This window comes from Bacillus sp. FJAT-49711 (genome assembly GCF_018343715.1).
GTDB lineage: Bacteria > Bacillota > Bacilli > Bacillales > Bacillaceae_C > Lederbergia.
The window spans coordinates 606,140-663,810 of record NZ_JAGYPL010000003.1; the positions used below are offsets into that span (position 1 = coordinate 606,140).

Here is a 57,671-nt window from a genome sequence, read left to right on the forward strand (position 1 = left end):
TAGTAAAATCCTAAAATAATCGCTTTCATTTTCGTCTTGCTCAATCAACCTTTTCAATTTTCAAGCCAGTAATTTTATCGAGTAATTTTTTATAGTATTCCGAGCGAATAGAAAACCCACCAAATTCTTCGTGTGAAGTACATGAAAACCAAGCAAAGTTATTTTTCAGAAAGGTCAAGTCTTCAGGCAAATTTGGCGCCACCCAATCATATAGTGAGTTTGCGGATTGTTGCAACAGTTTACACGTATCTCGATTAGTCTCCATTACATAAACTGTTGCTGCTGGACCCTTCGTAATGGTATTTGCCCACTTTTTTGTTTTGTATGTTTCGAGTATGTATGGTTTAAATTGCGCAAGTATATCTTGATTGTATTTCAATTCTTTTCTAGTAACAAAATAGAATTTGTCCGAATGTTCAACAAGTACTTTTATTAACTGGCGATATGTTTCCCCTTCAGGATTCTCAACTAAATCCCAATATTCCATTTTATCACCTTCTTTAATAGTGGTTCTTAACTGACACGTAGTATTCATAATCAAAATAATTCTTTGCTATTTGTCAATAACATTGGCCTCATTTAAATCTAAGAGTTATTCCATAGTCCCGCCAGACTATGGAATAGAGAACAAGAAAGAAATGAACAAAATAACTGATAGTCTATATCAAATTATTCAAAATGCAGATTAATAAGCGCGAGCAAACCAAACCGTATGCTTGGCTTCTTTACCACAGTTAAGACATGTGTGCTTTGTTGCCAATGGGTTAAATGGGATGTTTCGCGTTGTGAATTTTGTTTTTTCTTTTACATTTTCTTCACAAGTATCATCACCGCACCAACCAGCTAATACCCAACCAGGAATTGTTCCATTTTCTTCAGATTCTGCTAGATGTTTTTTTAACTGTTCGATTGTATCGATATGTGTGTGTGAATTTTCCGTACGGAAAGCTTTTGCTTTTTCAAAAAGACGAGTTTGCATTGTTTCAAGTTCTTTTATAATGCTTTCAACAATGGATTCTAAAGGTACGGAAACTTTCTCCCCTTCATCACGTGCTTTCATTAAACCTTGATTATTATCTAAATCACGTGGACCAAGTTCAATACGTACAGGTACACCTTTTAACTCCCATTCATTAAATTTATAACCTGGCGATTGATCGGAATCATCAAGACGAACGCGAATTCCCTTCGCTTTCAAAGCTATGAAAATTTCATCTAATTTCTCTATAATTGCATGGTTCTTTTTCCATGGTCCAACTGGAATCAAAACAACCTGAGTCGGGGCTATTTTTGGTGGCAAAACAAGACCTTGTTCATCTCCATGAACCATAATGACCGATCCAATTAAACGTGTGGACGTACCCCAAGATGTTGTATGAACATATTCGTGTTTATTTTCTTTATTTAAAAATTTTATATCAAATGCTTCCGCAAATTTTGTACCTAAGTAGTGTGAAGTACCTGCTTGCACGGCTTTTCCATCTTTCATCATTGCTTCAATGGAGAAGGTATCGACCGCTCCAGCAAATCGTTCTAATGGTGTCTTTTGGCCATCATAAACTGGGATTGCAAGTAGTCCCTCTACGACTTCTTTATAAATAGTTAACATTTGCATGGTTTCTTTACGCGCATCTTCTTCATCCACATGAGCAGTATGTCCTTCTTGCCATAAAAATTCAGAAGTACGGATAAACGGAAGGGTTTTCTTTTCCCAACGGAATACATTTGCCCATTGATTAATTAAAACGGGAAGATCTCGATAGCTTTTAATCCAGTTTGAATACAAATGCCCAATCATTGTTTCCGAAGTCGGACGCAGTGCTAAACGTTCTTCTAATTTCTCCCCTGCAGCTTCTGTTACCCAAGGAAGCTCTGGTGAGAATCCTTCAATATGATCCTTTTCCTTTTGAAAGAAGGATTCTGGAATTAACATTGGGAAGTATGCATTGCGATGACCGGTTTCTTTAAACCGTTTATCCATCTCTTCTTGAATATGTTCCCATAATTCATATCCATCTGGCTTAAATGCAATACAACCACGAACTGGCGTATAGTCCATTAAATCAGCTTTTTGAATCGTATCAATATACCATTTTGAAAAATCGTTTACTTTTTGTGACATCATCTTTTCCTCCTGAGAAAATGAAATAACTTCAAAAAATAAAAAAAGCATAAAGAGTCCTCAAAAAGGACGTCTTTACGCTAATAGACGTGGTACCACCTTAATTCGACATTAATAAAAAATATTAAGTCCTCTAAACGTTTGTAACGAAACGACTCGGTTAGTTTTTATCTAACATCTCCGTGGTAGGATTCAATAAGGAGGGGTGATATAGCTTTCAGCCAAGGCTATATTTTCTGTTTCACAATCCTTATTTACTTGATCACATCATTGATTACGTATTTAGAAATTAATATATCAACTTGCCAAAAATTATTCAATAGCTACTGAACACATGGACCATATTATCAAAAACTTGGGATATATTATTTAAATAGCCACTTCACTAAATCTATTCCTTGTTCATGGGTAATCTGGTCTTTAGAAATAGCATTCAAAATAGAACGCCATGAAGAAATCAATACAAGTTCTAGTGGAAGGTTTTCACTTTTAAGCATATTAGTTATAAATTCTTCTATTTTGTCTATATTGCTATAAGGCTTTTCCTCACTTAACAATTTACATATGTTCATCTTTACCGAAAAATTTAAACCTGTTATCAGTGCTGCCTCCAAAGCTTTACCTTCTTGATCAAATAATGACGCTGCTCCCTCCATTCTATCGACCATTCTTTGTTCCATTTCCATTCTAATAATTTCATACAACTTTGCTTTAGAACCAAAATGGTGGTAAATTGCTCCGGTTGTCATATCCGCTTTATTTGCTAACTCAGCAATATTAACCTCTTGGTAACCCTTCAGACTAAATTCTTCTAACGCAGCTTTAATAATCTTTTCCTTATTCGATCCTGGTATTGGTATCCATTCTTTCATAACCTCATACTACCATATTGACTACAATGCGTAAATAGATTATGTTTAAAGTAATTTAATTATGTATAACGTAATTTGATTATGTTCTAATAATACCTTTATAGGAGGAAATTCTATGAAATTACTTTTTATGGATTATCCAGTAAAAGATTTAAAAGAATCTCTTGCTTTTTACCGTGATGTTCTTGGATTTGAAGAAGCTTGGCGTGAGGGTGATCATACTGTTGCATTAAAGTTACCTGGTTCTGAAGTTCAATTAATGATTGAAAACGATGAAATAGGCTTAGCTCCTGGTGCTGTCTTTTTAGTAGATAGTGTGGATAAATACTATGAAGAAAATAAAGAAACACTAAAATTCATTAGAGAACCACTTGATATTCCCCTTGGTCGTTATGCCATTTTCCAAGATAATTCAGGGAATTTACTAAGAATCCTTGATTTTACTAATGAAAGTAATACAGAGTGATATATTCAAAGAAAATGAATACACCTCTTTGGCTAAACGATGATCAAAGGGACAAAAACAACTTTAGGCATATTGGATAAAAAAATTGGAATTGAAACCTAGTCTAATTAAACGTTTGATTAATAAAAAGAATCGAGATGAAAGCACCATTGGTACTCTTCCCGATTCTTTTTTGCCATTACATAATGTTACATCACCTTTATTAGCAGTGTTTAGATTTCATCATATATTAGTCACATTTTTTGTCCATGCTGTTTTACTCCCAGGGTTTCTTTTGATGTTTCAAAACTTACCATCGTATTTCCCATTAAGTCTGGAGCCATCATAACTGCTGAGTTTAAAATCATGTGAAATTAGACACCAGAAAAGAATGGTAAATTATTATTACCGTAACTCCAAATGCAATCATAAGTAAAAGAGATATCCATCCAAAATGGTTTTTTGATTTTCCTATAATTTCATTAAATGTAACAAAAATTAGAGTACCTAGAGCGCCTCCCGTCAACAAAGTGTCTACTCCCCTTCCAGAATCCTTGAATGTTTGTCCTAACAAAGCACTTATTCCGAAGACAATCGATAAAATGGTTATTATATATATAAAAGAAAGGGTCTTTACTCTAGCTATTAATAAAGTAATCATAATAGCTATACCTTCGGGAATTTGGTGAAAAATAATTGCTGTAAGAAAGGAAGGATTATGGGATAGCTCAGTCGCACCGTAAGAAAATCCCATAATTATATGATGGAAAAATATAGCGATAATTAAAAATGCCACAGTTTTTTCGGAAACATTCTTATCATCTTCATGGGGGAGAAAATGACTAATAAATAACATTATTGTGTATCCTAAAAAAACCCCCAGAAATATACCTTTAAAGTCAAAGTTTTTTATGCTATGAGGAATTAAATCAAATATAATAATACCTGCCAATATCCCACCACATATAACATAAGCATAAGGTAACTTTTTAGGTAATACGTGATTTATAAATCTTGTTAGTAATCCACCAGCACTTAGCCCCATAAGAGAGACCCCTGTTAACAGAAAAGATATCCACATGTTTTTCATTCCTTTCAGCAGTATAAGTAAGCAGTATATATCCTTATGTACGTTGTCTTTAAGAAAATTATTCTAAAAGCTTTATCAAATTGGGGAGAACAGAGTAAATAACAATAGTTTTCAAAAAAGGAGCCATTCTAGGACACTTTTACTCCTATAAATAAAAGAAGCAACCCTAGAATAATCAGGAAAATAATTGTCTGTTTGCGAAGCTTGTCAATCCCTCCAAGACCTTTTATAACCCAAGGAGTAAGAAAAACTGCCAGCCCAAGAATTTTGCACATTAAATAATAAGTCCTCGTAGGTTTGTTGCTCATAACCTTATCTCCTTTCTGTATTTGTAGGAATAAATAAAAGAATCATTTTTGAAAAAAGATTGATCAAAATGGATTCCTTATTTGTCAAATTGTGTACAAACTTATAACTCCATGAACATCACAATTATTCATTGTAACCCCACATGAAGTTTCATCCTCTTCTTTTTTATAATTCTGTGATCCATACATCAATAATATTGAAAATATATATCGATAAATAATCAATCGCTCAGTTAAACAAAGTATGCAATACCCACACCTGTGTAATGATTACCTCAAAAATAATATATATAGTTTTTAACTTAATCATTTACGTTGGAAATGATTGAATCATACATAAAATAACCACCTTTAAACACTCATGGTAAAGTATTTAGTACAAAATGTTAAAAATACTTTACTTTTTGTACTAAATATTTTACCATGAGCAATAAGAGGTGAATGAAGATGCCATTAAACCACGGAAGAAAAATTCAAAATAGAATTGTTGTTTTAAGGGCCGAAAGAGGTTTATCACAACGAGATGTCGCTGATAAATTAGGTGTGAGCAGACAGACCATCATATCCCTTGAAAAAAATAGATACAATCCGTCATTGAAATTAGCATTTGAAATTGCGCTATTGTTTGATGTGGATTTACAGGAAGTTTTTCAATATGAAATAGAGGAGGAGAAATGAATATGGATATTTTCCTAGTTATCTTACGTATTTTATATGTATTAATTTTCTTTGTCGCAGTATTTATTTCATTGAAATTTGAAATGGGAGAAGAGCATAAAGATGAACGCGGGCAAAGTATTTCAAATAAATCCTATGGCATCGTTTTTCCATTAATGCCTCTTGGCTGGTTTTTAATTGAGTTGTATGATCAATTCATTACTCAACTGGACTATGAAACATATAAACTAGTCATTTGGTTTTTAATTTCCGGATTAATGATTCTGCATGCCAGTATCATATCTGTATTAAAAAGAAAATATTAAAGTTATCTAGACATAAACCAGATAATGGCAGAAAGGAAGACTTCCTATGAATGTTTGGACGTGGATTGGGTCGTTGGGAATCATTACCCTCACACTTATACCTTTACTTAATAAAGAAAATAGGTCTAAAGAGGATATACGAAAAGCGATCTTCACCGTATTGATTGTACTAAGCATGATAGCTGCAGTTGTAATATTCAATGTCAATTATTTGTTTGCATTTCTATTTGGTATCCTCGCAATGATTTTAAGCAATAAAAAAACCTATACAAAGAAACGGTTAATTATTTATGGAGCAATCATTCTAATTTTTGGAATTGTAGGCTATTCCTTATTCCGAGATAACCCTGATTATGTGTTCAATCATATTAAGGCTCACCCAGAAACAACTTCACTCTATGTAGCGGAAAATGGAGAAAAATTAATTACATTCCAATCAGACGTGGTACGACCCTTGGCAAGCACAGTAAAATTACTCATTGCTGTCGAATATGCGATGCAAGTTAATGAAGGTAAATTGAATAAAGATAGTTTCGTGTCCCTAGAAGATTTACAGCGATACTATTACAAAGGTTCAGATGGCAATGCCCATGAAGAATGGCTGAAAGCAATGAAAAGAGATGGGAATATTAATGATAATCAAGTAACGCTGCATGATGTTGCAAAAGGCATGATAACATATAGCTCCAACGCCAATACAGATTTTCTGATCAATTTAATTGGCATCGATTCTATCAACAAGCAAGCGGAATCTCTCGAACTTACCCAACATGAGGATGTTTATCCAATTGTTAGCGCGCTCTTAATTCCAGATTATCTTAAAAAGAATAAAATAGATAAAAATAGGTTAGTAGAAGAGCTTGAAAAGATGCCGATGGAAATGTATCGAGATATAGCTAGAGAGTTAAGTAACCAAATGAAAGATGGCACCATCAACATTGATGATTATTCTTTTGATATGCCCCTTGATTTGCAAAAAGTTTGGTCAGATCGCTTAATTGGAGCAACGGCAAATGATTATGGAAGATTATTGGCAATCATATCAAATGAGGAACTTCCAACAATAGCTAATCAAACTGTTAAAGATTTACTTGAGTGGCCGATGGAAGTAAATGAAGGAAACCGCGAGCGTTTTACCCATCTTGGCGCAAAAGGCGGATCGACAGCATTTATCCTGAACGATGCAATGTATGCGGCAGACCACGATGGGGGTAGAATAGAAATGGTCCTCCTAATGAATGATCTGAGCATATGGCAACAAATTTTACTTAGTCGTAATTTAAATTCCTTCGAGTCAAAATTACTTGGTAGTGAAGACTACCGTTTAAAGCTTCAAAAAGAGCTTTCTGGATTGTAATTTTAAATGCCATCATCAATTTTAAGTTTGATGATGGTTTTTACACACCATTTATACATTCTCCTGTATAGAATATTTGTGTTGGGTATCTGCATTCTATCCCTACTTAAGTCAGCGCTTGTTAAGATATAAGAGATTTATAAATCTCTCCAATAATCCCTTCCAATTGATGAACACCTAATTCTGCATTCGTCATAATAACGGCACCTTTTTCTATGTGTGGGTACGCTACCATCATACACTGAAAACCTACTCCCCAGCCCATAGATGTAATTTCTAATTCTTTTTCGGAACCTTCTAGAAATATACCTAATCCAGTCCAGCCTTTTCCACTTTGAGAAGTTATCATTTCTTCAGCTAAACTTTTTGAAATTCCAATTTTACTTTCTCCTTTTAAAGCATTCATTAGCTCAAGGACTAATACAGCTAAATCTAATGAAGTCGTCCATAATCCTGAAGCTGCTGGATAGGGATAGATAGGATATTTTCCTTCTACCAACTTGCCATTTTTATTATGACCACAAGAAAATTCTTTTTCATCTATCTCTAATATCGTTGTATTTAAATGGCTACCTTTCATTCCTAATGGCTTAAATATTAGCTCATTTGCCACTTGATAAAACCGCTTTTTCGTTACATCTTCTATTAGTTGCTGAATAATACAATAACCTGCATCTGAATAATGGAATTCACTCTCCGGCTCAAATTGAGCTTCAATAGGAACCTTACAATAATGGGATTTTCCTTCTAACAATTCAACCATCGAAGGGAAACCTATATTTGAATTTAGTTCTGAAAAACTACCTTTAGGGTCCTTGATTCCAGATTGATGACTAAGCAAGTTTCTTAAAGTGACTTTTTTATTTTTTGTATATTCGTTTTCAGGCACTTTCCAGGTAACAAGTCTTTTATTTACATTTTCATCTAAATCAAGATGTCTTTCTTCTAGTAACTTTATTGCTATCATTCCAGTTAAGAATTTACTAATGGAACACGCACTAAAAATTGAATCATCACTTACTTTTCTATCACTTTTAACTTCGAGTAAACCATAGTTTTCTGTTCCGCTGATTTGACCTTCTTCGAACAATGCAATACTTAAACCGTTCACATTATAATGTTCCATTCGTTCTTCAATTTTGATGTTTTTTAATTTCACTATTCTCGCCCCTAGTTAACGTTATAATGAAATTATAGCACGAATGTATGTTCTTTTCGTTTATTTGGAAAGTATTCTTATTGAACAAACTTGCACCGGATAATAACATAGGCTCTTGTTTTTCTTTTAATCCATCTACTTCATCCCACTCTATTCTACAAAACGCTGCATATGAATAAAGTAGTAAAAATGACACCCTATTCTAATCCAATATTAGATTAAAACACATGCTGCTTCGAGTGAAATTCTTAACATCTGACACAATCAAAATGGAATCTTCCAATGAAATATTCTATATTCCCCTGAAATTCGATTCTAGACCTGATACTACAGAACAAAAATTGAATTTCAATAAACTTTTCAGTAATATATAATGAATTCAGAAGTGAAACTATGAACAGAGTGTATATAATAAGTTAGTCTAATAAATTTCTTTTGATAGAATACTGTGAGTTTATAACTGCTATTACTAAAATTCAACATGCATTTCTTAAATATCATAGCTGGCAGCATTCATTTATGATATATAACATTGCACTAGTTAGACTACTTATTATTATCCGGAAGAAGGTGCAGTATGAAAATTGATATTCCAAAAATATCGCCAGAGTTATCAGCAAAAAATTTTCATGATATTTTTTTCGAAGAAAATCCTATACTTGAAATGTGTGTAATCTCCGATTCTGATTTTACAAATGAAGCTGTAGATAGAGTCCGACTATATAATGCAGTGATAAAGAATTGCAAGTTTACTAACACAGATTTTAGTAATATCGATATTACAGACGTCCGCTTTGAAAATTGTGATTTATCGAATGTAAATATGAGAAAATCTTCTATTCATAGAGTCGAATTTTTCAACAGTAAATTAGTTGGTTGTGAATTTCCAGAGTCATACATTGGTAACGTGAGATTTGAGAACTCGATCATAAACTTGGCTACATTCGGAAATTCAAAACTTGAGAAAGTTATATTTAAAGATGTTTCATTACAAAATGCAGATTTTTATGATTGTAAACTTAAAAAGGTTGAGTTTGATTTATGTGATCTCAATGAAGCAAACTTTGAACAGACTTCACTAAAAGGAATAGATTTTAGTACCTCTGATTTTGACTCTCTTATGGTCTCAATTGATGATTTGAAAGGATGCAAAGTATCAACATTCCAGGCTATTAAATTTGCATCTCTATTGGGGCTAATCATTAAAGACTAGTTATTCTTTTAATTTCGTAAGCCTTCGTTGATATAGTTTCAGTAAAAAATCTTTTAAAACTAATCATACAATAATATAGTAGAAAGTTATAAGATTGAAAAACCGATTGCGGAAATGTTTGAAAATCCCCCGAAGTCTTAATGAATATCCATCGATCTTCTCTCCCCTTTTTCTTTTTCAAGTACCAGCTTGGTTTCAGCAGGGGAGAATAAAGGTCAATGGACACCGTCTGAATTACAGGGGGATAATACATGTGCAATGATAATAAGGATGTTTAATTCAAGCAATGCAGGTTCATTTAAAGCAGCAAGAATTGTTATTCATCCTTCCAATCATATTATTTAGTAGAGCCTATATACCGATCTCTAGCTGCACCTAAGCCAAATATTAGGAGCAATATTGACGCACCAACCAAAATTAGAAGTGGAGTAGTCCAGCTATCAGTTACATCATGCAAATATCCGAAAAGGGTTGGACCTATAGCTGCAAGTAGATATCCAACTGATTGAGCCATACCGGACAGTTCTGCGGCCTGCCCAGCACTCTCTGTACGCAAACCAAAAAACATCATGGATAAACCAAATGCAAAACCTCCCCCAATTCCTAATGTAACGATCCACAATACAATTAAATTGGAACCTCCGCAAAGTAATCCAAGAGTCCCAGTTAAAAGTAAAAAGGTTGTAATCATAACTAGAGAACGTTGACTTTTCATACGCCCTGCAATAACCGGAACAATAAAAGTAAATGGTAGCAAAGCTAACTGCATAATGGAAAGTAACCAACCAGATTGAGCTGAACTTATTCCTTGTTGTTTTAATATTTCAGGTAGCCATGCAATAAGTATGTAAAACACCAAGGATTGTAATCCCATAAAAAAGGTCACTTGCCACGCTAGCGTGGAACGCCATAAATTTACATTACCTTCAGCCGTTTGATTACGAATATTAGTTCCTTTCTTAGTTTGGTGTTTCATTTGTGGCAACCAAAATAATATGGATATGAAGCTAAGAATAGCCCATATTTCCATTGCACCTTGCCACCCAAATCCTAACCTAACTGCAATTGGGACACTAACACCAGAAGCAATTGCACCCAACAGGTTCATAGAAATAGAATACACACCAGTCATTAAACCTATCTTTGTAGGAAACTCTCGTTTAATGAGGCTAGGTAGTAATACATTTGAGACAGAAATTGCCAATCCAAGTACAGCAGTTCCGAGATATAAAGTAGCTACTCCTGACAAGGAGCGTAAAATAATTCCAATAGTAAGAAAGACGATGGAGATTAAAATAATTACTTCTACTCCAAATTTTCGTCCTAATTTAGGCACAATAGGTGAAAAAAATGCAAAAGCCAATAAAGGTAACGTGGTAATCATACCTGCCAATGTATTTGAAATATGAATATCGTTCTTAATAAGACCAACTAAAGGTCCCACAGATGTTAAAGGAGCCCTTAAATTAATCGCAATAAATATGATACCGACAATAGTTATCCAAACTGCTGATTTATGAATCTTTGAATTTGAGATTATATGTTGATTACTCATGGTTTTCATCCTTAGTTTATAAATAGTTTTTGATACAGAATATACTTCATGACACTTGTCCATATTAAAATTCTATATTAGATTTAACCAAAAAATTATCCCTCTATCCATTTAGTCGATAGAGGGCCTAAGTTGGGCTAAGAGATATTAAATCCCATATTTCAATAATATATGGAGAACAACAACATTATTAGAAGTATTTATATACGAATGTGCACTATTAGCAGAAAAACTAATAGAATCATATTCATTTAGGGTGTATGACTCATTATTAACATTAATTGTAATCATCCCTGACATCACTGTAGCAAGCTCCGTCGTATTTTGGTGATGTTTTTCTGGAATGTATGAACTATTCGGTTGTAAATATGCCCTATACATTTCTATCTCGCTATTTGCATTTTGGAATATTGGTTCAATGACCCAATTCCCCTCATCTCCAGCAATTCTTAATCCACTCCCAGCGCGAGACAAGTTCACGCTTTTTTCCGTTGAAAATAATGCCATGAGTGGAATAGATAGACTTTTTGAGATTTTCCATAACATGCCGATAGTTGGATTTGTTTCTCCACGTTCTATATTACCAAGTGTCAGCTTACTCACGCCCGATATTTCTGATAAATCTTCAAGACTTAATTGTTTTTCTTTCCGCAGCCTTTTAAGTACCGCTCCAACCTGTAGAACGACTTGTTTTGTATCATCTATTTCCATTTTCATTTTAACCCTCCATTTATAATCTATTGGAAAGTACAAAACAATAACATATTTAAATTCCATATATTATACTATACAATTATAAACATTTAACATGATAAAATATATTATATCTAAAAAAACAAAAGGTAAACCGAAATCTTTTCTTAAGTGTATATTCAATGTGGAAAATATCTGGGTAAGAATAGGTAAAACCTTACAGGATAAGACTCGATGGATATAGGATAGAGAAAAACGTTTGGAAAAATACTGAAAAAGGCCTTCAGATTGATGTAAATTAACTTTATTGCGAATTTATAACGCCAAGCAAATTTCACTCTAAAAAGTCGATTTTCTAATGTAAGAAAATCGACTTTTAACGCCCGATTCGAAGCCGATTCATCTCATGATTGAAATCACAAGTGTTCTCGGCTATATCATAAAAAAGTCCTCCCATCGTCGGAATGGAAGGACTTTATGTTTGTTTATCCCTGCAACATTGCCTTTTTCCGGCATGCCTTAATTGCCTCAATCATTAAGTGATCCAAATGGTTTGTGTCTAATACCTCTAAACCAGCCGCTGTTGAACCGCCAGGAGTGGCTACTGCATCTGCAAGTTCAGCAGGGGAAACATTTGTTTTTAGCATTTCTGCCGAACCGGCAATCATATTGGCTACTAGCTTTCTTGCTTGAGCTTCACTGACGCCTGACTCCAATGTTATTTTTTCGAGTGCTTCCGCTACCCGGTAGATAAATGCCGGGGCACTTGAAGTTACAGCGGTCAACTCATGTATTTGCCGCTCTGTCACTTTTTCAAATTCACCAATACCACAAATTAATCCCTTCATCTTTTCTTGCAGTTCTTGGTTCACGTATTGACCGGGTGCATATAACGTCATTGATTTACCTAACATAGCCGCTGTATTTGGCATAACCCAAGCTACAGGCGTACCTTTAGGAAGGCGAGCTTCGAGATAAGTAGGATCAATTCCCGCCGCTACCGTAATGACTAATTGTCCATTAATGGTTTCAGATAATTTTGCAAGGATATCCTCATGAGACTCTGGTGGCAGAGCAAGGATAATAATATCCATCTTGTGTATTTCTTGTGACCAGTGATTGGTAATTTCCACATCAAAGATTTCTTTTATATCACGTAGCCGCTGTTCATTTCCATTGTTGCCAACAAGAATGGCAAATTCATTTTTGTCTAGTCCCTTAATCAATGCTTTGGCCATCCGCCCTGCCCCGATAAATAATACATGTTTTTTATTGATACTCATTGTTATTCACCTTTTTCTGTGTTGTATATACTGTCTTCATAGGGATAGCTTGCCCGACTAAGGGTAGGTCACTCTAATTGATCAATAACAAATAATAGCCACTTCCAACTGATTATTTCTTTGATGATTTTATTTAACAACATCAATGCATATAAAAACAGCTGCAAGTCTGCCAAAAAATAATACCTAGTAAATCTTCCACCCCCGGAGCATTTAACTCCTTACGAACATTGAAGATAGACTTCCTTACTTTGTCGCTAGAATTGTAAATTCCCAAGGAATATTTTCATCATTCCAACCACGATGTTCATCAAATTTGTTTAGTTTAAAACCAGACTTAATCACTGAGTTGATTATTTCACTAAGTGTATACGACCTTATTGATACATCTGGAAAGTCTTTTTGTTCTAATTCATCGAAAAAATGTTTATAAGCCAAGTCCCCGTTATGTAACTCTCCATCAAAATAATTAGGGATTATATTTAATTCAGAACCTATACACCTTCTTAATGGATGAAAATCACTAAGAATCATTTGGCCATCATTCTTTAAAATTGAAAAAAGAATTTCCATAAATTTGTCTATGTCATTAAAATAGTGTAGTATCCCACCTTCAAGATAAAGAATATCAAAGTAATCTAAATATGTATTTAAGTTGATATCATAAATATCACAAACAATATAATCAATCGATGTATTTGCACACTTAGCTAATTCCAAAGCGTACCTTTTATTTTCCTCCGATATATCAAAAACTGTTACATCTGCACCTAATAATGCTAAAGGAACAGCTTTTCTTCCATTTGATCCGCAAAGATTAGCAATCTTTATTCCTTCAGTTTTATCAAAATACTGCTTATGTTTTTTTAAGCTCGCTTTTGGATTTTTTAATATTTTCTTAGCGTTATCCATTGGAGAACCATCTCTTCTATTCCAAAATTCATAAGCACGATATTCCCAGGCTTTCTTATTAGTAATACTTTGTTGATTCATTTTAACCTCTCCTTCATTTAAAAAATATTTATCTATTTAAACTGCCTCTTAAGTACAAGTATCTTCAACATTCCATAATTAGGTTTTTAGTATTTTACTGTTTTCTTCATCCATTATCTTGAATGAAAAGTCTACAAGCCTGTTTTTTAACAATGTAAAATGGAAAGCATATGGATTATCTTCATATAAAACAAAAGGAAGATATCTTGGTATTGCTTCTCCTAAACCAAAATTATCTTTTGATAACACCCAGTCTATACTTTTCCAGTCTAATATCCCCTCCTCTGTTTTTATCGGAGTTGTATAAATAAAATCATAGGGAATTTCTACAAGATAAATATAGAATCCTCCAGCATCATTGTTATCTACTGTCCAAGTGACTTGTCCTTTATATATAATTTGGAGATCCCTAATATCTATGGAAGTTTCTTCCCAAATTTCTCGAATTACACATTCCAATGGAGTTTCATTACCTTCTATTTTTCCTCCAGCTCCATTCCATAACCCTTTAGCTGGAGATGAGTCTCGATTTAGCAAAAGTAGTTCATTATTCCTCTTAATAATACATAGCGTCATACCTAGCATAATAAAAACCACCATTCCCCCTAAAAATTTTGTTACTCGAACTTAATCGTCGTTATTTTCCATCAACTAATCTGTCGGTTAGATTTATAACTTCAACAAAAAGAACGTCAATCCTGCTTGGATTAACGCACTCGCTTAACTTAACATAATTGTTCAAAATTCACTAGGCAACTTTATTTTAGAATAAAAATAAGATAAATTTTGTGAAGAAAGTGCTTTTTCTATTAACCCTTCATCATATCCATTTTTAATTATTGTATCTAAAATTGAGTCAACTCTATCCTGCCTTTTTCTTCTTAAATTTGATTCCAATTGTATCTCTAAAGGAATAGTGGGTATAGTATACTCTCCGAATCTCACGTTTTTAAAGTGACTCCATATGTACTGTCCACCCTCCCATATCCCATCACCTGTTAAAGAGTCGGGAATTCCAGCTGAATCAGATATATGTACCACTTCTACATTAAATCCGTTCATATTCCACCTTCCTTTTGTCCAAGTAAAACCCGATGGGAATGTTTGATTAAATATAGGCTCTTCTTTGGAAGATAACCAATCATTAACATGGCGATTTTCACTTTTGCTAGGGAGGGAAAACTCATTTAATAGTTCAGCAAATTGAGAGACACTTTCTTTATTTTTAACATAAATATCAACATCACCTGGTTCCATTTTACAACCATGCAGAACAGAACCAACTGAACCTACTAAAATCCAATCTATTTTTTTATTTGACTGGAAATAAACCTCACATACTTTAGATAATGCACTTTTCCAAGTATTTTCCATTTACCTCACCTCAATGGATAGTAATTCAAAAAAGAATAAAGGTTCCCACTTAATTTAACGATACTGCACTTTCAGTACAATAAGAAAAAAGTAGCCATCAAGCAGCTCAACGATCTCCAAGTAGCACCGGCAGGACTTTACTTGGAGATGAGTGTAACCAGTTCTAAGCCTACAAGTATATCTTAAATCAATTCGATTAGATTCCAATTTTGCTAATCGTAAGAATCTGCCGCGCAAACATGGAATATTGCTATACAAAATACACAATGATTGAAGAAATTGAGAGAATAATGCCATACAACTACGATAGGTTTAAGTCTTCTCAAGCCGTGAAAGTCCTTACTTCAGGCCTTAGTTACTCTTTGTTTAATGAAGTTAATTTGTCCTCTATGATTAATTTCATCTTCAAAAACATGAAACCACTTAAAAAAACGGTTGAATGGAGTACCTTGATAATATTCATCGACAGCGTATAACCACTCATCATCAACATCCTTAAATCGACGGAGAGTATTTGTTCTTACTGCATTTAACTTGTCGATATAATAAATCAACTTATTTCCTCTTATTCTATCTCGTCCTTCTTGACCTAGTCGAAGTGCTGGCCCCCATTGCTCCATTTCCTGTTCGTTCATTTCCCTTTCCTCAAACGTGTTAATAAAATAGGCATATTCAATCGCAGCAATGTGGAGTAATAATGCCCCAATTGAATTACTCTTTGAATCAATTAATGTATCCAACTCTCTTTCTGTTAAACCCTCTACACTGCTAAGCGTTATATTACGAGTGTAATTCATCATACAAATCAGATAACTAACCTGCTCTGTATAACTATCATCAATTTTAGTAATAATCATATCAACATCCTCCTTTTTACCTTGTGATTGCGTATTCTCTTTCATAATCATTCGTTAACCTTCCAATAAATTCCTTCTTTTACTGAATTGAAGCTGTCTATGTTTCTGTATTTTTGCAAGGGCTATTTGTTTCCTATTATTTCTGACCAAAAGAAATAACTAGGAGAAAAGATTAAAAATGCAACAATTTTGGGATGTAGTTAAAGACTGAATAGAACCTGGAAATCCTGCTGAGTTATGGTGTGGAAAAGAAGCTGAGAGGCCTTAATGGGAAAGGGATAGGGGGCATATTAAACAAAAAAATATCAGAAACCAAAACTAATCAAACGTTTGATTAATAAAAAAACGAGAAAGACGTACCATTTGTACGCATCCCGATTCTTTGGGAGACAATTGTCTCTTCCACATCTTCTTCGTTCTTTTCTCCCCTTTTTCCGTTTCAGGTGTATACTATAATGGCAGAAAAGAGTTACTCGTTATTATCTAACTTTCTTCATCTTTACAGACCATTCCTTGAATGAAAGTCTGCTATGATCCAGAATATTGTTTTGATCCCCAATCAAAACAATTTGTTCTTTTTTTTCTGAATCCCATACTGCTACAAATGATTTGTTCGGGTCATAAAATGGGTCTCTTAACTCTTCCTGAAATTCGGCAATTTTATCCGAAGTAATCGGTTTGTTAAAAGTACCAAATTCTTTAGAGCCGTCTCTCCGAGCAAGTTCGTAACAGCCGTATCCCTGGTAAGTTACCTCTTCTAATAGATAATTGCCGTTTTCATCCTTTATAGGGGTTCCATTCTCCTCCAATCCCTCAATTATTAAGTAATTAGCATCACCAATTTCAACCTCTTTGGGAATATCTTTTATAGAGGGAGACTCATTCTTATCTCTAATTATTGTAACTCCATGAAAATATCCACATCTGAAGCATTGTTCATCTCTCTCAACAACAATCTTGGGGTTATAATTAACCATCATAACGCCACTACAATCTGGACATTCTTGATGTTCCGAAACTCTTTCCATACTATGACATCCTTTCTTATTTAAATCATGACACATCTAGTTTTATAGCGCAATTTTACTAGAGATCATAGTGCTATTTAAAGAATCCACTATTAAAAAGATACTCGATTTGTTAAAAATTTCATCTTTGATAATTGCTTTTTATCTCTTTTGAACGCCAAGAAAAAAGGAGAATCACTAATGGATCCAGCCTCGAGATTTGATTGATTTTACGATAGAGAAACCGATTAAGTACATATAGGACTGTGTAATTTTTTAATAAAGATTGATCATTTTTTACTATTGATCTGCAACATACGCGCCCGTCATAGAAGCTAATGAAAGCGAGTTATTATTTTCGGTCAAATCTTTCATATATGAATTTAAATGTTTTTCATTATTCCATTTATCAATCAAGGTTCATTTGAAAATACATCTAAAAATAGTTTTTTCATTTCCTTTAAAGCGTCCGAGATTGAAGACTGTTGTAAGACGCCAACCTTTATAAAGAATACGATCTAGACTCTAATGGCACAACAATGGATGATTCGCAATTTATACATTACTCACCACTTAAAACTGGCGGAAATATTCTTACTAAATTTGATGCAGTTGTGTAAGGGCTTATAGAGTGTGAAAAACAACAGAATAAAAAAGGAGAATGGAGAGAGGATGCTGAAACTCTTATTGAACAAGGGATTGAGGAGATATTGGACAAAAAGAAAAGGGACTTAGTCCTACTGGACCCGCCCTGAATTTATATTGATTTTTAATTAAAAAACAATAGGTTAAATAATAGACTTCTTTACCATTTGGATACCAACTATTTAGCAGTGTGTACCGACTTTTTTGCATGGGGAACTGCTTATAATAGAAAAAAAATAAAGAAGTAAAGATACCACACCACACTAAATACGATTTTTTATCCCATTACATTTGAAAATACTGGTACAATTCCTATTTAATGTTGTACCTATTTACATAAATGTTTTTAAAATTAATACTCTAAAGCCAAATCAGTATCTCTTTTATTTTTGAAATTCAAGAAATAGAATAACAATAAATTAAAAATGATAATGCAACCTATTAGTACAGCGATACTCAAGATAAAGGCATCACTTCCAATAGAAGAAGTCATTGCTTCTCTTAAACCATAGATTACATATGTCATTGGCATATAAGGATTTATTGCATTAAAGAAATTATTTTGTAAGGCTGCTGGGAACATTCCACCACTTGAAGCAAGTTGTAATACAAGGAGAATCATTGCGATAAATCTTCCCGGATTTCCTAATGGAATCACCAATAACATCATGAAAAACATATACGTTACTGAACCTAATATGGATATTAAAATAAATTGGCCCAGATTCTCTACTTCTAATCCCATTCCAAGTATAACGATAGCATCAAGTATTAATGCTCCTCCAACTGCTGGAACTAATCCCAGTGAAAACTTACTGAACCACCAAGCTAAACCAGATGTTGGTCTTGTAGCTGTTTCACTCAACGGGAATATTAAATTAAATGCCAAAGCACCAATATATAGTCCTAGTGAAATAAACATAGGTGCCAGTGCGTGTCCGTAATTTGGAACTTCGTTGGTCTTTGCTTCTTTAAGCGAGATTGGTGATGCAAGCATGTCATAGTTTGCATCTGTTGTATTGATGCTTGCTACTGTTTCTGCACCTTCAGAAAGTTTATTGGATAACTCATTTGTACCATCTTTCAGTGTTACAATCCCTTCACCTAGTTGAGCTGAACCTTCAGCTAGTTGTCCCGCTCCCTCATTTAGCCGGGTGGCACCTTCTGAAAGTTGTGAGACTCCTTTTTCTAAATCTGGTAATTGGCTTGAAAGTGTCTCGGTTCCTTGTACAAGTGTGGCTGACCCCTCTTTCAAGTCTTGTGATTTTGAATTAATCTGATTAATTGCACCTACTAATTGTGGCATTTGTTTGTTTAAATTTGCAGTGGCTGTCGTTAATTCTTTACTTCCACCTACCGCATTATCCATTCCACTAGCAAGCTGTGATGAACCTTGAATCAGTCCTTTTTCACCTGCCAATGCTTGACTAATATTTGTATAACCATCTATAGCCCCTATAGCTTTAGGTTGCACCTGGTTTACCGCCTCGTTAAGTGCGTTAACTTGTGCTACCAACTCTGGAGGTGCCCCAGATTGACTAACGGCTTTTTGCAATTGATTTACAGCTTGCTGTACACCTGTTAATCCTTGAGTAAGCTGATTGATTTCATCTTTAGATGGCAATTGCTCATTCATTTTTACTAAACCACTATTTAGGTTATGACTACCTGTGGCTAAGTTATTTAACGCACCATTTAACGTTTCTTGACCAGTAGCAAGTTTTGGAACCCCATTTTGCTTGTCTGTTAAAAGTGTTGTTTTTTCTTTTAATTGACTAATTCCGTTCGTATATTGGGTAATTCCTTCGTTTAAACGGGTTGCCCCTGAGTGAAGTGAATTTGCACCCTTGATGAAGTTTCCCACGCCAACTTGTATGGCATCAGCACCATTTTTAAACGTTAAAGTGCTTGAAGCAAGTTTGTTTAGATTTTCTGTTATCTTAACATTGCCATCAATTAGCTGGCCGGCTCCATCATTTATTTCAGAAGCTCCTTCCGCAGCATCAGCAAATCCTTCACCAATTTCATTTACCTGTGTAAAGATGGCTCTTGTATATTCTTTGGTTACACTATTTGAAATTTCTTGATTGATACGATTCATTGCTTGTTCACTTATCGTTACACTGAAAAAGTTTCGCCCAGGATTGACTTCATAAGTTAGATTCACTTTTTCTGGGTTATCTTCTAGTACCGTCGAAGCTCCTTTCGAGAAGTTTTCTGGTATCGTGATAACCATATAATAATCGCCATTACTAAAACCCTCTTTAGCTTCATCTTGATTAACAAAATGCCAATCCAAATCATCATTTTTCTTTAAATTATCTACCAATTCATCCCCAATACGTAATGTCTTTCCTTCCATTTCAGATGGTTCATCAAGATTAACGACCGCTACTGGTAAATTGGATGTGCTACCAAAAGGATCCCAATAAGCACTAAGAATAATGCCTGAATAAATTATCGGAACGAACGGTATGACAAGCATCATAAGTATTAACATTTTATTGTTTAATACTTTCTTCCATTCAGCTTTAAACATGTTCATTCTTGTTCACCTCTATCTTGTTGTAAAAACTCAATTAAGGAGGTTCTATTCCAGTCGAGTGTAGGTATTTCTGAATTACCAAATCCTTCTTTTAACAAATCGGATACTTTAATATTGGAAAAGTATTGGTTTAGTAATTCATCTGCATTTCTAAAGACATTGCGAATAATGTCAGATCCTTTATTTACATATTTTCCACCTTTAAATACTAAATTGATTAATCCTGTATCGGGATAGATTGAAATGGACCCGTCTACTGCCTCAATTATGTCTAAAACACTTATATCTTCCGTTTTTCTTGCTAGTGAAATCCCACCCCTATTGCCCGAAACGGATGTAATAATTTGTTTAACTACTAACTTTCGAGTAATTTTTTTCAAGTAAGATGGAGACACTTCTAAACGCCTACTAATCTCATCTGTCGATAAAGGTTTCCCTGATTCTTGCGTAGCTAATAATATTATGATACAAGCAGCTTGTTCAAAAGCCTTCGTAAATTGCAAATTTGTTCACCACTTTCCACATTCATTGGATATAAAACATCCATTATGGATAAATAATATCCATAAATATATTAAAACTTATTTTTTGAAAATAAACAAGTTTTTTTATAACTCTCATTTCTTGCTTTTTCTTTCTGATTGAGAAATCCTACGTATTGGAGAAGCAACAATCCTTATTGGACAAGGGATTGAAGTGATAAGGGATTTAAAAAAGGACTGGATCATGATTGATTCCAGCCCCAATTAATATTGATTTTTGATTGAAAAATCCTATTAAACGATGATTGAAGAACCAACCAAATATACAACGTTTTCTCCCGTTCTCTCTGAATCGGGAACCAACTAAGCTCCATCAGGGAAGAACAAAGTTACGGAGAAAATAAAGTTTGATCAAAAAACAACCCACTGACCCATATTTTAAGTTAAATTAAAGGAATCCATTTTGAAAAAAGTTTGTTCTGAACGGGTTAATTCTTTGTGAAAAAATATGTGATTTTTATAAAAAATTTTGATCATTTCCTACTTTGGATATTCAACAATCGCGCCCCATTACAGAAGAACAATAATTAGCGAAAAAACGGGACTTCTTTTACTCCTACCATACGAGCGTAAACAAAAAGTTGACCCTTATGGTGAATCTCGTGATCATACATTGCAGTAAGATATCTTTTCTTTGCCCCTTGAAGTTTCGGGTGTGATGAGTTATTTTCTGCTTCCAAATCTGCATCAGTCAATGATTCATATGTAGCCTTTGTTTTTTCCGTGAAGTCCTTTACAGCTTTACGTACATCTCCCATCGTCTTACATTCAGGAATGTCCGGTGAAGCAAAATCTTCTGTTTTGACCATTGAAACGAACACATCATTCCACCCAGCAATATGTAACGCCAGTTCACCAAGTGCCATAGCATCTTCCCATGGTCTGAAATCAATATGTTCGTCATCGATGGATCCCAGCAATTCCTCCAACACATTACGGTGTTGTAACCATTCATTCATCATTTGATTTGCCTGCCCCATAATAATTCCTCCTTTATTAGGTCTTCCATCTACACTTAAAAAAACTCATTTAAATATAGTACTTTTATCAAAGATATTGTATTAAACTTAGTTTCAAAGCCACAGAAACAGTGATTTCTTTGTATGCATTATCTACATATATCACCTCCAAAAATAGAAAAAATGAATTTTATGAAAGCTAGCTTCCGATATGTATAACCGGACGCGTATTTCCACGCTTCATGATTTACTTTTTTTACTATGCGCTTTTGTTCATCTATCATAGATTGATATTCGTAATGATTCATAATAAGGCCTCCCATTACGAGAAATAGCAAAGCCCCTCAAAAAAACTTTGCAAAGGCCTCTCCCATATCTATCTGCTTTCCGGGACAACGGACTTACCTGCCTGGGCCAACCCAATTGCTGCCTCTAAAAGAGCACTCATAACTAATATCGCAAATACAAAAAACAATCCCGCAATTACCCAGATCCTAGTGATGCGCCAAAAATTAGAAAGAGAGTGAGTTTCTCAATCATATTTTATCTTCCTCTTCCTCATTTTCGTTAAGGTGGATTGAAGGACAATTCCTCATAATTTCATGAACCAATTGTTTGTAATTTCTACTTTCAAATACAATGTGATCAAATTCACATCCCTTCAATTTAAGCATGACAACTTCATTTTCGTTATGATAGGCTAAAAAGTATTTCTCATCCTCAATCATGAATATTCCAGCTTTATAGCCAAATGTCGTAATGCCTGTTCTCTTAATAGCCGCTTTCCATGGAAAATGAAATTTTTCCACCCGAATTTCTTCAATTGAGGTGTAAGGTATTTTGATCTCTCTCCTCAAAGTTAAAGCCGCTGTCCATCCCGAAATATTCAGTAGTAACTCACGATCACCTGCCATAACTTGAAAACTCATCTTGTATCCCCTCCAATTTACATAGCCAATCTTCCATGGATTATTTAACTAGTAACCCCATTAAGGAAATCACATAGAAGGCAATTCCTTTCGGGATAAATACGATGTTGCTAAGAATAAGCAGAAAACAATGAGTAATACGGATACCGTTATTGTGATGAAAAAGTGCGGTAACACATTCCCTGACGTTATAATGCTCACAGCTTGATTGGATAAATGTGCTGGGTTTAAGACTTGGAATCCTCCACCCAATAAAGTAACAATTTTCAAAAACATTAGAACAAAAACAGATAACAATGCTATGGCCGGTGTTCTAGACAATAAAACGCCTATTGTGATGACAATAGTCAACATAAACAGGCACCAAATGAAATAAACCCCTAGCCCTGCTGCAATCCTCGCCACGGAAACAGCTTGATATAAATAAAAAGTATAAAATACTGCTGTCAGAAATCCGAGGAATAGGGATCCTGTAATCATGACTGCATACCCCAATAACTTACTTAGCAAATATTCAACAAGTGTAGTGTTGCGTGTCAGAATAAACGCTAACATGCCATTATTTTTATCGGATACGATGGCTCCCATCGCCACCATCACAATTACGATTAAGCCCATTTGGTCAAATTGATCAGTTAAGGCACTAGCTAATACTTCACTTGCCGTTTGCTCAGGTAATGTGATCGCCATTCCTTCAGGCAGTCCACCAGCCCCTTTTAAAATTTCTGGTAAATAAAAAGACGATAGAGGTTGAAGAATTCCCAAAAACATAAAAACAACGGGCAACCATAAAAGTTTGTAACTTCTTTTTGCATCTAGCCACTCTTTCTGCAATAGAACTGTGAAGCGATTCAAAATGACTTCACCATCCTTAAAAAGATTTCTTCCAAGCTTTCCTGCACCAGTTCAAACTTTTGAATCGGAAGATGTAACTTAATAATATTGCTTAACAGCCAGTCTCTTCCTTGCTCGATATTTTTAACTCGCACTTTGGCAGCATTACCTGCTAGCTCAATGGATTCAACAATGTCCTCATTCATAAGCTGGTGTGTCCAGTCGCTTAATTGAGGCGCCTGAATAATAAAAATAGGTTTTTGAGTCTGTTCAGTGATTTGATGAATGGATCCATTAACGAGTAATTGCCCTTTATTTATGATAAGCATCTTATCGCAAAGTTCCTCAGCATCGTGCAGGATATGCGTAGAAAAAAGAATGGTCGATTTCTGTTTAATCACTTTAAGCAATTCCAATATATCCCTGCGTCCCAAGGGATCCAATGCAGAAACCGGTTCATCCATAATCAGTAATTTGGGTTGGTGGATAAGTGCTTGTGCAATTCCTAACCTCTGTTTCATCCCTCCCGAATAGGTGCCAATTAGTTGATTTTCCACCTGCCCCAGTCCTACCAACTCCAGTAATTCGTTGATTCTTTGTTCCAAAACCTTCCTTTCCATATTTAAAAGGCCACCCATAAATGTAAGCAATTCCTTTCCCGTCATCCATGGATAAAAAGTAGGGTGTTGCGGTAAATAACCAATAAATTTACGCATTTGGTCATGGCGTTTTCCGTTAAGGAGGATTTGCCCACCTGTAAGTTTGTTTATACCTAAAATCATTTTAATAATCGTTGTTTTACCTGCTCCGTTGGGACCGAGAAGAGCCACACATTCTCCTTGATTAATATGAAAATCGATATTTTGAACGACTTCATGATCTCCGTACCTTTTTTGAAGTTGACTTACTTGAAGTAGGTGCATCTGAGCGTTGCCTCCTTCCTAAGACAAAGTACAAAATGGGGCCGATTATGTTAATCAATATAATAATCGCACCCCAAAACCATTTATAATCAGCACTTTGATCTTTTTTTAATAAATCCCATAATGCCACAGAAAATAAGAGCAGATGTAGAATTAAGATAGGCAAAAGTAACGGTAACCAAGCTCCCATTTCATCAATTCCAATGTGATAACCATAATGCATGTGTTGTCCCCCTTACTCTTTTAGTGATTTTTGTGGAATAAACACACTCCCAAAAATTCGAGTGGTTCGTTCAGGAGTTAACTGGTTGTTAAACGCCTTCTCAATCGCCTGTTGAATGGACTGGGTAAGCTCCTGAAATTCTTCATCTGACAGATGCAAAGGAACATACGCATAACTAAACCCTTCTTGCTCGTACTGTTCAGGGGACGTATTAGCCAAATAAGATGTCGCTAATTGAAGTAGATTACCGTGAAATACGGAAAAATGACGGATATGGTCTTCCTGTGAGATCGTTTCAATTTCGCTTTCAGGAATTTGCAAGTTATCTATTTTGACTGAGAATTTTCGTTCCTCTGTTCCTTTCACCTTTTGCGTTTCAATGACTTCAATAAGGTTTGCTTCGAGTAAAATATTTATATGACGATATAACGTAGCTTGAGGAACATCTCCAAGTATCACTCCAAGTTGTGCTATCGTCAGTGGTTTGTTTAGCAACAATTGCTGTACAATTCGCATCCGTACAGGATGAAGAAGTAAATCGGCTTTCCCTTTCATTGAATTCCTCTCCATTATTATCATTTTATAAAATGATAATACAATATCAAAACCAAATTGTCAATGTTGGTTTGGAATATGGTTTGATCAAAATATCCCACAAACACGCCCGAATAAGGAAGATCGTTTTCTGTATGTGGATGCATTAATGGTTAAAGCAGAAGCTAAGAAATTCTTCCGCATTTGATAATGTAAGACTGATTAATCAATTTACATTGAATACATATAAGTAATGTGAGAACCATAGATATTCCAATAGTTCCGATATTGGAGTTAAGCAATTGAGGAACAGCGTTACAGTTAGGAAACAGACTGAAAAGATATTGGAAATCCTACGGATTTTTGTATTGGGGATATGATTCAAACCATTATTGGGCAAGGGATTGAGAAGATATTGGAAAAGAAAAAAGACTGAACCCATATTGGATCAGCCTAAATTTGTATTGATTTTGATTGAAAAATAATAGAATTAAGATTGAGTACATATTGCTCGCCTGCTCTTTTTCCCTCTCTCTTCCTTCCGCTCTGAATACCAACTATTTACCGGTAGGTACCGACTTTTTAGCATGGGAACCGACTATAAGGCAGGAGATACAACTGTTGAATGACAATAAAATTGTTTATTTATGAAGCTTAAAAACGCATTACACCGTCCACATTTGCGGACAGTGTAAAAATAAAGTTGTTTAATTTCTTGTACAATTACTGATTGAAGCTTATGGAAGTAACAATAAAGTCGTTAATAATCAAATCCTTATGCCGCAATAAAAAGATATTAAGGATATTTGATTTAATGTTTTTATTTGATTTAATGTTTTTATTTCATTTCCCTCAATCTTTCAATATCCTTGGCAATGGAAGGCTTCTTGCCCCTTCCATATTTATAATTAGTTAATTGTATATAAAAATAATTAATGTATTCGATAACCGAAAAAATAAAGACAAATATGGTGAGCAAGAAAATGGAAAAAGATGCTCGCTCCAATAAAACCATATCCATAATGAATATCAAAGGCGCTACACATAAGAGAAATAAATTTAACTTTTTCAGTACAGCAAGAATATGGTACAGATTGGATAAGGTCATTCTTTTTTTCCTCAAACTTTGCCACTTTACAAACCAGTAAATACTACTTTGCAATAAGATAAAATTTAAAACAAATAACGCATACATTAATGAATAGCTATGGTTTGAGGAAAATTTATAAAAGTACACAAGGGTAAATGTCACAACCGCAAAAAATTCCCCCGTAAATAAATACACAAGCCTATTTTCCAATTGCTTCATTACACCCTCCTCCAACTGGTTTATTAAACAAGATCGTCATTATGTGGAATATCATAACCGTTATTTTAATTTTATATGACTTTATTGTTTAAAACGACTTTATTATGATTTATACAACTTGTTGCTTTAAAATAAAGTTTAATCAAAAATACCTCCCAAGCCGGCGTTTTACGATAAATAAAAGAATCAATTTTGAAAAAAGATTGATCAAAATGGATTCTTATCCAACAGATTTAAGTTTCGGTTTTATAAAAAAGTTTGATCATTTTATATGTATTGCTCCACAATCGCTCCCTTTTCTGGAACAATTATATTGTCGTTTTTAACCTATAATTCTTCATTTTTAATTTTGCTCTTGTTTTCCATAGTTGGCCCCTCATTCTTCAAATCGTTTCTGTATCCTCTTAAAGGTTATGATACTATTTGTTATGCGAAATCAAAAAAAGCCTATTTTCAAGTTGGGGAATCGACCTTAAAAAGTCCTCTTTAACACATTAAAGAGCGACAATAATTGGACCATTTTTAGTAAGGATAATCGAATGTTCCAATTGAGCTATATAGCTTTTTTCAGTAGCATAGGTCCCGCCGTATTCTTTTTCGAATACTTCTTCTTCAAAGGTTGAGATAAATGGTTCGAATGCGATAACCATCCCTTCCTTTAATAATTCAACATTTGATGCATCCCTATAATTATAAATATGGTCAGGTGCTTCGAGTATTGTACGTCCAATACCATGTCCTGTAAGGCTTTTGATAACAGTTAATTCATGCTGTTTTGCTGTTTGGAACACTACTTTTCCAATTCCACTTTTTTTGGAATAAGTTTTTGCTTTTTAAGACCTGCTTCAAATGCTTTTTTAGCAACGACGCATATTTTCGATAACACTTCTTCTCCTTCGCCTAATACAAACGAGTTTCCTGTTTCAGCGAAATAACCGTTCTTTGAGCCAGAAACATCCACATTATCATTAGAGATAGAACTGAAAAGAAATGAGATGATCCAAAATGGGTTGACCAACGGATTTAGGGATAAAGAAACAATTAAGTTAAGCCAGGAACTCGATGAACTACTTAATCTATCTATTCAGGATAGGGAGATCCAAAATAAAAAAAAGTCCATAGAATAGACTCTTAAAATCGAGAATTAATTTTCCTGTAACTATTTCACTTTTCTGTAAAATGTTATCTTTTTATCCCTTGTCGTAGTCAATGATTCTCATTATGAGAATCAAAAAGCATTAGATATGCAAAAAACTCAGGTGTTTCTTGATTAACATGAGATGTGTCGATTCCACGTTCGATAATCATATCAACTTTTAGTTCTTCGCAATTGGAGGTTATTGCATTTAACTGGGATTCAATAATGACAAGTATTCTTTCATTATCAGATGTAATCTCCATATGATTGTAGTAATGATCAATTTTTTCATTTCTTACTACTTCATACGAAATGAAATTTAAGTTATCCAAGTTAGATTTTATAGGGTCGTTTTTGTGTACATTAATATAGTTAAGAATTGTCATTTTTAAGAAAATAGCTTCGGATTCTGATAATTCTGTTTCGGCAATTTCTAATTTTTTTTGAAATGCGGAGATAACGTCATTAACTGATTGTAACGGTCGAATCTCATGGGAATATTGCTGCTTCAAATATGCTTTATACTCATCATGATCCACGTAATCACCTCATTAAAAAAAGAAATGAAAGATGCTCTAGAGAACATCTCGATATGATTACTATAGCATATAATCGCATAGGGTACTTTAACTATACCAACAGTTACTTCTGATCTGTACCTTAGTTTCTTTAATTGAGCTTCTTGAATAAGCCATGATGCTCATTCTTTTATAAAAAAGTTTGATCATTTCCTATCTATGTTGCTCCAGAATCTGGCCCGTTCGTATTATAAGGTCAGCCAGATATTTCTGGTTGAGCATTTTTTATATCGATATATGATTACTGTAGCCGGGGTAGAACGTATGGCCCGTGGGACCATGATCCCGTCCGCAAAACAGTTCACCCCCTACTTGTAGAAACATGTTTGAGGCTGGTTGGGACTTAGATCTCGTATAACAAGCGAAGCTATGACACTACATGAAGGATTAGGGGTACCGGTAATTATTTTTGGAGGAGGAATTTGAATGAATCCAGTCATTGGTCTGGATGTAGCTATGTATCTGTAACTTAGTTGGAACTTCCCCAAATCCTGCTCCACCCCTTCTCCCTCTTGGCTTCACGCCCTCTTTTAAGCCTCTTGGCAATGGAACTAAGTTCGTACCCAAAATGCTCGTTTTTGCCCTCTTTTTTCCACTCTGGCTTGTATAGAATATTCTGCCATTGTAACTAAGTTCTCCCCTGGAATCGAGGAAAGAATCAGGAGAAAAGATTGGAAATGTAACAATTTTGGGACGGAGTAGAGTAAAGAAAAAAGCCGAAGAAAGATTGGAAATCCTACGGGTTTATGGAGTGGGAAAGAAACTGAAAATCCTTATTGGGCAAGGGTTCTAGGGCATATTGGATAAACTAATCAAACGTTTGATTAACAAAAAAGAACCGAGAAGGACGTACCATCGGTACGCTTCCCGATCCTTTTTCGAGCCATTTTTTCTCTCCACATTTCCTTTGTTCTTCTCTCCCCTTTTTTCCCTCTCAGGTACCAACTTAGTTACAGCAGGGGAGAACAAAGTTACATGGGTACCGAGAGAGTTACAGGGGGATATAGTAGAAAAAAAGTAAATGGAAAAAGATTGTTTTGTAGCAAACGAAATTGGAAAGCCTGGAATGGGTTTACTTCCTCTTTTTATTCACTAAATAACCTTGTTCTATTGGCACAATTGTTGATATTACTTTTAAATCATCGGATTTTAGATATTCCAATAATTCTTCAATATTAGAATGAGTTTTTTCTATTTTTATTTGACCACCATTGAGTTTTATCAAACAAAGTGGTTCATTAAGTCTTGATAGAATCTCGAATATTTCCTCTCTGTTGTATTCCCTGTATACAAGAAAATGATACAAAAACTTCGATGAAGACTCTAATGGAAGACATTCAATAATTTTAATAGCTACACTTTCATCAATTGAATTTACCACAACTTTAGGATCATTTAATAGAAACTCATAGATTTTTTCTGCAATCAGACTATTAATCTCTATTAGATGATGAAACTTATTAATAAGATTTATGGCACATTTTTCAACATTACACTTTGCTATTAATGTGTTGAACAGCTCTTGATCCATTTTTATTTCATCAATTCTATCAATATGATTTACTAAATAATCGGCTGCTACTTCTATGTCATCTTTTCGAAATACCTCAAACAGTTTTTTACTCCAAGGTAAAGAATATTGATTAACTGATTCTCCAACATCATTAGTAGCACCGGATTCCCATTGTTGTAGTAAATAAAGAATTAATAAATCCTTTTTACTTGGCTCGATGGTCAATTCACTTATTATTTCGTTATCATACTTTAATTCAAAAATGGCCATTACTGATTTGAATTCTTCATAATTTATTTGATGTATATAATCACGAATATATTGGTGTATGATATCCGCTTCTAGTTGGTCCAATTCAACAATCATTTTAAACAAATCCATAGACCAAACTAGCTCACCGTCTTCTATTAACTGTGGAAGCTCTTCACTTGCATTATGGATATTTTCTTTTATTAAAGATACTTTATGTTGTACTGAATCAACCATCAAATATATTTCAACATTCCAAGAGAGTAACTCATGTTCAATCAATAATTCAATTACTTTACTATCTACCTCGGATGCTTCTTTTAATGCAACTGGAAACTTCAGTCGAGCAACAAATCCCTCAATCATAGGATGGTTTTCCACATTAAGTTTTAATATTTGAACCACAAATAAATTGTACTTTCCTTCGTCTTTGAAATCTGTTTGTACACTTTCCGGACTATTTTCAATCAACTCTTTCCAGTGGTTTTCCGATAATAAAAGGTTCTCTTCATTGAACGTTTCTTCATTATTCAAAAACACATTTCTACAAAACTCTATATTCTCCCAGGTTAATTTGAATTTATTCTCATTAAGCAGTATCCGAATTAATTCAAACGATTCTACTCTATTTAATACATTAATAACACCTGACCAATGACGGATTATTGATTCAATTAGAGATCTACTTATATCTATGTTAGGGTCAATCATGTGCTCAATAAACTCTACAAAAGTATCCTCTTCTTCATTGTAAACCTCTTGTTGAATAAGAACGTCAGTGATGAATGAATTTATATTACCGCTATCAAAACAATAATCATATATTTGTTCGTTTTCTTTGATTATTTGTACAGAAATGTTTTTAGAACCTAGTATTTTATTCAGGTTTTCCAGATTGATTTGATAACTATTTATTTTCACAATGTTTTTCAAGATTATGTCTTCTTTTACACCTGATAAATTTGCAAACCTTATCCCTAATCCTTCTATAACATTAAACAAATTATCGGTGTTTGTTAATTTCTCAACATCTAAATCATGGGAAACGAAGTCACATAAGCTGTTTTTGCTTTTGAGTTCAAATTCTTCGATATTACAATTCTCCAGGAGGGTTATCACGTAACTTTCTTTTTGTTCCTTTGATACATTTGTATCTTCTACTACCTTCCATATGTCTATACCGCTTCTCATAGATATCTGCAAAAATTTCCAAATCAAGTTTTCTTTTGAAGTTTCTTTTTTCAATCCTTCAATCAGCATCATGAAATCTTCAAAATACGGTTCCAGATTATGAAAGAGAATGCCAATTATTTTAGTTAATTTTTCACTATTGGTTTCATTGTCATTTTCCAACAAATATACAATTAAATTTAGATTCAAAGCCGCCAGACTATTAATATCATCAACCCTGATTTTTTCTACCACTTTTCTTGAATTGTTTAATTGCAAATGTAAATGGCTATTAGCGTATCCTAATTTAATCGCTTGAATGAACTCATTATCTTTTTTAGTTATTGAACCTTCTCGAAAAACGGTTAAGTAATCTTCGTAAAACTCATTTAACCAATTATTCCTAATTAGATAGTATAGGAGCTTTTTATTAGAAAGATCGAGGTGTAAATCAATACCATCTTCTGTAATTAATCTTGAGATTGACTTTGTTCTAACATGCTTTATATTTTTCTTTATTCCCTTAATTTCAGCTTGGATTTCCTCTTCTTTCTGTATACGCTTTTCTTCAAAATCCCTATACAATTCCAAATAATTCACAGAGTTTAGAGTTACAAATTCTTCTACATCTGAGTATTTTTTTAGTGGTGTGTCATTTCGACATAAAGAAAATTCGCCTGTCAATCCCTCTTTTAGAATATAGTCAAATATCCGTTGGCCATCCTGAACATAACTATTGTACGATGTTAAGGAAAAAGAAATCAAAAGATGTCTATCTTTTATTATTTGTTTACCAGAAAGTTCACGTTTTTTTGCAAATAACATTGCGATGTCTTTTTGATCCGTTATTATGTTTCCCAAACCATTAATAGACTTGTTTTGCAGTTTTTGGATTTTTTCTTCTAATGACCTTATTATTTCTTCCTTTTTATTAAACACGTCAAAAACCAACCCTTTGTTTTCTATAAGGTCTGAATAGTCTTTAGGGTATATATTTTTGTACACAATAAATGCAAATAGGTTATCGTAAGTAACACTCGAATTGTGTAACCTTTGACGAAAAACTTCAAACTCATTACAGATATTAATCAATGTCCGCATATCATTAATAAACAGAGCAACGTCTTCAATTAATTTTCTACTTAGTTTTTGATTGTTCCGGTCATTGTTATATACTTCTTCATTTTCAATAGGTAAAAATTTCTCCAATTTTTCTAAGAGTATAGATTCTGCATTAGAACTATGCATTATATTTACTGTTGGAATAATAAAATCGAAGAACTTTGTTCGATTATAAATTGATTCTGTTTCATCTTCTCCGGTAAAAATATCATCTTTCAATGCATAAACAAATTTTATATTCTTCTTTTTTAGGTGAACTGAACTATTTAACGCCGTATTAAGACTGCGTAGTCTCTCAAATATATTTATATCTTGAAAACGATCTAGGTCCTCAAAAATGATATATTGATATTTAGTTTTTTTGAACAAATATATGATCTCATCCAAATAATGATTAAATACAGTACTTCCATCCTTAAAGTTAAATTCTATGCTTGTGCTGGCAACACCAAATCTACTAATACCTAATTTTCTAAAAATTATTAACAAACAATAGACTGAAATACCATTTAAAATAATTATCAAACCTAATAAGAGAAGCCACAACCAGTTGGATTTTAAAAAAACTAAAAATGATTCCGAAGAGGAATAATATTGATTTAACCAGTTATTTTTTATGATTAAGATTGTCAGCACAATCGTAAATAGCAAATAAAATAAAACACCAAAAACATACCAATATGGTAAATCACTTATCTTTGTAAATTTTGAGTTTGGGATTTTATTAGGTTTCACTTGATAAAACATTTGCTGTAAAATTTGTTGCTCAAGCTGGTTGTGCCCCTTTTGTGACTCTAATGGAGCTTCTTCACCAGTTTGAAAAGTTGCGATAGACACTCGCATCATTTTTTTGGCTTCTTTTTTATTCTTTTCAAAGTAAGAGTCGATTATCGTTGTTTTACCTGCCCCATATCCCCCAGTGATTGCAATGTTCCTATTGTTTACATCCTTTAATGCATATCTTAAAGTTTCTAAATAAAACTTACTTCCCTCGTCTAACTCTTTTTTTGCTGCTAAACTTTCGTATTCTATTATTTGACTCAACACACACACCTTCTATTCATTACGGTAAATTGAACTTGTTGATAGGATTTTCAGCTATTTTTTTCTGCCCTCTTTTGATTTTTTCTTTATCTCATCTGTTGTTCCACTTCCATCTAGGAACCCTAAGCATATCAACCTCACCTTCTATGTTTCACTTATTTTCACTGTTCATCCAACCCCTTTAACCGACTCTTAATGCTATCTTTCGACATATAGTACAAAATACCTTCTTATTTTAAAACAGAAGAAAGAGATTAGAAGTGTAGCAATTTGGGGATGGTATTACAGTTAGGAAACTTACTGAAAAGGATAGGAATTCCTAGGTATTAATACTTTGGCGAAGAAGGATTGACGACATACTCGTCTATGAACAAGGTTTGGAAACCAAGTCTATTCAAACGTTTGATTAATAATAAGAACTGTATGTTCTCTTTTTATCGTATTATCTAAAGATTTAAAATTTCCTAAACACAAAAAGTGGTATCCTTAATTTCAGGATACCTTATTATTTCTAGGTTATTTTATTCAATATATCGAAGAAGAAGCTCTTGAACTTCATGATAGAATTTCTTTTTTATAGCAGCTCTTTTAATAACCTTCCAAGCCTTTATGGATTCTCCTTCTTCTTTCATTTTATGAATGACATGCCTAATTCTTCTAAAACGAAACTCTTGCTCTGATTCACAAATTTGTTCAATATAGGCTTTTGTTTTCTCCATCTTATCTAAATGCTTTTCTAGCAAGGATCTTTCACCTATTCCATCTCCAAGAGCCCTTAACGTGATTCTTATAGGTTTATCAGGGTTATTTTTCATGTCATTTGCGATCTTCTGAACCTTTTTAAATATTTCTTCATCCCTTTCAATCCAATCTATACGGTTATTCAATGTCTTTTTCTTCTGATGTTCTGGAGAGTTAGCATTTAGCCAATCCTTGTCATGTCGGTATAAAAAAGTATAAACTGCTGGACTCTTTTTTCTTAATTCTGTTTTTGAAATATCGGGAAAGTCCTTTTGTAACTGAACCCATTCACGCCGTCGACTCTTTACTACACCATTTTCGCCATGACTCTGATTCATTTGAGTACCTTTAGGAATGATTATCTGTTTATATTTAATCACGGTATTTGTATCCACCCCTAACATTCGAGCAATCTGGCGATAACTTAACTCCTTTTCCAGTAATAAATGAAGATCCTTTTTCCAAGTTACCCCAAAGTCCATAATTCGATTGTATCTATATCTATCTTCTTGAACTTGATCTCTGCCCTTCCGTGTATAGGAAAAGCCACATTTCGGGCAGGTAAATCTTCCAATTGATTCTTTAGTTTTTTCACAACTTCTGACAGTTACTTCTTCAATGATATTCCTTTTATAATCCGGACATACAAAGTTCAAACAAGGCCAATTCGGATGGCCAAATGGGGCATTTACAAAAGATGTTGTTTGAAATACATTACCTACATCTAATTGAAGGAATTTCAACATCAATATGTGAAAATAAGGATGAAAAGACTTTCGATGCTTACGGGAAATGTTGGCTATCCATAAGTCCAATTTTCCAACATCTATATGTAGACTTTTCAAAAGCCCTTCAGAATAAAAGCCACAAAAGGCTTCAAGCAATTCATTCTGCTTTACCTGTCCATTAATGCTGGCAAATCGGTTTTCAACTAAATGATAACGATAAAATTCCGTGTAATGGGAATATGGCTGACTTTCATATTGACCTTCCAATAAAAACTCAGCCTGTTGAAGGATATCCTTTAATTGCAGTAGATTTCCCCTAGCGTTTCTTTCTTTAGTCAAATTACAGTTGCCTGGGTTCGGCAATATAAAAGCATGTCTATTTGAGCTATTTATTGGAACTTTGCTATTCTCTAGCAATATCTCATGTTTTGAACAAATAAGATTACCAGGTAATTGGTGCAGCCGATGCCAGTACATCTCACCATACTTAGAAAGATCCTCTTCAAAACATTTTGAGCAATACTTTAAATACTTATTTTGAACTATCGAACTTGCCATAATCCCCGATTGCATGTATATTTTCTTTCCGTCATCACTTATCATAGATTCAAATATAGATAGAGCCTTTTCTTTTGGTAAGAACACTGTATAAAATGGATACATGGTATGATTCCTAATTAGAATTCGTTCGTTTAGTGACGTTTTCTTGGGTAGTCGGCTAACAAGAGATCCAATACCTGAAGGTAAAAATACGGAAGCACTTATTGTTCTTCTCCCAAACAAATCCTCCAAGGTATGTTTCCAAAAGAAATTGCCAGATCTGATATGGTATCTGGCAATTACACTGTATAACAGTTCATCCGGATAAGGCGTTGGAAATTGAATAATCACGAGACATCACACTCTGGATAATCTTGTTTTATAATACCGGCATTTTGGAAAGCCTGATAGGCAGTTAATTGTTGTTCTTTGCCTTGTTTTACTATACTTCTTAGATCTTTACTGTTTACTTCATCACTACTTTTTTCATGTCCATTGAGCTGAAGGAAGGCGTCCTTTACAGTTTTTGAGACATCTATTAATTTATGATTATCTGCTACTACTTTTTCTATCGCCTTTTCTGCAACTTCTTTTTCAATTCCTAGCATATTTAGACGAAAAACAGCATTATCCATTAATTTTGATTGCTCATTTTTTCGTTTTGCACCTTCTTTAAGGGAATCCATAACTTGCTTTTGATCGATATCAATTCGTTCTTGTTCCATAAAGTCTTCAATATTTGGTAGCATCAAATCATCGTACTTTGCTAACCCGATATAGTCTTTACTTTTTAACATCTGTAACATCGGCTGAACCATTTTTAATTCTTCTTTAGCTACTTTTTTAATTAAGGAAGTAGTAATTTTTTCTTCACCGCTACTAATCGAACGTAACTGAATCATCATGTATAGCTTAACGGCAATGTCAGGTATTCCTTGACACTCAATGTATAAGGCTGCAGATAATTCTTCTGAAAAAGGTGATTCCTCCTTTGTCCATTGATATTTCCACATCCCTTGAACAAACAAATCCCAAACAGCATCTTTATCAAAGCGATCCCACATGATATTTCCAATATTAGTGCTTCTTCTGGCTTGTCTAAATTGTGATTGTAAGACATCCATTGCCTTTGGTGTTCCAACGATAACAAGAGGAACATTTATCGTATTGATTAAGGCAGTAAAAAAATTTAGTATCTGAGTTGAACTGGAGCTTTTCACTCCTTTTAAATGTTGTAATTCATCTAAAAATAACATGCCCAGGTTAATGCTTTTAGCAATCTGAGCCATGATGGGCATTAGCTGACTTGTTGACAACCGACTATTTACATATCTGTTAAAATAACTTGAGCCAAGAAGTTGATCTACTTGATACATAAAATCGTAGATAATTGTTTTTACAGAACCATCAAAGGGGGTCTCGATTTTTAAATAGGTTACTTGATGATGGTTTAATGGTTGTCCATTAAAAGATACATGCGAAATCACTTGTGGAATGGTTTGTAATATCCTCTGTAAAGATCGGGTCTTTCCGACACCCGAAATTCCTATGATACTCAGTGTTTGACCAGTCTGAATGATTGAATTATCGAAAGTTTTATTCTGTATACTGTTCCAGTTATCCACAAAACTTTGTGCATAAGTAGAACTTATTGGATTTCGATAGGTATAGCCCGTTCTAATTAACCGTGATATTGATGACTCAATTCGAAGATGGATAGGAATAGCCTGAAAATATTGCAGCAATCGAGAAATTAGATGCACTCTTTGATGATCATTCAAATATCTTTCTTCTTTATTATATGGTGGATACATACATAAACGATCAATCACCTCTTCTTGAGAATAAATCGGAGGCAAAGCCTCAATAAGAGGATTGCCTCGATATTCCAATATTTCCTGTTCCCTGTATTCAGCGACATGGACCCTTGCCCCATTGTCTAGTTTAATCATCTCCATTACGAAGCACTTCCTTCTGTTTTTTACGGAAAATATCCAGCACTTTCACCGATTCTTTATCATGATTTACAGAGTTCAAACCCTTTACTGGATTATTATGAAACACTTCAACTTCTTTTTCTTTCGTCATTGCTTCTTTCTCTTTTTGCCGATTTTCCCTTATATTCTTTATATCTTTAGGAACCTCACCAGTTATAGATTGGTTTTTAGCTTCTTCCTTCGCCTGTTTAACGATTGATTCTATATCCTGAGCTAATTGAATAGCTCCATTCATGCTAACCTCTTCAAATTCAGCTTCTTGCTGTCGCCTATTTTCCTTTAGGCTAACAAGCTCTTCCGCTTTTGCATTTCGATACATTTCGTATTGCTCGATTAAAGAACAAACTTCATAGTTCTGTCTATCAATCCGAATGTAAATAGTTGCTACACTTTGAGGATCATAAGATACATCCATTTTCCAATTTCCCTGGATTCGGGCTTTGGAAAACCATCGCTCTTTTACAGCTTTAGAGCAAGTATAGTATAGACTACCAAAGTGAATACCCTTCGGAGTCACCATCGCTTGTGATTTAGGATAAATATTACTCCTAATTGCATCTAATGATATTGTTCTTAGTCTACCGATTCCTTTATGTAAGCCCCACTTGAAAATCTCAATGGGAATAGGTCGAATCTGTTCATCTATCATATTTTGTGTCAAAGGATAGTCTGAAAGAAAGTTATGATTGTTGTAATATTGAATGCAGCGAACCAAAATCTGTGTATATTCCTTTAGGTTAAGAACGGCCTTTTTTCTGTAATCTTGACCACCTCGTTTCATATAATCCTTCTGGACGGCTCCTGATAGGAAGGGGCTAATGTGTTGCTGGACAATATCAAAGTACTTTTCGCAAATGGCCTTTTGCTCCGGACGGTAACTTCCAGTATTTTGCAATTTTATTGTTAGATTCTCTACTATTTGTGTTAGTTCATCAGATATTAGCTCACTACCACGATCTGCCAATATGGTATGAGGAATATAGTGTATCGGCCAATCTTCATCACCAATCTCCATATCGAGTGTCCTCTTACAAAAGTCTCTTTTATTTTCAAAAGTATTTGCTAATGCAACTCTTAATGAGTATCCTGACATATTCTGAATTCCTACTCCACATCCGGCAATAGCACGTGAAAACAAATCGACACACAAATATATTACCGGACGTCCAATTACAGAGTTTCTATCTAATGAGGATACTAAATATATATCACCAATGGTTGCATCAATGGCATATGTACCTACTCCCATTGAATCTTCAGTAGCTGATCCAGTAATAGCACGGTAGTTTTGTAAAAATTCCCTCCTACCCTCTCTTTTATGAACGGCATCTTCCGGTTTGTACCATTTGCGGTACCAGTAGTAGAATTGGTCAAACGAAATAATCGGCTTACCCAAATCCAAAACCTTATAGCCTGTTTTTTTATCTATTTTTGAGAAATACTCTTTTAACATTTGCTGATAGGCAAATTTCAACGATGGTTTTGAACGAAGAAAGTAATACTTTTCCAAGCTAACCCTAATGAATTTCTTCCACTCATCGTTTATGGTTGCCCTTTTTATAGAGGATGCATATACGGTTGGTCTTCCTGTTTTCTTTGAATAAACACGTTCTCTCATTTGTTGAACGCCACAACTATAATAGTCGGGCAATAAAGCGTTTTTAATCATTCCCCTTGTCCAGTATTTCTTCAAATAGTGGCGAACCGTTTTTGGACTTAATCCAAACTCTTCACATGCCATTCTTATTAACTCAGACCTACGTTTGGGTATAAAAATATCAGGGGTTAAATAAATATGATTTATTACCCTCCATGCTTTATCACGTTTTTCTATTTCCGTTTTAGATAAACCCTCTTCATCTACATTGATGTCCCAAGGATCAGTGTCAATTTTTACTATCTCGCCATTATCCAATGAAGACTTTATATGGTGTGTTTCCTCACTATATGGAAATGACGGTTGGCAGATGTTCACCAGAAAACAAAGGCTATGCTCATGATCAATCCAGACCACTCGTTGAACGAGTTCGGGATTTTGATTACTTTGCAACAAATCATTAATGACTAACTGCATATCTCACATCACCCTACTTATAGGAAACTTGAAAATGATAATCTTCAAGTTTTTTGGAAAGATAGATTTTCTTGCTTAGATCCATTTTTATTTCTTTAGTAGCGATTAGATGTTTAAACAGAATCAAGCCTAGGCCATCATCTAATTGATATGCTTTCTCCAGCCTTGAAAGTATCCTCTGGATGGTGTCGGAAGGATCCGACAAGTACTTCATCATATCAGTTTTAAGAATAGCCATATTAGAAATTAAATCTGGGTAATCCTGAATATCACAGGCATTCATAGCCCAACCAATATTTCTTGCCAACTGTTTATTGATTTCCTTTTCAGTTACAATGCCAAAATCTATCTCTTTCTTTTCGAAGTATCTCCTTTGCAGCTCCATTCTTTGCAAGGTTGCCTTTTTCTCCAACTCTTGCGATTGCTTAATTATTCTTGCATGATAGAAAGGCTCACCATCATTTCTTTTTCTTGTTATCAAAAAAGAAGATGTAAAGATATGCGGCACTTGAGTCTTAACGTCAAATAGTTTCTTAGAAAGATCCTTATCCAATGAAATATTCATCTCGTGAAAATCTAGTAATGGATATTGCTCCCTTAAATCTATTACACCATCGTCAAACTCTAATAAATAGAAATAATATAACTGCAAATCACTTAACAGATGATGGACCCTTTGAGTGGTATGACCAAAAATGCGAGTAGACCTCCCTTTGGAAGCAATATCTTGAACCTGTAACCATGGCTTATAGTCTTTTCCTGTCCCTTGCCCACGTTTTTCCTTCAGGAATCTATTGATAGTAGTTTCATTCCATTCTCTGATCATTTTTCTCCTCCTTATCTCTATAAATAAACATTGTCTACTGCCCTTTGCTTATCCTCAGCACTACTATTGATGTAAAAGCGATACAAGGTATCAACAGAACTATGTCCAGTTAATATTGCTAAGGTTTTCGGGTCTACTTTCCCTTCTTTTAATAAATTGGTACAAAATGTATGTCGAGCCATATGTGGTGTCACGATGTATTCAAGCTGAGCTTGCTTACTATACTTTTCTAACACTTTATTAATAGCCAGCCTTGTTAAAGCTCCCCGTTGGCCTTGAAGCAGTTTTTTTGATTTTACATCTGGTCTGGCTTCAAAATAATCTCTAATGGCAGAAACCACATTTGTATTTAGATTGATTTTTCGCACCTTGTCGCCCTTTCCATTGCGTATTAATACATAACTATAATTGTTTTTTCCATTTCGCTCGGTAAGATGCATATCATCTATTTCTAGTGAAACCAATTCGTTACATCTTACACCCGTTCCAAAAAGCAAATAATAAATCAGTATATCTCTCTTGTTTCCAGATGCTTCAATTGTTCTCTTTAGTCGATATTGTTCCTGCTTTTCGACAACCTTCACTTCATAATCTAATTCAATATTATTTTTCTGAAGCACTTTTTTTAGATCTATCTCCGTATTGCAGATATTTTCGCCACACAAAAACTGCTGAAATCGAACAACGCTCTTTAGCTTACGATTGATACTTGTTACTTTTAACTTTTTATTGAAATTCAAGTATTGCCGATATTCCCGAAGATCAGTTTCCGTGATAGTCTCGGTATTGTATCCAATGGTATTCAATAACCATTCCTTAAACTGCTGAATGTCCTTTTGATACGCTTGAATGGTCAAAGGGCTTTTCCCATCTTTATGCAACCGCTGAATAAACTCAGATAACATGTTCTCTTTCCTCCTATGCTTTTTGGGAACGCAAAAAGGCGTTACTGCCAAGGGTCAAAATTCTATCTTTTTTTTAAGATAGAACCACAACCCAAAAGCAATAACGCCTTTGATTTCCATATATTTATGTCTATAATTCTATTATAGTTACAATTTTTTGATTATACAAGGCCATTATTACAATGTAACGAAAACTACAATGAAAATAATTTTAGGAAACGGGAGATGGAAAAGTGAATATTAGTGAATTGAATTATTCAACAGTGAGAATAACGTCCCAATTAAAAAACGGAATTAGTACCGGAACTGGTTTTATCATTAGATTTGCTGAACAAAACAGAGATGGACAATACCTAAGTGTTCCATCAATTGTTACTAATAAGCATGTTATTGAAGGTGCTATTGAAATTACAGTAAGATTCCACGCTGCTGATATTAACGGCAAAAGAATAAACTCTCACTGTGAATTTACGGCTCCAATTGATAGCTTTTTTATGCATCCTGATCCTAATGTCGATTTGTGTGCAATGCCTATTGCTAGTTTATATATGTTAGCAGAAAAAGATAATATTAAGCCATATTATTATGGCATTAGATTGCAACAAATACCGACGAATGAACAGCTGCATAACTATTTCCCTGCTGAAGATATTATAGTTATTGGCTATCCCAACGGTATTTGGGATGAAGTTAATAATTTCCCGATTTTTAGAACAGGCACCTTAGCTACTTCACCCGCTGTTGAATATAAAGGTCAAAAGGAGTTTCTAATTGACTGTGCAATCTATCCCGGTTCAAGTGGTTCACCTGTTTTATCTGTTAAACAATTATTTCACAAAGAAACTTTTGAACCCTTCACTTCTGTGAAATTATTAGGTGTAGTTTACGCTACTTATCAGCATACAGTACAAGGTGATTTAATTATCAAAAATATACCTACAAATATAAATACCCCTATTCCTAATCATTTGGGCTTGGTTCTTAATAGCACAAGAATTCACGAACTTAATAAACTGATTACAGACTATTATGCGGATGTTTCCGATGAAGATATTTACTTTGCGTTAGGTACAAAAAAGAAAAAGAAAGATTGAAAGATTTAAACCTGTTTGGTTAATATACCGGTAGTATTTTGCAACATTTAAAAAAACTGTGATGTAAAATACAACCCATAACATAATCTCTCTTCATAATTGTCAGTTATGTAGCAAGTTTAGACCCGAATTGCATCGAAAAGTCCTCGAATATGTAAAACAAGAAAAATAAATCTCGATACATAACTTTTTAAGCAAATTTTTCATCAATTTCCACATAGCTTCATACATAAAAAAGAGGGATAAAGGATCTTCCCTTTACCCTCTACTAGCATTCTTCTTTCTGTTTAACATCCCGAAAAAACCGTTGAACAATTTCACCAGTTCTAAAGAAAGCATTACAATTCTCTTTTCACTTTCCCCCATTTCATAGCGTCTCAACATTGGCATCAATTTTTGAAAAGCCTCTTTACTACGATTGAGCTTCTTATATTTGTTTTTCACGTTAATTTCAGTAGCAGCCAAAGCAATACTTCTTGGAATTTCCGTTGCCATTCTACGGATTAGTAGACATTCTTTCCAGCCAATTTCATTTTGATTTTGTTCAGTCCAATCTAATACAAGTTGTGTAAACCTAATTGCCTGCTTGTATAGATTTAATTTACGGAAAGAATCTACTTCTATTGTCATATTTACTCCTCCTCACTCGATTCATTCTGTTCAAGTATCTTATCAATTTCCTGAATCTTTGCTAACAGCAGCCCGAAAATTATTTCTGCATCGTCATCTAACTTTCGATACTGCTCTTGTGTGATGTAGTTCAGGATTCTTGCTAGATCTAAGAAACTTTGACATTCTGCGATACTTCCAAGGGCTGTATTGAAACGATCCCTTTCTTTTCCGTAATAGTGATTTCGAAATCCCTCGCTGAAATTGGCGGCTACGCTGGTTGAGGCACGACGCAACTGATCACACATGTTGTATCTCTCAATATCAGGAAAAGCCTTTACGATAGAATAAATCTCTTTGCTAAATCTCAATGCTCTTTTGTAGACCTCTTGATTTCTTGGATTAGATATCTGTCTTTTTGTTTGTTGCATAATTTCATCACTCCTTGAATTTCTTGTGTTTGAATTGGAATTGTTTCTTATTGATTTGAAGTTTTCAGTTCAGAGGTATTTTCGGAGTATTACAGGGACTTACGTGGATTGAGCAGAATCATAATTCTGTTGCTCTCTTTTTTCATTCAAATAGTGGTTCATGAGGATTGTTTCAGCTTCGCTGAGATTTTCCATTTCTTGAATCATCCAAGCCTTCCCTTCATCTGCTAGCTGAACTAACTTTGATTGAATATCAAAAATACTGAAGGAGACTAACTCCCTAAATTCTCTGTATTCCATCTGAGTTCTGGCTACTGCTTCATTCATTATTTTTCACCCCCCAATAATATCATTATAGATCACCTCTTGTATTAGATTAAAAAATGGATGTTCTAGGTGGTCTTATATATGTTTTGTGGGTTGGACGAATAGTTCCTTGGTCTAGCAGGGTTGAGTTATCACAATGCTTCACAAGACTTTATTGCAACATTCAAGGAATTCGTTCACTTTTGTCAATAAAACTTCCTTTTCCACTTTTGATGAATTCTGTTCTTCTGAAAAATGACGGCTCATTATACTACTCCAATCATTGCTATGACAGCGGGTTTCTTCTAATATAGTTTCGAAAACTAGAAGTTCACCTTTAGAAGTGACAAAGATCTCTTTTTTATCCACCCTAAAATAATTTTTCTCATGGACACACGTCTCTCCCACAGCAAAAATTTGGCATCCACTAAGAATGTCATTTTTTTACCTTTGTAAAATTCAAATACATTATATTTTCGATCTTGCCCAATTGCCTTTTTATAAATCGGCTCAAATTTAACAAGAATTAGAAGTTTTTCGATTGCACCATCAAGAGTATCTGCTGGCATACAGATATTCTTTAATTCCTCTGTTTTTGTAACAAATCCTAAAATTGCTGTTTCTGATAACTCGTACATCATGTTATCGTTCTCCTTTTTTAGTTGATACTCCCATAATAGTTTTTTTTCAACTATACATAGTTTTTGAGGTTCGAGCTTGTCTTAGTTTGTTTAACCAATAAAATCCTTTCTTCCAATTAGTCAAATCTAGTGCCATCTAATTAATGAAAGAACTGAAAGAAATTAAACAAAAATTGCTTAACATATGATTTTTTATGAAATCTTAATACTTACTCGAACAAACTTTTTATGATTTTTTCTTATATTTCCTACCTTTTTGCATAGCATAAATCGTTCAATCAATAAAATGAAAAGGACGTGGTAGACATGAAAGATCAAATTTTTATTGCCGTAGACTGTGGCAAGCATGGGAGTAAGGGAATCGCTAAATACAAAGGGATTACCTATATGACAACCTTTCGCACCAAAATGCAACAAGTAAAGAGGTTGGGAGTAGATATTCAACCAAACTCATTCTTAGTGGAATTAAATGGGGATGAATATCTGCTTGGAGAAATGGTTAGCGAAGATTATGTGGATTACTCCTTAAACAAAGCCTCCCTGATCCATCAGATCTCCATATACACCGCCATTGCCCAACTTCTCCAAAAGGCAAACGCCCCTACAAATGTAGACATCCGCTTAGCTGTCAATGTTCCAATCAACACTTACAAAGATTCTGTTCAAAAAGAGAAGTTTAAGCAAATGGTGGAAAATCATAAACGTACCATCCATTTTATGGTCAACGGAAAAGCATATTCGATTGATTTGACCGATGTCACAATAGTTTTTGAGGGTATGGGAGAAGTTTATGCGAAGCCAGATAAGTACAAAGAGAAAAATACAATCATAGTTGATTTAGGTGGGTTAAATACGACGTTTTGTACGTTCAAAGGAATACACCCCTTAATCAATACCATGATTGTATCGGATTTAGGCATCAATATTCTAAAGGGGAAAATCGGGAAAATTATCAACGAACATTATGGGCTTTCTGTTTCATCCGATGATTTGGAGCAGGTTTTACGAAGTGGTTATTTTGCAAGTAAAGGAGAAGTTTACGAAGACAGTAAAGTGTTTATCGAGGAAATCAAGTATGAACATCTACAGCAAATTATTCGGTTTGCGAAGAGTCGGGGGTATACCTTCAACATGAGCGACATCCACTTTGTTGGTGGCGGTGCAATCACTCTAAGAAGATACCTCAAACAACAATTTCCTCATGGAGTCATCATGGATAATCCTCAATACTCCAATTGCCTCTCTTTCCTCAAAATTTTAGAGGTCAAATATGGCTAATCTAAGGTTTACGATTAGCCTCCTTCCAAATGACCAAGATTTGATTCGATTTATCGAGGTAAAGAGGAGAACTCAAAGTCTTAGTGCTTATGTCCGGGAATTAATTCGAAAGGATATGAGTGGCAACAAAGAAATCCCCAATCTTGAAGAAATTTACGAGTATGTAGAAAAGAGACTTCAGGAAAGTGGATTTGCTATAAAAGACGTTGCAGAAGATCAAATGAAAGAGATTGTAGATGAAGTGGACAAAGAATTGATTTTGAATCTATTTTAAGAAAAAGGATGGTTCCCATATACTGGTACCATCCTTTCTTTTTTACTCTTAATATACTGTACTAAAAATGTTATAAAATAAGCGTCTTTTTTTGATTATAGAGCTGTAACTAACTCTTTAAATGACTCTTTCTTAGTGCCTTTTAGGTTTTCTAATTGTAACTTTGCTATTGGTGGAATCGAATCATAATCTATTCCCGCAAAAGTTTTAAGTATAGCATTAAATACTATTTTAGCACCTTCAGGAGGTACAGCCATACCTATTTGTTTCCTTACCGCTTCTTTGCTACCCAAAAACATAAAATCATCAGGGAAAGTCTGGAGTCTTGCTCTTTCACGATTGGTTAATGCTCTATTCTCACTCCAATGATACATGTGGGTTCCACCACCACCGCTACCTGTAACAGTATAAGCTGGTCTAGTAGGATCTAGCCTTTTATAAATCGAGCTTAACCTAGCACCTTTTACATTCAATCGAAGTTCTTCAGGTATACCTAAATACCAAGCGTTTTCCCCTGCCGGTATATAACTTAGCATTTCTTGAACTTTTTTGGTATGTTTGGGCATTTCATGGTTTGGTGCATCCTCTGGAATTGGTGGCTCCAAAATAGCTTCACGAGAAGTTTTATAATCTGTTGAAGCCAATGTTGTTGGTGCAGGAACTTTAAATTTAATACCTTTTTCATATAGATCATTTCGAATTCCTACAATAATAATCCTATGTCTAGCTTGTGGAACACCATATTCTTCAAATTTATACAAATGAGGAGTTAATTTATATCCTGCCTCTTCTAGTTCAGTTAAGATTTTTATAAACGCATTACCTTCATTCGCACTTTGAAGTCCACCCACATTTTCAGCAACAAAGAATTTAGGTTTATATAATTTTAAAACCTTGACACCATAAGAATACAACGGACCAAAAGTTCCCTCTAATCCTTTCTTTTCACCTACATTCGAGTAATCGTTGCATGGGAACCCAAATGCAAAACAATCTATATCACCTAATATTGATTTATCTCCAATTGGTAGATTTTCAACTGGCCCAACATGAACCGACTCGTCATTTTCGTCACCACAGATATTAAGTCCATATGTCTTACAAGCATTGCTATCATAATCATTTGACCACAAATGTTCTATTTTCCACTCTTCCCCAGTTTCCGGATGAACAAAGCCTGCATTTTTGGCACCTAGAGAAAGACCACCTGGGCCATTGAATAGTTCTCCCTTTAGAAATTTCATAAGATGTTACATCTCCTAAAAACGAATATTTGTTCTTGCATATATCTATGCTATTCATTATACACCTTTTCTACTAATTTTGCAGCTTAAAAGTTTTTAATCGAAATACTCTTTCAAAAAAAAGCCGAAATATACTAGGCTACAAGATAAATGTATATTTCAGGCTTTATAATTTAATTTTATATTTATTTGTGTCTCTGTAATTTACTCCATTGATTTTACAGGTTACTGTAACTACGCTCAATCAACAAGATTTCCCTCGACCTTAGCACGAAACCCCCATGTAAACACTGTGTTTTCTGGTTTTACCCTTTCATCACTTTTTATCGTCCAAGTCGTTGGATGAACAGGGACTCCTTGAGGAATATGCTCACACAAAGTAAATCGTACTGGCTCATCTTTAATGTCTGGTGTTATAGGTAAGTAAAAAGTAATAATTTTCAACCCATAAGTAAAACGAATCAGGTAAGGATACTCTTTAGATTCATCTGTTGCTGTTTTGAATACTTCCAAAATAACATTTGCATAACCGTTACCTTTTACAAAAGCAGTATCCATATAAAGAGGGAAGATATCAATTTTGCCCAACAACCATTCAGGAACGTAAGCAACTAATGCTTTATCTTCATCCTCTAGGAGAGCCCATGCCATGTGAGTCAAAGTCTTACATATATCTGAAGGTCTATATGGTGGAGGATTATTTATTGTAAACTTCATCACTTTTTCATTATCTTTTTCTTCAATTTCAAAGACACCTTCATTTTCCAATACATCAACTCTAAGGATATCATTATCTTGATTCTTCTCTAAAATTGACTGTTTTCCTTTTTGTTTATACTTTGGTAAACCAGATCCAGGCCGTTTTTTTGCACTAATGAATATTCTGTCGAAGGTTAAATAGTTTATTAGTTCATTTTCATAATAGCTCATTTTTTCATTACAACTATCACATTCATTTAAATAAAATAATGTACGATTCCCTAGACCGGCAGGTATCACATGTGCATCTTTTTTAAAGGACACTTCGGGACGCTTCCTATTACAAAAAATACAAGACTCTATACTTCTGTCCCCCACTAAGTCTCTATCATCGCCTAAGATATCATGAGGATAAAAAAAGGAACTATAATTTTCATAATGTTCATCACTGTGTTTCACTTTATAAGAACCTCCAATGATTATAACTATCCTGCACCACCCGAACAGTAATCGTTGCTTCATCTTACAAATATTTTCATATTCGTTGCTTTTTAAGGCATTTCTGCCACGGTATCGTAACCTTTATTGGTAAACAAAGATATAAATCCTTCTTTTCTCTCTTCCTTTTCTAATTCGTGTTCTAAACAATAATCTAAAAATCCTAACAATGCTTTTGCCGATAAAATTGCACCCGACACATTGATTTCGGAGTTAATCAATTTAGCCTTGTCACTTATTTTTTCAAGATGCCTTTCTCCGCCAAACTTATTAGCAGTTACATAACCAAAATAAGCAACTGATTTACCTTCGTAACCGTGATAATTAGGGATATATTCCGATGCCATGTGTGACGCTAGATTTGCTGATAAGGTGAATTTTTCTCTATAATTTTTAGCATCTAAAATACAAATTGTTTCTTCGTCTACATGAACTAAAATCTCGATCTCCGTTCGTATGTCATCACCCAATGGCTTAGGACGCATATCTACTTCAAAACCAATAGATTTTAAGATTTCACCTGTTTTATCCTCAAAAACACGATCGTTTTCTTCGTAAAGATATGATTCAACAAAATCTTCATTTAGAGATTCATAAGTGTGTTTGTGCAATTCATAGGCAAATTTTCTAGCTTCATTAGTGGAAAGTTCCTGTTCTAATATCTCCGCAATCTCCTCAACACTTAATCCCTGAATCAATGGATAAGGAGATAAAAGACGTTGAACCTTTCGTATGCTCTTTCCTTTATTCGTAGCAGGGGGTAACGAACCATATGGACTTGCTTTGTAACTATCTACATCTAATCCTGCGTTTTCAGCGAACCTTTCAAGTGAAATTAAGAACCTTTTATTAAATGGATACCTATTTTCTAAGTAGTCCAGCATTTTAGAAGTTGCTTCATGCTTATCGGTTGGTAATCTCAATGCGTCTCCTCTGACGTAATCAACAAGCCCTGTGTAATCACAAAGCATCATAAACGTATGAGCAACATCCCCGTGTGCTGACGCAAAATCACGAGCATCACTGTCCGCTCTTTCTCTATGATCAAATAGAGTAGCTACTGCTTGCTTCATATCATTTTTCTCACTATCTGAGGCATTTCTAAAATCTACTATTTTTTTTGTAACATTAAATAATTCATCGTCTCGTTTAGCTGTAAGTGCAAAAAATGTGATTTCCTCTTTAGTAATATAATAATTTAGTAATGGTTGATTTACTAAACGCACAAGGAACCTCGCTGGTCTTATTTGGAAACCATCTTCATACTTAGGACGAAATCCGCTATCCAAAAAATAAGCATTGGGGATTTGCAAGGTTAAAATCTGCTTTGAAATATTATCCCTGACTTTTTCAGAACTTAATATTTTCTGACCAACTTTGGTAAGGACTAAGTAACCCTCTTGGTTCAAGTATACATACCCGAAGGTACGTAACATAGCTCCCCATGTTCTTCCACCAGACCCATCATTACTAATATTATCTCTCTTCAATCCTTCGGACACTAATACAGCTTCATATTGCTTATGAGCATCTCTGTTTCCATACCAAACAATAGTAAAATTATTGGTAGCAATTTTAAGTGCTCGCAGTGCATCTACATGGAACTTTGGATCTCTCTCTGGTCGAGTAATAAACCATACTTTTCTCACCGTATATCCCCCTTTAATTTTAAGAAATTAGGATTCTAACCTTTTCCATTATTTCCTTTTCTTTTTCATTTAATTTATTTTTATATCCCATGGATGCCCAATCGCCCAAGACATCAAGAAAAAGCTGTTTGTCAGTAATTATGAAATCATTTATATAATTTTCATCCTCATCAGATAAACGTGAAATCAAAGTTGAAATACTCAGTATTTTCTTATCAAAAACATTCATTAGCTTATGTTCTTTTAGATCATGTTTTTCGTTAATAACTGAAAGAACCTTTACAAAGGAAGAAATATGAATATCTTCATTATTGTTGTAGGCATCATTAAACCAATTGTTACTATTCCCCGCTCGGTTACTTACTTCTCTATGAGTCAACTTAGCTTCAGAGATTAAATCATCAATATTATCCATCAGCCTATAAAGTAGACTTTTTCTCAGTAGTTTTATAAGCATATTCTTGTCGATTTGAACACACCCTCTTTCTTCGTATAATTACTTACTCATAGTTTAATCCTTATCAAAATAAAAAAATCACCCGCAAAGGTGATATTTCGATTCGAACCATATTTATTAAATCTTCTTAGTATTTTTAACTAGATTTATGACATTGCCATCATCATATGGTTGCGAATAATAAATTTTACCGCACTTTTGACATTTCACATCACAAACACGATTATATATAAGTTTTTCCTTTTTAGATAAATGTACTGGTGGTTCTTCCACACCAATAACAAGCAATACTCCTCCGCAATTACAAATCAAATTTATCGCCCCTCATTCAAAATAAGCATACTTTATTGTGGTACATCGCTTATATTCGTCCTCACTAATTATAATTAGCAATCCCATTTTACTCCAAACCTTTTTATTTGTATTGTCTGAACCCCATAAACCTGTTAGATAGGCGAAAAATATATACTTTATAAGTCCCCTACGAGGAACTTTCGCCCCAATAGAATGCAATCCATGTAGAGCCGAAGTTTATAGGGTTGCCATAAAAAACAGATACATAAAAAAGGAAGCTGCGTTATACAGCCTCCTCCATATCAAGGGCTAAAGAACCTTTTCAACCCTATATTTTTCCTTTAGGTATTCTTGATCTTTAAACCCGACGATAGTGTAAGTCCTTGTTCCTCCCTTTTTATCCTCAAGCAGATTCAAGAGCCGTCTAAATGATTTAACGTCAAATTTTGTTTCCCCCGGCTTCACTCCGTATGCTTTTATCATTTGATCGCTAAATCCCTTCAAATAGTTATCTACTTCCGTTTTAGAAGAAAATTTAAGTTTCCTTCCGTCCTCCCTATACCTTTTCAGTTGAAAGCACACGGTTTCATATAACTTTACCTCGATTGAGTTCTCTTGTGACAATTTGATTCTCTCAACTCTTTCATAATCCCGTTTTTCCTTTATATAGGAATAGGGTTTATCCTTGTTTGCTTTCATATGAGCCTTCATGACATTGCTGACAAATGAGTGGTCATATGCGTTTTGGAAAAAATAGACCAAGTCAATCCTTGCATCACTGCCAAACTCCTTCAGAACTGATTTCCCTCTATCACGGCCATTTAGAAGGTACTCTCTGCGTAAGCTATCGTACCAACCCTTATCATTAGCAATTCTTTGTAAGTTCTCTTTTCGAGTACCAGTAGAATTTATCTTTTGGGATTCTAACTTTGAATCAGCAATTTCCCACTCATCACATACTTGTGAAAATGTGCATCCAAAACTCTTCTCAAGTTCCCGAATCAATGCCTCTGGATGAGTATAATTGAAGTATGTCTGATAGAGAATTAATTCACTTTGAATAATCGGGCTGCATACATGGATTTTTCCTTGCTTATCTGTGAACAATCCTGCTTCTCTCTCCATTTCATCCAATCTGATTCTTGTACGTGTAGGATTTCTCCTCATTCCTTTAATGACTGCAATTGTATTCTCAGCCTTCATGATTTCTTCTTCCAGAAAAGTGTGGTAAAGAAATACTTTGCTCCCTTTTTTTGATTTTGGTGCTTGAAAATAGAGGTTCAAGGAACTGTATTGAATTCGAAAACGATGCGACATCTGAATGATCCTTACAGCATTGTGGTTAAGGGACTCAGCCGAACAAAGTATCCAAGTTTCATCATTCTCATTGTTGTTCACGATCGATATGCCTGATCCAAGTACAGTCGTTGCTAAGATTACTTGAATGTTATCTGGAATTAATCCATAATCAATAAGCATCGACTCTTCATCCGAACGGTATTTCTCTTTCTTGGCAAATATCCCAATGGATGGAATTCCCCTCTTTTTAAGTTCCGCAGCAAACCATTCGATTGCATCGGTTGATTCAATGAATACCAACAGTTTTTTTTCAATGTCACTTTCAACGGCGAGTTGTATTCTATTGAGCATTTTCTCCTCAACTTGCACTGATGTTCCCTCTAAAATGGTATATTTAGCTTCTTTAAACGGATTTTGATGATCCTTCTGATTGATTTTGATAATCAAATCGTAGTCATCGGAACGAAGGTGTTGTGGGGTAGCTGTAACATCCAGGGACACACCGCCTGCATTAAGAATCGCCTTCTCAGCTACAAGGTAGTCCCTTACCGCATCAGGCTTATAGGAAGCATCCGTGGACAAAACGTGTTTCTCATCGGTAATGAGGAGAATTGGTAGGGGTTCATTTACAGAAGTGCCTATCTGTTTATCCATTTTCATATCCACAATGACTGGTGCATGATCAATGGTGGTGAGAAAGCTAGGAGTAGTTTTTACCATGGACTCTCTCTCTTTGACTTCGTATTTGTCGGAACCTGTAATTCTGATAGAAATTCCATCGCTTTCAAAGTCATTTTGAAGGTTGTTGATTAGAGCATTGCGGGGGCAATTGTAGAGGGCAAAACCGTAGGGATGTTTTTGAGGGGTAAGATTACATTTCATTCTCTCATTGTATTCATGGATCATCTTGGTCAATGCGTAGCTCTTTCCGCTTCCAGTTCCAGAAATCAGAATAATTTTCTTCCCTCTGTACTTGAAACCAAATAGAATCTCTTTTAATTCCTCATAGACTTCTTTGTTCTCATAGATCTTCCCATTAATTTCAAATGAAAGGTCTATCCTGATTTCGTGATTTTCCATAAAGGTAAAGAGATTTTCAGTGGCAACGTCATGCTGTTTAAGGATATGGTTTAAAGAACCCACCCCTACATCTTTGTAGTTCTTAAATTCATCCACATCTTGCTTAAATGCTGTTCCTTTCTTGAGGGCATCAGCCAGTTGGATTTTTTGCTGATGTGTTATCTGGCCATCATCCTCTAGGTTGTTCAATACCATGAACAGATAACTAATTTCCCTATAGTTAAGAGAAACCAACTTCTGCGATTTAAAAGCATTCAACAAATTATTGAAGTCAACTTCAGACGTAACCATTTTATTGTTGAAATCTTTGTCAAGCAACCGATAAACCACCTCTTGTTTGCTTATCTTCTTTCGTTCTTTCTCCAGTATCTTTTCTATACGGGAAATTTCATTCAAATATGGGTTTAAGCTGTATATTTCCAGATCTTCATTCACTGTTACAGGTTTTCCCGAAGGAAGAATATTTTTGCTTAGCGTCATACTTTTATCAAATGCAACGCCTATTTTCGCACCTAAATCATCCCGAAATCTTTCCATTACATAGGATGATATTTCGTAACCTACGCACTCTTCAGATACCAACACATAACAGTGGTAATTCTTCTCTGATAGCTTCTTACCACTTGAATAAGACTCTTGAACAAAGTGGCAATAGTCATATATATTCTGTATCACTTTCTCAATTTGGTTCGGAGGGATAGAAGAAATATCATTCAAATTAAAGCAATAGATGTTAGTTTGGTGATTTTGGATAAAATTCCTCAACCTCTTTGATTTTTCCCAAGAACCTACAGAAAGAGGGACACCTCCTGTTAAATAACGCTTAAATTCCTGCCACGTTACACGATTAAATCCCTTTTTCTTTTCATTCACTTCATCTAGGTATTTTTGTATCACTTCAATATTGACTAATGCCTCCTCTTTAGAATCGAACCCGTGTGTAAATGGCTGCATCAGGATTTCAATGCTTTTGAGTGTATTCTTTTTAACATTCTTTCCTACTTCTTTAATTGATTTGGAGTTCATAAAAACTACCTACCTTTCAGTTGTATTGCTATTATTATAGAAGGTCTTAGGTAGGTAAATAAAATATAGTATGTTTGATACTGTTCGAGCTCATTTTAAAGAGAAAGGTAGCAATTTAGGGCATTTTGATATTACCATCACTTGAATAGAGCAACCCCTAAAAACTCTGCTCTTGAGGCAAAAAATCGTATAAAGACTATATAAATACTATTATTTTCGCCCTTTATATCTTTTACATTTCACGGGAGATGTTTATAGGGTTGGGAAAGTCTTCTTTACTGATTTAAAACTCAATCTTTGCATCTTTTACATCATGTACAGGAATTATTTTTTTACATATATGAGTATCTTTTCTCTCCTTATGATTGTTCCTTTTCAAGGCAAAGTTTATACTTAAATCTGGAAAGCGAAAACTTTAATTTTTTCTCCTATATAGGGTTATGTTTCGGTCATCGTGTTTTGACAAAATGCTCAGTTTTTATCCTTCCTGAATACAAAATTGCTTGTGATCAATATATCAAAAAGCCTAAATAGTGGTCATAAAAAAACTCGGCATCCGTTAAAGAAGAAGCCGAATTAAGTAATTTTGCAGTGTTAATCAGAAATCCTTTTTAATGACTCGTGATCCTCGATTATCAATTGCAAGTATTGTAAAATCTTCTCGACAGGCCAATTAAAACCTACCAGGATGTTAATTTGATTTTTTAGGGAAGAGCCCCTATATCCCTTCTCGAGCCTAAACAGATAACTAGGTGATAAATTCGTTTTTGTTGCAAGTTCTTCGAACGTCATTCCTAGCTCCTTTCTTCTCTTACCAACAAAATCGGCAAAATCATTCAATGCCTCCTGTATCTCGTCGATTCTATCCTTTTTATTTTCCATGCAAAATTCCTCCCTTTATAACTGCTAGAGCATTGTCCAGACCTGTTTTTTGAATCTATTTATACTAAGCAAAAGAGAAGAATTAATTACCTTAGAATGAAAGGTTAAGATAAAAAAATGACAACTATCATACGGGGCCCTAATATCAATATCTGTGAAAGGCTTTCTGATTATTTCAACCTCGAAAAATAAGAACTTTTTAAGCAAGATCCCATCGTTTGAGTAATTCTATTAATTCTCTTTGACTTGATCCATACCAGCTACATTCGGCTCTTCTAAAGCAATTAAAATCAACTTTTGCTCCTTTTTGCAATAGAACTTCAGCGACCTCCAGAAAGCCATAATAACAGGCGATCTCTAAAGGACTTCTCCCTACATCATCAACTTTGTTAGGATCAGCACCCAGCTCAATTAGTCTCTTCACAAATTCAATATTATTTTGCCGTACTGCCCACATTAGCGGAGTGCCACCTGCTATTTCATCATTAACATCATTACCTATAAAATATCTCTCAATTTCTGAATGATTATTTTCCCGAAGTAGCTCAAAATATTTATCCATCTCTCTCACCTTCTTTTTTAGTTTTATCAATTCTTTTATTATGCAAAGTTTAAGAACTTATTCTTGCTGCAAGAATCCCTTTAAAAAACTCTCAAACTCCTCAATTTTCACATTAAATAGATCGACAAATAACAATGGTTGCTCTATCCCACCCTCATCCTTTCCTATGTCTGTCCTTTTTCCGATGTCGTTATTCTTAGATGAGTATTGATATTTCACCATCTCTAACAATTGGAAGAATCGCATATCACTATGCTGTTGCCAAATATCGAAAATTAGGTTCAAAATAGTCTTGATTCTCTCCTGATCTCTTCTTTCATTTTCACTTTCTCTATTTTTTTCTCTATTCCTCTCTATAACCTCCATAATTTTTCCTTGCATGATTTTACTTCGTTTTCTATCTTCCTCAATTACAGAACAGGTCTCTCTCAAATCCTTTGAATTCTTTATCTCGTAAATCAAATAATCATCTCCACCCAAAATAATGCCGTCATCCACAAAATCAACATACGGCAAATTAAGGGTCCTCCAAAAATCAGAATTTGGAGCTTCATCATTAATAAAAATATGAAGTTTATATGATTCAATATCTGACGTTACAGCAGTACAATTCCCTTCCCCAGTTTCCAATGCTTTTTCAATTGTCGCCTTCATTCTCTCTAAACCTTCTCTTCTACCAATAATTATGGCCTCGTCGTGATGGTATTTTTGTGGATAAATATGTAATATCGGAAAATTACTCCCTCTTCCATTCATATCTTGTAATTCCTCCCAATTGAATACTATAACTGTCTAACCAAGTACTTTTTATCTCAAGAAACATACGTTTATATCTCTCTTCAATCCAGTCCCCTGCAAAATCATTTTTTACCTCGATGACTAAGGCGTTCCCTCAATCACTACAGAAGATGGAGCAATCCAAGTATCGAAAGATGGTTTTGATATTCTTTGCGAGACTTTTGATAAAACCGCCCGTCATAGTTCCTCACCGTTCATAATCATTGCTCACTTTCATTATGTTTTCATATTCGAATGACATACTCATGCACTCGTTGCATTTAAAAACCAAGTTTCTCATCTTAATAAAGTTGCCGTACAGTTTTCTTGCTCTAACATCACTGCTTCAAGTTCAAAGAATTCTCCATCAAAAAATAAACAATTATTTAAAAAATTGCCTAACAAACACTCCCAAATCTTGATCTGTAGTACTAGAACTTTTTGAGGCAAGTTCTATAGATTTTAAAATTGTACGTTCAATATCATTCAACGATTCTTGTTTTTTTGGCTTGCTATTAATTAATTCTTCATACTCTGCCCATTCTTGGTATTTCCTATGGTTCATTCTTGTAAAATCCAAAGCATTTTTTGTCGTGGAAACCTTGTTCATTAACAAATGGATGGCCAAATTCTCCATAAAGTTCTTTGATAACTTAAAATTCCAATTAAGCAAGATATAATATAGCAAAGCATTTATGACTTCTTCGGTCATACCGTATTCCCTCATGTATTCAACTGCTTCAATTTTTTCTTTGGAAGGACCAAAAACATTTGAATATTTGCCCAAAAGCTCTTCTGGAGTATCATTTTCAAGCTGTTTAACAAGTTCATATTGCTTATCCATTGTCATTTTAAAAAGCTCCTTTATGTTTTCTATGATTTCTTCAAGTAGTTTCTTATCCAATTTCTCTTATTTTATATACCTATAAATAAAATTTTATTTTCCAACATAGCTCTATACCGCTGTTGCAACTCAACGCTATTCTCCGATGTCAGTAGCATCACTATTACCCTCTGGATAACATGTGTGTCTTGATATTCGATCAATGTTTCTTCAAAAACCAACTCCCAATCTTCCTGTGGTTTGTGATCCCGTATTATGTCTTTTTGACTATTGTCAATTCAAATAAAAAAGCCCGCATCCTAAATGGATTGCGAGCCGTATAATTTATTTGCTTTATAGCTATTTTCA

Annotated in this window: 54 protein-coding genes, 1 pseudogene and 1 other annotated feature (1 of these 56 cut by a window edge); of the genes and pseudogenes, 9 read left to right on the forward strand and 46 right to left on the reverse strand. The window is 34.3% G+C overall.

Features of this window, described 5'->3' with window-relative positions; all coding sequences use genetic code 11:
- Window positions 1-40: 40 nt before the first annotated feature.
- The 3 genes from KHA96_RS17060 to KHA96_RS17070 form a co-directional block, all read right to left on the reverse strand.
- Window positions 41-535 (reverse strand): hypothetical protein, encoded by a 495-nt coding sequence (locus KHA96_RS17060; RefSeq protein ID WP_213130506.1) that lies wholly within the window; start codon window positions 533-535, stop codon window positions 41-43.
- Between the two features lie 150 nt (window positions 536-685).
- Window positions 686-2,122, reverse strand: coding sequence for a proline--tRNA ligase (proS, locus tag KHA96_RS17065; protein WP_213130507.1), 1,437 nt, complete (start codon window positions 2,120-2,122; stop codon window positions 686-688).
- Window positions 2,123-2,184: 62 nt separating this feature from the next.
- Window positions 2,185-2,402 (reverse strand) — a binding site (T-box leader).
- Window positions 2,403-2,487: 85 nt separating this feature from the next.
- Entirely contained in the window at window positions 2,488-2,994 is a 507-nt protein-coding gene (locus KHA96_RS17070) for a TetR/AcrR family transcriptional regulator (protein WP_213130508.1), read from the reverse strand.
- Window positions 2,995-3,109: 115 nt separating this feature from the next.
- On the opposite strand from KHA96_RS17070, the gene KHA96_RS17075 reads away from it, so the two are divergent.
- Entirely contained in the window at window positions 3,110-3,460 is a 351-nt protein-coding gene (locus KHA96_RS17075) for a VOC family protein (protein ID WP_213130509.1), read from the forward strand.
- Between the two features lie 343 nt (window positions 3,461-3,803).
- On the opposite strand, the gene KHA96_RS17080 is transcribed toward KHA96_RS17075, so the two are convergent.
- Together KHA96_RS17080 and KHA96_RS17085 are read right to left on the reverse strand one after the other, a co-directional pair.
- Complete coding sequence (locus KHA96_RS17080) at window positions 3,804-4,484, reverse strand: ZIP family metal transporter (RefSeq protein WP_213130510.1); 681 nt, start codon at window positions 4,482-4,484, stop codon at window positions 3,804-3,806.
- 173 nt (window positions 4,485-4,657) lie between these two features.
- Window positions 4,658-4,837: a hypothetical protein gene (locus tag KHA96_RS17085; protein WP_213130511.1), complete on the reverse strand. Its 180-nt coding sequence runs from the start codon at window positions 4,835-4,837 to the stop codon at window positions 4,658-4,660.
- 441 nt (window positions 4,838-5,278) lie between these two features.
- Here KHA96_RS17085 and KHA96_RS17090 point away from each other — a divergent pair, with 441 nt between their 5' ends.
- The 3 genes from KHA96_RS17090 to KHA96_RS17100 are packed head-to-tail and all read left to right on the forward strand — an operon-like array spanning window position 5,279 to window position 7,177.
- Complete coding sequence (locus tag KHA96_RS17090; protein ID WP_213130512.1) at window positions 5,279-5,515, forward strand: helix-turn-helix transcriptional regulator; 237 nt, start codon at window positions 5,279-5,281, stop codon at window positions 5,513-5,515.
- The gene (locus tag KHA96_RS17095; protein WP_213130513.1) at window positions 5,512-5,820 is read left to right on the forward strand and encodes a hypothetical protein; all 309 of its coding nucleotides are present in this window, start codon (window positions 5,512-5,514) and stop codon (window positions 5,818-5,820) included. Before KHA96_RS17090 ends, KHA96_RS17095 begins: the two co-directional genes overlap by 4 nt.
- A 46-nt stretch (window positions 5,821-5,866) precedes the next feature.
- On the forward strand, window positions 5,867-7,177 hold the full coding sequence (locus KHA96_RS17100) for a serine hydrolase (RefSeq protein ID WP_213130514.1): 1,311 nt from the start codon (window positions 5,867-5,869) through the stop codon (window positions 7,175-7,177).
- A gap of 121 nt (window positions 7,178-7,298) precedes the next feature.
- Here the strand turns inward: KHA96_RS17100 and KHA96_RS17105 are convergent, their stop codons facing one another.
- Complete coding sequence (locus tag KHA96_RS17105) at window positions 7,299-8,336, reverse strand: serine hydrolase domain-containing protein (protein WP_213130515.1); 1,038 nt, start codon at window positions 8,334-8,336, stop codon at window positions 7,299-7,301.
- 577 nt (window positions 8,337-8,913) lie between these two features.
- Here KHA96_RS17105 and KHA96_RS17110 point away from each other — a divergent pair.
- Window positions 8,914-9,549 carry a pentapeptide repeat-containing protein gene (locus KHA96_RS17110; RefSeq protein WP_213130516.1) on the forward strand — a complete coding sequence of 212 codons (636 nt, stop codon included), beginning with the start codon at window positions 8,914-8,916 and terminating at the stop codon, window positions 9,547-9,549.
- 337 nt (window positions 9,550-9,886) lie between these two features.
- On the opposite strand, the gene KHA96_RS17115 is transcribed toward KHA96_RS17110, so the two are convergent.
- The 19 genes and pseudogenes from KHA96_RS17115 to KHA96_RS17205 all read right to left on the reverse strand — a co-directional run.
- Window positions 9,887-11,104 (reverse strand): CynX/NimT family MFS transporter, encoded by a 1,218-nt coding sequence (locus KHA96_RS17115; protein WP_213130517.1) that lies wholly within the window; start codon window positions 11,102-11,104, stop codon window positions 9,887-9,889.
- Window positions 11,105-11,251: 147 nt separating this feature from the next.
- On the reverse strand, window positions 11,252-11,821 hold the full coding sequence (locus tag KHA96_RS17120) for a helix-turn-helix domain-containing protein (protein ID WP_213130518.1): 570 nt from the start codon (window positions 11,819-11,821) through the stop codon (window positions 11,252-11,254).
- Window positions 11,822-12,282: 461 nt separating this feature from the next.
- Entirely contained in the window at window positions 12,283-13,080 is a 798-nt protein-coding gene (gene proC / locus KHA96_RS17125; RefSeq protein ID WP_213130519.1) for a pyrroline-5-carboxylate reductase, read from the reverse strand.
- A gap of 246 nt (window positions 13,081-13,326) precedes the next feature.
- Window positions 13,327-14,073, reverse strand: a complete 747-nt coding sequence (locus KHA96_RS17130; RefSeq protein ID WP_213130520.1) for a class I SAM-dependent methyltransferase — start codon at window positions 14,071-14,073, stop codon at window positions 13,327-13,329.
- A gap of 78 nt (window positions 14,074-14,151) precedes the next feature.
- On the reverse strand, window positions 14,152-14,658 hold the full coding sequence (locus tag KHA96_RS17135; RefSeq protein ID WP_213130660.1) for an NUDIX hydrolase: 507 nt from the start codon (window positions 14,656-14,658) through the stop codon (window positions 14,152-14,154).
- Between the two features lie 153 nt (window positions 14,659-14,811).
- Entirely contained in the window at window positions 14,812-15,447 is a 636-nt protein-coding gene (locus tag KHA96_RS17140) for a nucleotidyltransferase family protein (protein ID WP_213130521.1), read from the reverse strand.
- A 344-nt stretch (window positions 15,448-15,791) separates the two neighbouring features.
- Window positions 15,792-16,304, reverse strand: a complete 513-nt coding sequence (locus KHA96_RS17145; RefSeq protein ID WP_249315667.1) for a DinB family protein — start codon at window positions 16,302-16,304, stop codon at window positions 15,792-15,794.
- A 479-nt stretch (window positions 16,305-16,783) separates the two neighbouring features.
- The gene (locus KHA96_RS17150; RefSeq protein WP_213130522.1) at window positions 16,784-17,332 is read right to left on the reverse strand and encodes a hypothetical protein; all 549 of its coding nucleotides are present in this window, start codon (window positions 17,330-17,332) and stop codon (window positions 16,784-16,786) included.
- 976 nt (window positions 17,333-18,308) lie between these two features.
- Window positions 18,309-20,501, reverse strand: coding sequence for a YhgE/Pip domain-containing protein (locus KHA96_RS17155; protein WP_213130523.1), 2,193 nt, complete (start codon window positions 20,499-20,501; stop codon window positions 18,309-18,311).
- Complete coding sequence (locus tag KHA96_RS17160; protein ID WP_213130524.1) at window positions 20,498-21,004, reverse strand: Rrf2 family transcriptional regulator; 507 nt, start codon at window positions 21,002-21,004, stop codon at window positions 20,498-20,500. Before KHA96_RS17160 ends, KHA96_RS17155 begins: the two co-directional genes overlap by 4 nt.
- 566 nt (window positions 21,005-21,570) lie before the next feature.
- Window positions 21,571-22,023, reverse strand: coding sequence for a DinB family protein (locus KHA96_RS17165; protein ID WP_213130525.1), 453 nt, complete (start codon window positions 22,021-22,023; stop codon window positions 21,571-21,573).
- A 128-nt stretch (window positions 22,024-22,151) separates the two neighbouring features.
- On the reverse strand, window positions 22,152-22,310 hold the full coding sequence (locus tag KHA96_RS17170) for a hypothetical protein (protein ID WP_213130526.1): 159 nt from the start codon (window positions 22,308-22,310) through the stop codon (window positions 22,152-22,154).
- Between the two features lie 228 nt (window positions 22,311-22,538).
- The gene (locus KHA96_RS17175) at window positions 22,539-22,931 is read right to left on the reverse strand and encodes a PH domain-containing protein (RefSeq protein ID WP_213130527.1); all 393 of its coding nucleotides are present in this window, start codon (window positions 22,929-22,931) and stop codon (window positions 22,539-22,541) included.
- A 69-nt stretch (window positions 22,932-23,000) separates the two neighbouring features.
- Window positions 23,001-23,786, reverse strand: coding sequence for an ABC transporter permease (locus tag KHA96_RS17180; RefSeq protein ID WP_213130528.1), 786 nt, complete (start codon window positions 23,784-23,786; stop codon window positions 23,001-23,003).
- On the reverse strand, window positions 23,783-24,688 hold the full coding sequence (locus KHA96_RS17185; RefSeq protein ID WP_213130529.1) for an ABC transporter ATP-binding protein: 906 nt from the start codon (window positions 24,686-24,688) through the stop codon (window positions 23,783-23,785). Before KHA96_RS17185 ends, KHA96_RS17180 begins: the two co-directional genes overlap by 4 nt.
- The gene (locus tag KHA96_RS17190) at window positions 24,639-24,911 is read right to left on the reverse strand and encodes a PLDc N-terminal domain-containing protein (RefSeq protein ID WP_349305788.1); all 273 of its coding nucleotides are present in this window, start codon (window positions 24,909-24,911) and stop codon (window positions 24,639-24,641) included. The genes KHA96_RS17185 and KHA96_RS17190 overlap by 50 nt, the downstream gene beginning before the upstream one ends.
- A 12-nt stretch (window positions 24,912-24,923) precedes the next feature.
- Window positions 24,924-25,466: a helix-turn-helix domain-containing protein gene (locus KHA96_RS17195; RefSeq protein WP_213130530.1), complete on the reverse strand. Its 543-nt coding sequence runs from the start codon at window positions 25,464-25,466 to the stop codon at window positions 24,924-24,926.
- A gap of 817 nt (window positions 25,467-26,283) precedes the next feature.
- Window positions 26,284-26,754 (reverse strand): hypothetical protein, encoded by a 471-nt coding sequence (locus KHA96_RS17200; RefSeq protein WP_213130531.1) that lies wholly within the window; start codon window positions 26,752-26,754, stop codon window positions 26,284-26,286.
- Window positions 26,755-27,248: 494 nt separating this feature from the next.
- Window positions 27,249-27,718 (reverse strand): annotated as a pseudogene (locus KHA96_RS17205) (M24 family metallopeptidase); the annotation flags it as partial.
- A gap of 31 nt (window positions 27,719-27,749) precedes the next feature.
- On the opposite strand from KHA96_RS17205, the gene KHA96_RS17210 reads away from it, so the two are divergent.
- On the forward strand, window positions 27,750-27,881 hold the full coding sequence (locus KHA96_RS17210) for an aspartyl-phosphate phosphatase Spo0E family protein (protein WP_249315668.1): 132 nt from the start codon (window positions 27,750-27,752) through the stop codon (window positions 27,879-27,881).
- Window positions 27,882-27,960: 79 nt separating this feature from the next.
- On the opposite strand, the gene KHA96_RS17215 is transcribed toward KHA96_RS17210, so the two are convergent.
- The 7 genes from KHA96_RS17215 to KHA96_RS17245 form a co-directional block, all read right to left on the reverse strand.
- Window positions 27,961-28,431: a hypothetical protein gene (locus KHA96_RS17215; RefSeq protein ID WP_213130532.1), complete on the reverse strand. Its 471-nt coding sequence runs from the start codon at window positions 28,429-28,431 to the stop codon at window positions 27,961-27,963.
- A 1,111-nt stretch (window positions 28,432-29,542) separates the two neighbouring features.
- Window positions 29,543-33,568 (reverse strand): YobI family P-loop NTPase, encoded by a 4,026-nt coding sequence (locus KHA96_RS17220; RefSeq protein WP_213130533.1) that lies wholly within the window; start codon window positions 33,566-33,568, stop codon window positions 29,543-29,545.
- A 521-nt stretch (window positions 33,569-34,089) separates the two neighbouring features.
- Window positions 34,090-35,928, reverse strand: a complete 1,839-nt coding sequence (locus KHA96_RS17225; protein WP_213130534.1) for a TnsD family Tn7-like transposition protein — start codon at window positions 35,926-35,928, stop codon at window positions 34,090-34,092.
- On the reverse strand, window positions 35,925-37,535 hold the full coding sequence (locus KHA96_RS17230; RefSeq protein WP_213130535.1) for an ATP-binding protein: 1,611 nt from the start codon (window positions 37,533-37,535) through the stop codon (window positions 35,925-35,927). Before KHA96_RS17230 ends, KHA96_RS17225 begins: the two co-directional genes overlap by 4 nt.
- Window positions 37,522-39,648 carry a Mu transposase C-terminal domain-containing protein gene (locus tag KHA96_RS17235; RefSeq protein ID WP_213130536.1) on the reverse strand — a complete coding sequence of 709 codons (2,127 nt, stop codon included), beginning with the start codon at window positions 39,646-39,648 and terminating at the stop codon, window positions 37,522-37,524. Before KHA96_RS17235 ends, KHA96_RS17230 begins: the two co-directional genes overlap by 14 nt.
- 13 nt (window positions 39,649-39,661) lie before the next feature.
- Entirely contained in the window at window positions 39,662-40,474 is an 813-nt protein-coding gene (locus KHA96_RS17240) for a TnsA endonuclease C-terminal domain-containing protein (RefSeq protein WP_213130537.1), read from the reverse strand.
- Between the two features lie 17 nt (window positions 40,475-40,491).
- On the reverse strand, window positions 40,492-41,379 hold the full coding sequence (locus KHA96_RS17245; RefSeq protein ID WP_213130538.1) for a tyrosine-type recombinase/integrase: 888 nt from the start codon (window positions 41,377-41,379) through the stop codon (window positions 40,492-40,494).
- A gap of 233 nt (window positions 41,380-41,612) precedes the next feature.
- On the opposite strand from KHA96_RS17245, the gene KHA96_RS17250 reads away from it, so the two are divergent.
- Window positions 41,613-42,473: a S1 family peptidase gene (locus KHA96_RS17250; RefSeq protein ID WP_213130539.1), complete on the forward strand. Its 861-nt coding sequence runs from the start codon at window positions 41,613-41,615 to the stop codon at window positions 42,471-42,473.
- 258 nt (window positions 42,474-42,731) lie between these two features.
- Here the strand turns inward: KHA96_RS17250 and KHA96_RS17255 are convergent, their stop codons facing one another.
- From KHA96_RS17255 to KHA96_RS17270, 4 genes are all read right to left on the reverse strand, one after another.
- Entirely contained in the window at window positions 42,732-43,103 is a 372-nt protein-coding gene (locus tag KHA96_RS17255) for a hypothetical protein (protein ID WP_213130540.1), read from the reverse strand.
- 2 nt (window positions 43,104-43,105) lie between these two features.
- Entirely contained in the window at window positions 43,106-43,513 is a 408-nt protein-coding gene (locus KHA96_RS17260) for a four helix bundle protein (protein ID WP_213130541.1), read from the reverse strand.
- Window positions 43,514-43,612: 99 nt separating this feature from the next.
- Window positions 43,613-43,840 (reverse strand): hypothetical protein, encoded by a 228-nt coding sequence (locus KHA96_RS17265; RefSeq protein WP_213130542.1) that lies wholly within the window; start codon window positions 43,838-43,840, stop codon window positions 43,613-43,615.
- A 302-nt stretch (window positions 43,841-44,142) separates the two neighbouring features.
- A complete protein-coding gene (locus tag KHA96_RS17270; RefSeq protein WP_213130543.1) occupies window positions 44,143-44,460 on the reverse strand; it encodes a hypothetical protein in 318 nt (105 codons plus the stop codon).
- A 306-nt stretch (window positions 44,461-44,766) separates the two neighbouring features.
- Here KHA96_RS17270 and KHA96_RS17275 point away from each other — a divergent pair, with 306 nt between their 5' ends.
- Both KHA96_RS17275 and KHA96_RS17280 read left to right on the forward strand, forming a co-directional pair.
- Window positions 44,767-45,738 (forward strand): ParM/StbA family protein, encoded by a 972-nt coding sequence (locus KHA96_RS17275; protein WP_213130544.1) that lies wholly within the window; start codon window positions 44,767-44,769, stop codon window positions 45,736-45,738.
- Complete coding sequence (locus KHA96_RS17280) at window positions 45,731-46,012, forward strand: hypothetical protein (RefSeq protein ID WP_213130545.1); 282 nt, start codon at window positions 45,731-45,733, stop codon at window positions 46,010-46,012. The genes KHA96_RS17275 and KHA96_RS17280 overlap by 8 nt, the downstream gene beginning before the upstream one ends.
- Window positions 46,013-46,107: 95 nt before the next feature.
- Here the strand turns inward: KHA96_RS17280 and KHA96_RS17285 are convergent, their stop codons facing one another.
- The 10 genes from KHA96_RS17285 to KHA96_RS17330 all read right to left on the reverse strand — a co-directional run.
- The gene (locus tag KHA96_RS17285) at window positions 46,108-47,256 is read right to left on the reverse strand and encodes a DNA cytosine methyltransferase (protein WP_213130546.1); all 1,149 of its coding nucleotides are present in this window, start codon (window positions 47,254-47,256) and stop codon (window positions 46,108-46,110) included.
- A gap of 240 nt (window positions 47,257-47,496) precedes the next feature.
- On the reverse strand, window positions 47,497-48,414 hold the full coding sequence (locus tag KHA96_RS17290) for an HNH endonuclease (RefSeq protein ID WP_213130547.1): 918 nt from the start codon (window positions 48,412-48,414) through the stop codon (window positions 47,497-47,499).
- A gap of 92 nt (window positions 48,415-48,506) precedes the next feature.
- Window positions 48,507-50,102: an AlwI family type II restriction endonuclease gene (locus KHA96_RS17295; protein WP_213130548.1), complete on the reverse strand. Its 1,596-nt coding sequence runs from the start codon at window positions 50,100-50,102 to the stop codon at window positions 48,507-48,509.
- A 19-nt stretch (window positions 50,103-50,121) separates the two neighbouring features.
- Window positions 50,122-50,517: a hypothetical protein gene (locus tag KHA96_RS17300; RefSeq protein ID WP_213130549.1), complete on the reverse strand. Its 396-nt coding sequence runs from the start codon at window positions 50,515-50,517 to the stop codon at window positions 50,122-50,124.
- 645 nt (window positions 50,518-51,162) lie between these two features.
- Window positions 51,163-54,258, reverse strand: a complete 3,096-nt coding sequence (locus KHA96_RS17305) for a DEAD/DEAH box helicase family protein (protein ID WP_213130550.1) — start codon at window positions 54,256-54,258, stop codon at window positions 51,163-51,165.
- Window positions 54,259-54,852: 594 nt separating this feature from the next.
- Window positions 54,853-55,140, reverse strand: coding sequence for a helix-turn-helix domain-containing protein (locus KHA96_RS17310; protein ID WP_213130551.1), 288 nt, complete (start codon window positions 55,138-55,140; stop codon window positions 54,853-54,855).
- A gap of 199 nt (window positions 55,141-55,339) precedes the next feature.
- On the reverse strand, window positions 55,340-55,702 hold the full coding sequence (locus KHA96_RS17315; protein ID WP_213130552.1) for an ankyrin repeat domain-containing protein: 363 nt from the start codon (window positions 55,700-55,702) through the stop codon (window positions 55,340-55,342).
- Window positions 55,703-55,759: 57 nt separating this feature from the next.
- Window positions 55,760-56,458, reverse strand: coding sequence for a hypothetical protein (locus KHA96_RS17320; protein ID WP_213130553.1), 699 nt, complete (start codon window positions 56,456-56,458; stop codon window positions 55,760-55,762).
- Window positions 56,459-56,861: 403 nt separating this feature from the next.
- The gene (locus KHA96_RS17325; protein ID WP_213130554.1) at window positions 56,862-57,329 is read right to left on the reverse strand and encodes a DnaD domain protein; all 468 of its coding nucleotides are present in this window, start codon (window positions 57,327-57,329) and stop codon (window positions 56,862-56,864) included.
- Between the two features lie 293 nt (window positions 57,330-57,622).
- On the reverse strand, window positions 57,623-57,671 hold the final stretch of the coding sequence (locus KHA96_RS17330) for a hypothetical protein (protein ID WP_213130555.1). Its footprint extends 92 nt past the window's final position; 49 of the gene's 141 nt are visible here — the last part of the coding sequence; the start codon falls outside the window, past its right edge; its stop codon occupies window positions 57,623-57,625.

What these genes read in the sequence shown, in the direction of transcription:
- KHA96_RS17305 (WP_213130550.1), bottom strand. Translation starts at nt 54,258, where the DNA reads ATGAACTCCAAATCAATTAAAGAAGTAGGAAAGAATGTTAAAAAGAAT.
- KHA96_RS17235 (WP_213130536.1), bottom strand. Translation starts at nt 39,648, where the DNA reads ATGCAGTTAGTCATTAATGATTTGTTGCAAAGTAATCAAAATCCCGAA.
- KHA96_RS17325 (WP_213130554.1), bottom strand. Translation starts at nt 57,329, where the DNA reads ATGACAATGGATAAGCAATATGAACTTGTTAAACAGCTTGAAAATGAT.
- KHA96_RS17315 (WP_213130552.1), bottom strand. Translation starts at nt 55,702, where the DNA reads ATGGATAAATATTTTGAGCTACTTCGGGAAAATAATCATTCAGAAATT.
- KHA96_RS17140 (WP_213130521.1), bottom strand. Translation starts at nt 15,447, where the DNA reads ATGGAAAATACTTGGAAAAGTGCATTATCTAAAGTATGTGAGGTTTAT.
- KHA96_RS17130 (WP_213130520.1), bottom strand. Translation starts at nt 14,073, where the DNA reads ATGAATCAACAAAGTATTACTAATAAGAAAGCCTGGGAATATCGTGCT.
- KHA96_RS17110 (WP_213130516.1), top strand. Translation starts at nt 8,914, where the DNA reads ATGAAAATTGATATTCCAAAAATATCGCCAGAGTTATCAGCAAAAAAT.
- KHA96_RS17070 (WP_213130508.1), bottom strand. Translation starts at nt 2,994, where the DNA reads ATGAAAGAATGGATACCAATACCAGGATCGAATAAGGAAAAGATTATT.
- KHA96_RS17115 (WP_213130517.1), bottom strand. Translation starts at nt 11,104, where the DNA reads ATGAGTAATCAACATATAATCTCAAATTCAAAGATTCATAAATCAGCA.
- proC (WP_213130519.1), bottom strand. Translation starts at nt 13,080, where the DNA reads ATGAGTATCAATAAAAAACATGTATTATTTATCGGGGCAGGGCGGATG.
- KHA96_RS17155 (WP_213130523.1), bottom strand. Translation starts at nt 20,501, where the DNA reads ATGAACATGTTTAAAGCTGAATGGAAGAAAGTATTAAACAATAAAATG.
- KHA96_RS17095 (WP_213130513.1), top strand. Translation starts at nt 5,512, where the DNA reads ATGAATATGGATATTTTCCTAGTTATCTTACGTATTTTATATGTATTA.
- KHA96_RS17170 (WP_213130526.1), bottom strand. Translation starts at nt 22,310, where the DNA reads ATGAATCATTACGAATATCAATCTATGATAGATGAACAAAAGCGCATA.
- KHA96_RS17175 (WP_213130527.1), bottom strand. Translation starts at nt 22,931, where the DNA reads ATGAGTTTTCAAGTTATGGCAGGTGATCGTGAGTTACTACTGAATATT.
- proS (WP_213130507.1), bottom strand. Translation starts at nt 2,122, where the DNA reads ATGTCACAAAAAGTAAACGATTTTTCAAAATGGTATATTGATACGATT.
- KHA96_RS17075 (WP_213130509.1), top strand. Translation starts at nt 3,110, where the DNA reads ATGAAATTACTTTTTATGGATTATCCAGTAAAAGATTTAAAAGAATCT.
- KHA96_RS17265 (WP_213130542.1), bottom strand. Translation starts at nt 43,840, where the DNA reads ATGAATGAAGCAGTAGCCAGAACTCAGATGGAATACAGAGAATTTAGG.
- KHA96_RS17080 (WP_213130510.1), bottom strand. Translation starts at nt 4,484, where the DNA reads ATGGGGCTAAGTGCTGGTGGATTACTAACAAGATTTATAAATCACGTA.
- KHA96_RS17150 (WP_213130522.1), bottom strand. Translation starts at nt 17,332, where the DNA reads ATGGAAAGAGTTTCGGAACATCAAGAATGTCCAGATTGTAGTGGCGTT.
- KHA96_RS17090 (WP_213130512.1), top strand. Translation starts at nt 5,279, where the DNA reads ATGAAGATGCCATTAAACCACGGAAGAAAAATTCAAAATAGAATTGTT.
- KHA96_RS17310 (WP_213130551.1), bottom strand. Translation starts at nt 55,140, where the DNA reads ATGGAAAATAAAAAGGATAGAATCGACGAGATACAGGAGGCATTGAAT.
- KHA96_RS17245 (WP_213130538.1), bottom strand. Translation starts at nt 41,379, where the DNA reads ATGTTATCTGAGTTTATTCAGCGGTTGCATAAAGATGGGAAAAGCCCT.
- KHA96_RS17085 (WP_213130511.1), bottom strand. Translation starts at nt 4,837, where the DNA reads ATGAGCAACAAACCTACGAGGACTTATTATTTAATGTGCAAAATTCTT.
- KHA96_RS17255 (WP_213130540.1), bottom strand. Translation starts at nt 43,103, where the DNA reads ATGACAATAGAAGTAGATTCTTTCCGTAAATTAAATCTATACAAGCAG.
- KHA96_RS17270 (WP_213130543.1), bottom strand. Translation starts at nt 44,460, where the DNA reads ATGATGTACGAGTTATCAGAAACAGCAATTTTAGGATTTGTTACAAAA.
- KHA96_RS17195 (WP_213130530.1), bottom strand. Translation starts at nt 25,466, where the DNA reads ATGAAAGGGAAAGCCGATTTACTTCTTCATCCTGTACGGATGCGAATT.
- KHA96_RS17200 (WP_213130531.1), bottom strand. Translation starts at nt 26,754, where the DNA reads ATGAAGCAATTGGAAAATAGGCTTGTGTATTTATTTACGGGGGAATTT.
- KHA96_RS17135 (WP_213130660.1), bottom strand. Translation starts at nt 14,658, where the DNA reads ATGCTAGGTATGACGCTATGTATTATTAAGAGGAATAATGAACTACTT.
- KHA96_RS17280 (WP_213130545.1), top strand. Translation starts at nt 45,731, where the DNA reads ATGGCTAATCTAAGGTTTACGATTAGCCTCCTTCCAAATGACCAAGAT.
- KHA96_RS17320 (WP_213130553.1), bottom strand. Translation starts at nt 56,458, where the DNA reads ATGAATGGAAGAGGGAGTAATTTTCCGATATTACATATTTATCCACAA.
- KHA96_RS17210 (WP_249315668.1), top strand. Translation starts at nt 27,750, where the DNA reads ATGATCCAAAATGGGTTGACCAACGGATTTAGGGATAAAGAAACAATT.
- KHA96_RS17260 (WP_213130541.1), bottom strand. Translation starts at nt 43,513, where the DNA reads ATGCAACAAACAAAAAGACAGATATCTAATCCAAGAAATCAAGAGGTC.
- KHA96_RS17165 (WP_213130525.1), bottom strand. Translation starts at nt 22,023, where the DNA reads ATGGGGCAGGCAAATCAAATGATGAATGAATGGTTACAACACCGTAAT.
- KHA96_RS17230 (WP_213130535.1), bottom strand. Translation starts at nt 37,535, where the DNA reads ATGGAGATGATTAAACTAGACAATGGGGCAAGGGTCCATGTCGCTGAA.
- KHA96_RS17060 (WP_213130506.1), bottom strand. Translation starts at nt 535, where the DNA reads ATGAATACTACGTGTCAGTTAAGAACCACTATTAAAGAAGGTGATAAA.
- KHA96_RS17285 (WP_213130546.1), bottom strand. Translation starts at nt 47,256, where the DNA reads ATGAAATTTCTAAAGGGAGAACTATTCAATGGCCCAGGTGGTCTTTCT.
- KHA96_RS17275 (WP_213130544.1), top strand. Translation starts at nt 44,767, where the DNA reads ATGAAAGATCAAATTTTTATTGCCGTAGACTGTGGCAAGCATGGGAGT.
- KHA96_RS17240 (WP_213130537.1), bottom strand. Translation starts at nt 40,474, where the DNA reads ATGATCAGAGAATGGAATGAAACTACTATCAATAGATTCCTGAAGGAA.
- KHA96_RS17185 (WP_213130529.1), bottom strand. Translation starts at nt 24,688, where the DNA reads ATGCACCTACTTCAAGTAAGTCAACTTCAAAAAAGGTACGGAGATCAT.
- KHA96_RS17100 (WP_213130514.1), top strand. Translation starts at nt 5,867, where the DNA reads ATGAATGTTTGGACGTGGATTGGGTCGTTGGGAATCATTACCCTCACA.
- KHA96_RS17300 (WP_213130549.1), bottom strand. Translation starts at nt 50,517, where the DNA reads ATGGATAATATTGATGATTTAATCTCTGAAGCTAAGTTGACTCATAGA.
- KHA96_RS17145 (WP_249315667.1), bottom strand. Translation starts at nt 16,304, where the DNA reads ATGATTATTACTAAAATTGATGATAGTTATACAGAGCAGGTTAGTTAT.
- KHA96_RS17190 (WP_349305788.1), bottom strand. Translation starts at nt 24,911, where the DNA reads ATGCATTATGGTTATCACATTGGAATTGATGAAATGGGAGCTTGGTTA.
- KHA96_RS17120 (WP_213130518.1), bottom strand. Translation starts at nt 11,821, where the DNA reads ATGAAAATGGAAATAGATGATACAAAACAAGTCGTTCTACAGGTTGGA.